General features: G+C 70.8%; 45 protein-coding genes and 2 pseudogenes (1 of these 47 running past the window's edge). 20 read left to right on the top strand and 27 right to left on the bottom strand.

The window, feature by feature from the left end:
* The 4 genes from AB0C82_RS15270 to AB0C82_RS15255 form a co-directional block, all read right to left on the bottom strand.
* A protein-coding gene (locus tag AB0C82_RS15270; protein WP_362841149.1) for an NAD+ synthase crosses the window boundary here: on the bottom strand, positions 1-384 show its 5' portion. 1371 nt of this gene lie to the left of the window's left edge; only the first 384 of its 1755 coding nucleotides appear in the window; it begins with the start codon at positions 382-384; the stop codon falls past the left edge of the window.
* A 371-nt stretch (positions 385-755) separates the two neighbouring features.
* A complete protein-coding gene (locus AB0C82_RS15265; RefSeq protein ID WP_362841147.1) occupies positions 756-1181 on the bottom strand; it encodes a CBS domain-containing protein in 426 nt (141 codons plus the stop codon).
* Between the two features lie 118 nt (positions 1182-1299).
* Positions 1300-2028, bottom strand: coding sequence for a DUF305 domain-containing protein (locus AB0C82_RS15260; RefSeq protein ID WP_362842044.1), 729 nt, complete (start codon positions 2026-2028; stop codon positions 1300-1302).
* Between the two features lie 104 nt (positions 2029-2132).
* A complete protein-coding gene (locus AB0C82_RS15255; RefSeq protein WP_362841144.1) occupies positions 2133-2813 on the bottom strand; it encodes a DUF3105 domain-containing protein in 681 nt (226 codons plus the stop codon).
* A gap of 242 nt (positions 2814-3055) precedes the next feature.
* Here AB0C82_RS15255 and glnA point away from each other — a divergent pair, with 242 nt between their 5' ends.
* On the top strand, positions 3056-4417 hold the full coding sequence (gene glnA / locus AB0C82_RS15250) for a type I glutamate--ammonia ligase (protein ID WP_362841142.1): 1362 nt from the start codon (positions 3056-3058) through the stop codon (positions 4415-4417).
* A gap of 7 nt (positions 4418-4424) precedes the next feature.
* Here the strand turns inward: glnA and AB0C82_RS15245 are convergent, their stop codons facing one another.
* The 4 genes from AB0C82_RS15245 to AB0C82_RS15230 form a co-directional block, all read right to left on the bottom strand.
* Complete coding sequence (locus tag AB0C82_RS15245) at positions 4425-5129, bottom strand: hypothetical protein (RefSeq protein ID WP_362841139.1); 705 nt, start codon at positions 5127-5129, stop codon at positions 4425-4427.
* The gene (locus AB0C82_RS15240; protein WP_362841136.1) at positions 5126-5452 is read right to left on the bottom strand and encodes a hypothetical protein; all 327 of its coding nucleotides are present in this window, start codon (positions 5450-5452) and stop codon (positions 5126-5128) included. Before AB0C82_RS15240 ends, AB0C82_RS15245 begins: the two co-directional genes overlap by 4 nt.
* Positions 5439-10697: a caspase family protein gene (locus tag AB0C82_RS15235; protein WP_362841133.1), complete on the bottom strand. Its 5259-nt coding sequence runs from the start codon at positions 10695-10697 to the stop codon at positions 5439-5441. Before AB0C82_RS15235 ends, AB0C82_RS15240 begins: the two co-directional genes overlap by 14 nt.
* 69 nt (positions 10698-10766) lie before the next feature.
* Complete coding sequence (locus tag AB0C82_RS15230; RefSeq protein ID WP_362841131.1) at positions 10767-11357, bottom strand: TetR family transcriptional regulator; 591 nt, start codon at positions 11355-11357, stop codon at positions 10767-10769.
* Positions 11358-11519: 162 nt separating this feature from the next.
* Here AB0C82_RS15230 and AB0C82_RS15225 point away from each other — a divergent pair, with 162 nt between their 5' ends.
* The 3 genes from AB0C82_RS15225 to AB0C82_RS15215 all read left to right on the top strand — a co-directional run bounded on the left by AB0C82_RS15225 (position 11520) and on the right by AB0C82_RS15215 (position 14305).
* On the top strand, positions 11520-13019 hold the full coding sequence (locus tag AB0C82_RS15225; RefSeq protein WP_362842042.1) for an MDR family MFS transporter: 1500 nt from the start codon (positions 11520-11522) through the stop codon (positions 13017-13019).
* A gap of 77 nt (positions 13020-13096) precedes the next feature.
* Positions 13097-13321 (top strand): hypothetical protein, encoded by a 225-nt coding sequence (locus tag AB0C82_RS15220; RefSeq protein ID WP_362841128.1) that lies wholly within the window; start codon positions 13097-13099, stop codon positions 13319-13321.
* A gap of 192 nt (positions 13322-13513) precedes the next feature.
* The gene (locus AB0C82_RS15215; protein ID WP_362841125.1) at positions 13514-14305 is read left to right on the top strand and encodes a putative protein N(5)-glutamine methyltransferase; all 792 of its coding nucleotides are present in this window, start codon (positions 13514-13516) and stop codon (positions 14303-14305) included.
* 163 nt (positions 14306-14468) lie between these two features.
* Here AB0C82_RS15215 and AB0C82_RS15210 read toward each other — a convergent pair.
* Positions 14469-15008, bottom strand: a pseudogene (locus tag AB0C82_RS15210) (pyridoxamine 5'-phosphate oxidase family protein).
* A 122-nt stretch (positions 15009-15130) separates the two neighbouring features.
* Here AB0C82_RS15210 and AB0C82_RS15205 point away from each other — a divergent pair.
* On the top strand, positions 15131-18124 hold the full coding sequence (locus AB0C82_RS15205) for a bifunctional [glutamine synthetase] adenylyltransferase/[glutamine synthetase]-adenylyl-L-tyrosine phosphorylase (RefSeq protein WP_362841122.1): 2994 nt from the start codon (positions 15131-15133) through the stop codon (positions 18122-18124).
* 114 nt (positions 18125-18238) lie between these two features.
* Here the strand turns inward: AB0C82_RS15205 and AB0C82_RS15200 are convergent, their stop codons facing one another.
* Together AB0C82_RS15200 and AB0C82_RS15195 are read right to left on the bottom strand one after the other, a co-directional pair.
* Complete coding sequence (locus AB0C82_RS15200) at positions 18239-19153, bottom strand: phosphatase PAP2 family protein (protein ID WP_362841120.1); 915 nt, start codon at positions 19151-19153, stop codon at positions 18239-18241.
* Between the two features lie 76 nt (positions 19154-19229).
* The gene (locus AB0C82_RS15195) at positions 19230-20273 is read right to left on the bottom strand and encodes a LacI family DNA-binding transcriptional regulator (protein WP_362841117.1); all 1044 of its coding nucleotides are present in this window, start codon (positions 20271-20273) and stop codon (positions 19230-19232) included.
* 393 nt (positions 20274-20666) lie between these two features.
* Here AB0C82_RS15195 and AB0C82_RS15190 point away from each other — a divergent pair, with 393 nt between their 5' ends.
* From AB0C82_RS15190 to AB0C82_RS15170, 5 genes are all read left to right on the top strand, one after another.
* Positions 20667-21938 carry an extracellular solute-binding protein gene (locus AB0C82_RS15190; protein ID WP_362841114.1) on the top strand — a complete coding sequence of 424 codons (1272 nt, stop codon included), beginning with the start codon at positions 20667-20669 and terminating at the stop codon, positions 21936-21938.
* A 21-nt stretch (positions 21939-21959) separates the two neighbouring features.
* A complete protein-coding gene (locus tag AB0C82_RS15185) occupies positions 21960-22976 on the top strand; it encodes a sugar ABC transporter permease (RefSeq protein WP_362841112.1) in 1017 nt (338 codons plus the stop codon).
* The gene (locus tag AB0C82_RS15180; protein WP_362841109.1) at positions 22973-23851 is read left to right on the top strand and encodes a carbohydrate ABC transporter permease; all 879 of its coding nucleotides are present in this window, start codon (positions 22973-22975) and stop codon (positions 23849-23851) included. Before AB0C82_RS15185 ends, AB0C82_RS15180 begins: the two co-directional genes overlap by 4 nt.
* 104 nt (positions 23852-23955) lie before the next feature.
* On the top strand, positions 23956-25632 hold the full coding sequence (locus tag AB0C82_RS15175; RefSeq protein ID WP_362841106.1) for an alpha-amylase family glycosyl hydrolase: 1677 nt from the start codon (positions 23956-23958) through the stop codon (positions 25630-25632).
* Complete coding sequence (locus AB0C82_RS15170) at positions 25617-26675, top strand: LacI family DNA-binding transcriptional regulator (protein ID WP_362841103.1); 1059 nt, start codon at positions 25617-25619, stop codon at positions 26673-26675. Before AB0C82_RS15175 ends, AB0C82_RS15170 begins: the two co-directional genes overlap by 16 nt.
* 85 nt (positions 26676-26760) lie before the next feature.
* On the opposite strand, the gene AB0C82_RS15165 is transcribed toward AB0C82_RS15170, so the two are convergent.
* Positions 26761-27108 (bottom strand): hypothetical protein, encoded by a 348-nt coding sequence (locus AB0C82_RS15165; protein ID WP_362841100.1) that lies wholly within the window; start codon positions 27106-27108, stop codon positions 26761-26763.
* Positions 27109-27135: 27 nt separating this feature from the next.
* Entirely contained in the window at positions 27136-27261 is a 126-nt protein-coding gene (locus AB0C82_RS15160; protein ID WP_362841098.1) for a hypothetical protein, read from the bottom strand.
* A gap of 465 nt (positions 27262-27726) precedes the next feature.
* On the opposite strand from AB0C82_RS15160, the gene AB0C82_RS15155 reads away from it, so the two are divergent.
* The 3 genes from AB0C82_RS15155 to AB0C82_RS15145 all read left to right on the top strand — a co-directional run bounded on the left by AB0C82_RS15155 (position 27727) and on the right by AB0C82_RS15145 (position 35380).
* Positions 27727-29460 carry a carbohydrate-binding module family 20 domain-containing protein gene (locus tag AB0C82_RS15155; protein ID WP_362841095.1) on the top strand — a complete coding sequence of 578 codons (1734 nt, stop codon included), beginning with the start codon at positions 27727-27729 and terminating at the stop codon, positions 29458-29460.
* Positions 29461-29633: 173 nt separating this feature from the next.
* On the top strand, positions 29634-34892 hold the full coding sequence (gene pulA, locus AB0C82_RS15150; protein WP_362842039.1) for a pullulanase-type alpha-1,6-glucosidase: 5259 nt from the start codon (positions 29634-29636) through the stop codon (positions 34890-34892).
* A 137-nt stretch (positions 34893-35029) separates the two neighbouring features.
* Positions 35030-35380, top strand: coding sequence for an isomerase (locus AB0C82_RS15145; protein ID WP_362841093.1), 351 nt, complete (start codon positions 35030-35032; stop codon positions 35378-35380).
* 30 nt (positions 35381-35410) lie between these two features.
* Here AB0C82_RS15145 and AB0C82_RS15140 read toward each other — a convergent pair whose 3' ends face one another.
* The 4 genes from AB0C82_RS15140 to AB0C82_RS15125 all read right to left on the bottom strand — a co-directional run bounded on the left by AB0C82_RS15140 (position 35411) and on the right by AB0C82_RS15125 (position 40207).
* Positions 35411-36133 (bottom strand): TetR/AcrR family transcriptional regulator, encoded by a 723-nt coding sequence (locus tag AB0C82_RS15140; protein ID WP_362841090.1) that lies wholly within the window; start codon positions 36131-36133, stop codon positions 35411-35413.
* Between the two features lie 36 nt (positions 36134-36169).
* The gene (locus AB0C82_RS15135) at positions 36170-37246 is read right to left on the bottom strand and encodes a PDR/VanB family oxidoreductase (RefSeq protein WP_362841087.1); all 1077 of its coding nucleotides are present in this window, start codon (positions 37244-37246) and stop codon (positions 36170-36172) included.
* Between the two features lie 3 nt (positions 37247-37249).
* On the bottom strand, positions 37250-38155 hold the full coding sequence (locus tag AB0C82_RS15130; RefSeq protein WP_362841084.1) for a metal-dependent hydrolase: 906 nt from the start codon (positions 38153-38155) through the stop codon (positions 37250-37252).
* A gap of 69 nt (positions 38156-38224) precedes the next feature.
* The gene (locus tag AB0C82_RS15125) at positions 38225-40207 is read right to left on the bottom strand and encodes a hypothetical protein (protein ID WP_362841081.1); all 1983 of its coding nucleotides are present in this window, start codon (positions 40205-40207) and stop codon (positions 38225-38227) included.
* Positions 40208-40381: 174 nt separating this feature from the next.
* Here AB0C82_RS15125 and AB0C82_RS15120 point away from each other — a divergent pair, with 174 nt between their 5' ends.
* Positions 40382-40861, top strand: a complete 480-nt coding sequence (locus AB0C82_RS15120) for a hypothetical protein (protein ID WP_362841078.1) — start codon at positions 40382-40384, stop codon at positions 40859-40861.
* Positions 40862-40896: 35 nt separating this feature from the next.
* Here the strand turns inward: AB0C82_RS15120 and AB0C82_RS15115 are convergent, their stop codons facing one another.
* Together AB0C82_RS15115 and AB0C82_RS15110 are read right to left on the bottom strand one after the other, a co-directional pair.
* Entirely contained in the window at positions 40897-42402 is a 1506-nt protein-coding gene (locus AB0C82_RS15115) for a DUF1996 domain-containing protein (protein WP_362841076.1), read from the bottom strand.
* Between the two features lie 121 nt (positions 42403-42523).
* Entirely contained in the window at positions 42524-43075 is a 552-nt protein-coding gene (locus tag AB0C82_RS15110; RefSeq protein ID WP_362842036.1) for a carboxymuconolactone decarboxylase family protein, read from the bottom strand.
* Positions 43076-43119: 44 nt separating this feature from the next.
* On the opposite strand from AB0C82_RS15110, the pseudogene AB0C82_RS15105 reads away from it, so the two are divergent.
* Positions 43120-43633: pseudogene (locus AB0C82_RS15105) on the top strand (MarR family transcriptional regulator).
* A 39-nt stretch (positions 43634-43672) separates the two neighbouring features.
* Here the strand turns inward: AB0C82_RS15105 and AB0C82_RS15100 are convergent.
* Together AB0C82_RS15100 and AB0C82_RS15095 are read right to left on the bottom strand one after the other, a co-directional pair.
* Positions 43673-44320 (bottom strand): response regulator transcription factor, encoded by a 648-nt coding sequence (locus AB0C82_RS15100; RefSeq protein ID WP_362841074.1) that lies wholly within the window; start codon positions 44318-44320, stop codon positions 43673-43675.
* Positions 44305-45573, bottom strand: a complete 1269-nt coding sequence (locus AB0C82_RS15095) for a sensor histidine kinase (protein ID WP_362841070.1) — start codon at positions 45571-45573, stop codon at positions 44305-44307. Before AB0C82_RS15095 ends, AB0C82_RS15100 begins: the two co-directional genes overlap by 16 nt.
* 253 nt (positions 45574-45826) lie before the next feature.
* Here AB0C82_RS15095 and AB0C82_RS15090 point away from each other — a divergent pair, with 253 nt between their 5' ends.
* On the top strand, positions 45827-47962 hold the full coding sequence (locus AB0C82_RS15090) for an MMPL family transporter (RefSeq protein WP_362841067.1): 2136 nt from the start codon (positions 45827-45829) through the stop codon (positions 47960-47962).
* A 74-nt stretch (positions 47963-48036) separates the two neighbouring features.
* On the opposite strand, the gene AB0C82_RS15085 is transcribed toward AB0C82_RS15090, so the two are convergent.
* Both AB0C82_RS15085 and glnII read right to left on the bottom strand, forming a co-directional pair.
* On the bottom strand, positions 48037-48606 hold the full coding sequence (locus AB0C82_RS15085; RefSeq protein WP_362841064.1) for a winged helix-turn-helix domain-containing protein: 570 nt from the start codon (positions 48604-48606) through the stop codon (positions 48037-48039).
* A gap of 357 nt (positions 48607-48963) precedes the next feature.
* A complete protein-coding gene (gene glnII / locus AB0C82_RS15080; protein WP_362841062.1) occupies positions 48964-49998 on the bottom strand; it encodes a glutamine synthetase in 1035 nt (344 codons plus the stop codon).
* Between the two features lie 907 nt (positions 49999-50905).
* Between glnII and AB0C82_RS15075 the strand changes: the two genes are divergently transcribed.
* A complete protein-coding gene (locus AB0C82_RS15075; protein ID WP_362841060.1) occupies positions 50906-51835 on the top strand; it encodes a Gfo/Idh/MocA family oxidoreductase in 930 nt (309 codons plus the stop codon).
* Between the two features lie 67 nt (positions 51836-51902).
* Here AB0C82_RS15075 and AB0C82_RS15070 read toward each other — a convergent pair whose 3' ends face one another.
* Together AB0C82_RS15070 and AB0C82_RS15065 are read right to left on the bottom strand one after the other, a co-directional pair.
* The gene (locus AB0C82_RS15070; protein ID WP_362841057.1) at positions 51903-52616 is read right to left on the bottom strand and encodes a hypothetical protein; all 714 of its coding nucleotides are present in this window, start codon (positions 52614-52616) and stop codon (positions 51903-51905) included.
* 143 nt (positions 52617-52759) lie between these two features.
* Positions 52760-54160, bottom strand: coding sequence for a PLP-dependent aminotransferase family protein (locus tag AB0C82_RS15065; RefSeq protein ID WP_362841055.1), 1401 nt, complete (start codon positions 54158-54160; stop codon positions 52760-52762).
* 47 nt (positions 54161-54207) lie between these two features.
* On the opposite strand from AB0C82_RS15065, the gene AB0C82_RS15060 reads away from it, so the two are divergent.
* On the top strand, positions 54208-54705 hold the full coding sequence (locus tag AB0C82_RS15060) for a carboxymuconolactone decarboxylase family protein (protein WP_362841052.1): 498 nt from the start codon (positions 54208-54210) through the stop codon (positions 54703-54705).
* Between the two features lie 43 nt (positions 54706-54748).
* On the opposite strand, the gene AB0C82_RS15055 is transcribed toward AB0C82_RS15060, so the two are convergent.
* Positions 54749-55108: an arsenate reductase family protein gene (locus AB0C82_RS15055; RefSeq protein WP_362841049.1), complete on the bottom strand. Its 360-nt coding sequence runs from the start codon at positions 55106-55108 to the stop codon at positions 54749-54751.
* 119 nt (positions 55109-55227) lie between these two features.
* On the opposite strand from AB0C82_RS15055, the gene AB0C82_RS15050 reads away from it, so the two are divergent.
* Positions 55228-55509, top strand: a complete 282-nt coding sequence (locus AB0C82_RS15050; RefSeq protein WP_362841046.1) for a hypothetical protein — start codon at positions 55228-55230, stop codon at positions 55507-55509.
* 134 nt (positions 55510-55643) lie between these two features.
* On the top strand, positions 55644-56132 hold the full coding sequence (locus tag AB0C82_RS15045; RefSeq protein ID WP_362841043.1) for an FxLYD domain-containing protein: 489 nt from the start codon (positions 55644-55646) through the stop codon (positions 56130-56132).
* 95 nt (positions 56133-56227) lie between these two features.
* Here the strand turns inward: AB0C82_RS15045 and AB0C82_RS15040 are convergent, their stop codons facing one another.
* Positions 56228-57187, bottom strand: coding sequence for an excalibur calcium-binding domain-containing protein (locus AB0C82_RS15040; protein ID WP_362841040.1), 960 nt, complete (start codon positions 57185-57187; stop codon positions 56228-56230).
* Between the last annotated feature and the right edge of the window lie 484 nt (positions 57188-57671).

Raw genomic sequence — 57671 nt, 5'->3', positions numbered from 1 at the left:
GTGGTGCTTGGCGAAGCTCAGCGCGACCCGCCCGCGGTGCAGCACCGCTGCGGCGTTCTGCGGGGCCCCGGCGGGCTGGCCGTACCTGGGCTGGGCCTTCGCGGAACGGTCCAGATAGCCGACGACGACCGGCAGTTCGCCGAAGCCCTCCGCCTGGAGGCGGGCGGCCAGCGCGTGCAGCGCGTCGCGGGACGCGTCGACGAAGGACGACCGCAGGGCCAGATCCTCGACGGGGTAGCCGGTCAACGCCATCTCGGGGAACGCCACAAGATGGGCGCCCTGCTCGGCGGCATGACGGGTCCAGTGGACGATCGACTCGGCGTTGCCGGCGAGATCGCCGACCGTCGAGTCAATCTGATTCAGTGCGAGGCGTAGTTGAGGCACGCCGCCCAGTCTAATCGTCTTTCTGACGCGATGTCCTGGAGGACCGTGTGAATTCAGGGGCCGGACCGCCGGGGCGACAGGTCAGCGCCGGTAGCCGATGACCGTCATCGTGCCCGCCTCCGCGTGGTGGACGCCGTGGAACGCCACGCCCGGGTGCGGACGGAGCCGGTACGTATCCGGGCGCGGTCCCGCAAACCGGCACGTGAGGGTTCGCGCCCTCCGCCGGGCATCAGCGCCCTCACCGGGGGATCAGCGCCCACCACCCGGGGGCACCCGCCCCTCCACCGGCCACACGAGCGGTGGCCCGGCACTCCTTCGTCGGATTCGTCGGATTCCTCGGAGTGTCGGGCCACGGCTGTCACCGAGGCGCCTCAGCTGCGCGAGTAGACCTTCTCCACCCAGCCCGCGATCTGCTCGTCGGAGAGGTGCTGCGCCAGATCGGCCTCGCTGATCATGCCGATCAGCTTCTTGTTCTCGACGACGGGGAGGCGGCGGATCCGGTGCTCCTGCATCTCGTGCAGCACCGCGTCGACATCGGCGCCCGCCTCGATCCAGCGCGGCGTGCCCTGGGCGAGCTCGCCCGCGGTCACCTTCGACGGGTCGCGGCCCATGGCCACACAGCCGACCACGATGTCGCGGTCGGTGAGGATGCCCACCATGCGGTCCTGCCCACCGTTGGCGGAGATGGGCAGGGCGCCCACGTTGTGGTCACGCATCATCTGTGCTGCGCGGTCGAGCGTTTCATGGGCCGGAATCCACTGGGCCCCGCTGTGCATGATGTCTTTGGCGGTCGTCATGAAGGGTTTCCTCCTGCGTGCCGGTCGGCACTGGCTACGGCCCCGAGCGCACCCATCGTCGTGGGGGCGCCCGGGGCACGCGACCGCTGCGACCCGTTCGGGTGGGCGGCGCCTCGCCTCAGGGGCGGGGCTTCGCTCCCCTGGCCGTCAGCATGTCGGCCATCAGGTTCATCTCGGACCGCTGGGCGTCGACCATGCCCTGGGCCAGCCGCTTCTCGACCTTCACGGTGCACAGCCCGACGCACCCGCGTGCCATGTCGACGCCGCCCTCGTGGTGGTCGGTCATCAGCTGGAGATACAGGATCTCCGCCCGCCTGCCGTCCGCCGCGCGGAGCCGGTCGAGCTCGGTCCTGGTGGCCATGCCGGGCATGAAGGCCCCGTCGTGCGCCGTGAACGCCTCGCCGCCGGTCCCCTCGGTGCCGTCCGTGACGTGCCCGCCATGCCCACCGTGACCGTCGTGATCGCCGGCCATCCAGCGCATCGGCGGCTGCCCGTCGGGGGCGGTCTTCGGCAGCTCCCACAGATCCAGCCAGCCGAGCATCATGCCCCGCTGGTTGGCCTGCGTGTTGGCGATGTCGTACGCGAGACGCCGTACGTCCTCGTCCCGCGTACGGTCACGCACGATGAAGGACATCTCCACGGCCTGCTGGTGGTGGACGGCCATATCGCGTGCGAAGCCCGCGTCGGCGGAGCGCGCCGAGGGGGCGGAGGCGACACCGTCGCCATGGTCTCCACCGTGGCCCGCGCCGCCCGTCCCGTCGCCCCGCGCGGAGGCGACCGTGGCCGCCCCCGCGAACAGCAGGGCGAGGGCCACGGCGGAACCCGCCACCCACCGTGTGCGCCGCAGGCGCCGCGCGCTCCCGTCCGCCGGTTCGGTCCCGGGCGCGGCGTCCGCCGGACCGGCGCCTTCTCCGGCTTCCGTCGGCTCCGGGCCGGTACCGGGCTCCCTCGTCACCCGGCGGCCCCGATTCCGCCGGTGCAGGGCGCACCGGGCTCGGGCGTCTGCGGGCCCTGGACGTACTTCGCGAAGAACTGGGCCACCCGCCGGTCGTCGGCGCCGTCCACCGTGACCTGCTTGCCCCAGGCGCTCAGCATGATCGCCCCGGTCTGGTCCTCGTACGGGCTCATCAGCGAGTACGGGGTGCTGTCGACGCGAGTGCTCAGCTTCCGCACGTCGGCGTCGGCGGCCTTGCTGCTGTAGGTCACCCAGACGGCACCGTGTTCGAGGGAGTGCACCGCGTTGACGTCGTTGACAGCCTTCTCGTATACGACGCCGTCGCAGTTCAGCCACGCCTGGTTGTGGTCACCGCCCACCGGCGGCCGCATCGCGTACTTCACGTCACCGGCGACGTGGTTGCGGGTGAGCTTCTTCGCATCCCAGGACTTCTCGCCCGTGACGGGCCCGGCGGCCGACGCCGACCCGTCCTCCGTCGGCTGCTTGCCGTCCTCGGTGACCGCGCCCGACGTCTGCTCCTTCGCCTCGGAACTGTCCAGCACGAGGTACGAGCCGAAGCCGACCAGACCGGCTACCACCAGGGTGCTCAGCGCTATCGCGACGACCCGGTTGCGACGGTCGCGTGTGCGGTCGGCGTCGCGCATCTGCTCTGGGCGGGTCCTGCGGTCGAAGCTCATGTCGGCCAGTCCTTCTGCGAAGGGGGAGAGGGGGTGAAACGGGTCATGAGACAGGCATACGGAGGGCAGTTGCGATGTCGCGGACCCCCTTGCACGTCTTGGCCGCCGATCGTAGTGGGTGGCCGAGTGCTCTCTCTCACACCGAGTGCGTAATCTGGGTGAAATCCCGGGTCGTGATACTGGAGCTCCTCCCCTACCCCGGGCGGTGGTGCACAGACCGTCTGAACTGCAAGGATGTGGCTATGGACAAGCAGCAGGAATTCGTCCTCAGGACACTCGAGGAGCGCGACATCCGCTTCGTACGGCTGTGGTTCACCGATGTCCTCGGGTTCCTCAAGTCCGTCGCCGTGGCCCCCGCGGAGCTGGAGCAGGCGTTCGACGAGGGCATCGGCTTCGACGGCTCGGCCATCGAGGGATTCGCCCGGGTGTACGAATCGGACATGATCGCCAAGCCCGACCCCGCCACGTTCCAGATCCTTCCCTGGCGTGCGGAGGCCCCCGGCACGGCCCGGATGTTCTGCGACATCCTCATGCCCGACGGCTCGCCGTCCTTCGCGGACCCGCGCTACGTGCTCAAGCGCATCCTCGCCAAGACCTCCGACCTGGGCTTCACCTTCTACACCCACCCGGAGATCGAGTTCTTCCTGCTGAAGAACAAGCCGCTGGACGGCACGAGGCCCACGCCCGCCGACAACTCCGGCTACTTCGACCACACCCCGCAGAACGTGGGCATGGACTTCCGCCGCCAGGCGATCACCATGCTCGAATCGATGGGCATCTCGGTCGAGTTCAGCCACCACGAGGGCGCCCCGGGCCAGCAGGAGATCGACCTGCGTTACGCGGACGCGCTCTCCACCGCCGACAACATCATGACCTTCCGCCTGGTCATGAAGCAGGTCGCGCTGGAGCAGGGCGTACAGGCCACCTTCATGCCCAAGCCGTTCTCGGACTACCCGGGCTCGGGTATGCACACCCACCTCTCCCTCTTCGAGGGCGACCGGAACGCGTTCTACGAGTCGGGCTCCGAGTACCAGCTCTCCAAGGTCGGCCGCTCCTTCATCGCCGGTCTGCTGAAGCACGCCGCCGAGATCTCCGCGGTCACCAACCAGTGGGTCAACTCCTACAAGCGCATCTGGGGCGGCTCCTCCCGCGCCGCGGGCGCTGGCGGCGAGGCCCCCTCGTACATCTGCTGGGGCCACAACAACCGCTCCGCCCTGATCCGCGTCCCCATGTACAAGCCCGGCAAGACCGGCTCGGCCCGCGTCGAGGTCCGCTCCATCGACTCCGGCGCCAACCCCTACCTGACGTACGCGGTGCTCCTCGCCGCGGGCCTCAAGGGCATCGAGGAGGGCTACGAACTCCCGGCGGGCGCCGACGACGACGTCTGGGCCCTGTCCGACGCCGAGCGCCGCGCGATGGGCATCGAGCCGCTCCCGCAGAACCTCGGCGAAGCGATCGCACTCATGGAGAAGAGCGAACTGGTCGCCGAGACCCTCGGCGAGCACGTCTTCGACTTCTTCCTCCGCAACAAGAAGCAGGAGTGGGAGGAGTACCGCAGCGAGGTCACGGCCTTCGAGCTGAAGAACCTCCTGCCGGTGCTGTAGGCGCAGGTCAGCAGGTGGGGGCCGGGGTCACTTCGGTGGCCTCGGGTCCCCAGGGCAGATGGCGCAGGACGCCGGGCTTCGCGGCCTTCTCCGCGCTCCCCGCCTTGTCGTCCTTCTTCTTGTCCTTGCTGCCCTTGGCTCCGGTGGCGGGGACCTCCCGGACCGTGACGCCCTTGGCGTCCACCGCGACGAGTTCCCCGCAGACCGGGCCTGCCTGGGTCCGTACGGTCACGAGCTGGGGGCCCGGCTTCTTCTCCTCGGGGGCGGGGGCCGTCCAGGTGAGAAGTACGGCGGCCGCCACCGCCAGGACGCCGATGGCGGTCGCCCAGCAGACGAAGCGGATGTGGCCCACGATCCGCTTGCGTTCCTCCGTCTCCCAGTCGAGCAGACTCAAGGCATCGGGGTACTTCAGATCGTCCCCCGGCTTCCCGTGCGCGGCGGACACCGCTGCGAACGCGGCGGCCAGCAGGCCCACGAGGGCGCAGGCCAGGAGGGCGGTCACCGCCACCCGGTAGCCCGTGGGGAGCTCTGTGACGTTGTCGCGGCCCTTGAGGATCAGGACGGCGGTCAGCAGGCCCGTGGCCAGGGTGAGGAAATTGCGCCACCCCTCGGCCTGCCGCCGCGCGATGTCCAGCTGCGCGTTCGCCATCTCGTCAAGCCGTTCGGCGGCACGGTCCAGCTGGTCCGTCGTGTACGGATCGGTCCCGCTCACGGGGTGCCCGCCGGCGGGCGCACCGCGGTCCAGGAGCGGCCGCAGCCGCCCTTCTCCTGGGTGTCGCCCGGATGCGGGTACGGGCACTGACACACCATGTACGTCTCCTCCGGGCCCATGCGGCCCACCTTGGCCGGGCCCCCGGGGCCCTTCGTGACGCCGACCTGGATGCGGACCGGCGGCTCGTAGCTGGTCTCGCCCCGGCACTCCGGGCACTCGCCGCGGACGGTCAGGCTCTCGCCGGTGAACTCCCAGGCGAAGCCGGTGACCTTGGTGGGGTGCTTGCGTCGCAGATAGCGCACTGTCGCGTCATGGTCCGGCATGGTCCGATGCTCCTGATCCGGTGGTGGGCGAGGGTTCCGGCGGCAGCCGGAGACCGAAGAGTTCCGCGTAGTCCTGGAGCCGCTGACGTACCTCCGCGGCCGTCAGCTCCGTTTCCTCCCGCGCCAGGACGAGATGGCTGTCGGACACGTCGCCGCACAGCGCGGGTTCGCGGCCGGTGAACCGGGTGGTGAGGATGATGACGTCGCGCCAGTCCGGTTTCCGGGTGGTCGAGGGCTCGGCGAACGGGATGTCCACGCCGATGCACCTGAAGCGCAGCAGCCGCCGGTACGCCGTGCGTACGTCGGTGTCGAGGCGGGCCGCCGTCATCACCAGCGAGAGCGGGCTCAGGATCCAGGAGTCGTGCAGCGCCTGGGGCGGCAGTGCTTCCCAGACCTCCTGCTCGGGTACGTCGTCCCCGTCGTCCGGGAGTGCCGCGTCCGCCGGGACGGGCAGCCCGGGTGCGCCGAGCGGCCTGTAGGCATGAAGGAGGGCGGCGGCCCGGTGGACGGGGATGCGGGACGCCTGGGCGAAGATGCGGAGGTCCGTGCCGGTGAGGCGTTCCTTCCACCGCACCTCGTGCGGCTGGATCAAGGCGTAGTAGACGGCCAGGTCGGGCCGGAGGCCGGTCGCCTCCTCCGGCACCCGTGCGACCTCCAGGCCGAACGGAGCTACGGCCATGCGTAGTTCGTCCGCGGTACGGCCGAGGGTGCGCGATGCCTGCGCCGCGAGTCCGATCAGATAGGGAAGTTCGACGCGGTCGGACCGGCGTTCCGGAGAGATGGGGAAAGCCTGAGTGACTCCGGCCCCCGTCAGGGTCCACCAGTCGGTCGACAGGTTTCGCGGGAATCCACCGAGCACGTCCGACGGACGCAGCCGCGCGGCCCTGAGCCCTGATTCCGTCAGCAGCCCATGGTCCGCGAACAGTTGGAGGGCTGACGGATCTCCCTCGGCCGGCTCCGTCCGCTTGGTCACCCTCGACTGTTCGGTGTCGGTGATCGCGGTGAGCACTTCCCATGCCGAGGCGCCGGCGCACTCGCGATGCGAAAGCGCACCGAACCACGTCGGCGCCACGACGGACGCCAGCTCTCCCGGTTCGGCGACCGGAAGTCCCAGTGCGGCGGCAACGGGGGAGAGCCGCCCGGCGACATGCCCCATCGTCTGCCCGTGCCTGGCGGAGATCCTGGCCAGGTGGAAGAGGGTGACGTCCTCCACGAGGACCGCACCGGTCGTCAGGCCGGTGCAGAGGTCCGCGAGGTTCCACTGCGCCGGGGGCGCGGCGTGCGAAGCGCCGGCGGGCCGGAAGCCGAGCGGGGCGAAGCGGTGGACCACCGACTCCACTTCCGTCGTGCTCATGGATGTCTGCCAGGCGCGCAGGACGATGTCCAGCGGCGTCACGAGGGAGGGGAACGGCCGGGCGGGGGGACCGGTTCCCCTGCCCATCTGTCTGCCGACCAGGGCCTGCAGCTCGGAGGCTTCCACAACGTGCTCCGCCAGATCTCCCGGATGGGCGCCGGGGCGGGGGATCCGAGGGTCGATCAGACTCAGCTCCTCCCACTGCCGCAGTAGTTCGCCCAGCGGCTGACGCCCCTCCAGGGACTGGTTGAGCACGAGGTCACGCAGTTGTTCAGTGGCGATCGGCTCGGAGGATCCTGCGTCCTGCCCGAACAGTCCATTGGTGAACAGACCGTAGAGGGAGGACAGTTCGAGGCTCGGCCCGACGTTGTCCAGATGGCGCAGATCAACTGCCTCCGGGACATGGACTCCGGTGACGGCGTAGCGACGCACGGCACGGACGAGACGGCGTAGCGAGATCCCGGTCGAGTGGGCGGCGAACAGCAGATCCTCCCAGCCGGGACCCACCCTGTTGAAGACGACGGCGTCCAGTGCGACGGGGGCGGGGTAGGAAGCCGGTCCGGCCGCCGCGTCAGGTGTCCCGTCCCTGTGGTCCTGCCCCGTCCGCCGAGCACGCCACGCGGTGAAGCTCTGGTGGAAGATGCCCGCGGGGGAGTCATCGGAATAGGGGGAGTGTGTCGCGGGCGAGCGCTGGTGCAGTTCGGAGTCGCTGGGCAAGCAGCCCATCGTGCGGAGAGGGATCTCCGGCGCGGCGGCGCCGGGGTCCAGCAGTTCGGTGTCCGTGATCACGACGGAGGCATCCTGCCTCAGCAGGTGGCCGACCAGCGCCAGGGCGAAACTCCGGTGCTCCGCGGTCATGGACCACAGCCACCGCATCGGTATCGGCCCCCATGGGCACGTGGTCAGGGTGGGCAGCGCCGCTTGGAGATCTGCGCGCACGGCCGCCTCGTCGTAGTGGAGCAGGCGGTTGCGGTCGACGCTCAGCCGAGGACGGTGCCGTCGTCGCAGATTGAGGACGTACCCGTACAGGCGCTGGTCCCGTGAGATCAGCAGGCCGTCGGAGAGCAGCATCCCCTGGCCCTGGACCCACCAGACGTCGTCGTGGGCAGGGATGGGCTGTCCGTCGTGCGCGACGTTCCCGTAGAGCTCCCCCGGCTGCCAGGTGACGGGCTCGCCGTCGTTCTCCTGAGCGGTGACCAGCAGCGGAGCGCACCAGAGCGCTTCCCGGAGAGCGTGGACGAGTGAGGAACGCTGTGCCTGCGACGGGCCGTCCCTGCTCTCGTCGTCCTCTTCGTCCTCGTCACGCACGTACAGCTTGACGATGGTCCCGCCGCCCTCCAGGTCGGCCGGTTTCTCCTCGATGTGCATCAGGCCGGACCCCGCCGTCACGACCGCGCGGTGGCACTTCCCGGAGTTCGCCCGCCCGTACAGGTCGACCGGACGGGTCGTCACCTCGATCTCGTCGGCCAGCATGAAGTAGCTGAACACTCCGATGCCGAAGCGGCTGTTGAGCTCCGGTTCGATGCCCTTGCGGCGCCAGCGGCGCATCTCCCGCACCCGCGTCTGGGACTGCTCGGCGCGCCGTCCCGCGCGGGCGAACAGGTCTCTGAGCTCCTCGCCGGTCATCCCGACGCCGTTGTCCCTGCACTCGATGTACTTGCGGTTCGCCTTGTCCGTGCCCTGGGTGAAGGTCACCTGGAAGTCGGTGAGGTCCTCCCGCAGGGACCGGCCCGGCGCGCCGTCCGTCTTCTCGTACGCCGCGTAGAGGCGTCTGGCGTGCCGGACCCGGCACGCGTCGAGCGCGTTCTGGTACAGCTCGCGGACCGCCAGCATCCGGTCGCCGTACAGCCGGGTGCCCATGATGAGGGGCTTGACCTCGTCCTCCGCCAGCTGGAAACGGGGCGGTGGCCGGTCGAAGGCCTTGGCTTCGGGATGCAGCCCGTCCGTCTTCACCATCTCGGGCATGCCGTACAGCAGGTCCCCGGTCCGCAGCTTTCCGCTGGTGCGGCGGTATTTGCGCCCGGCCTGGGCGACAACCGCGGCGAGCCGGTCGAGCGCGGTGAACACGGCTGCGTGCCGACTGTGGAAGCGCAGCACCCAACGGTCGGTCATCGCCTCGCTGTCAGCGGGCGCCGTCGCCGCGAAGGGATCGCCGGCCGCCGCTGCGGGAACGAATCCGTCGTTGCCGTGGACCTCGGTGACGATCTCCTCCGGGGTGACGCGGTTGAGGGTCGCCCCCAGATGATCGGTGATCACCCCGTCGAGCATCCGGGTGTCGATGGCGAGCAGCGAGCCCACGTGGAGCAGCGTCGCGAGCTCCTTCGGCCGCCACGTCCAGCGTTCCTCGCCGTACAGCTGCTCGGTGAGGCTGTCGTCCCACGGCTCGCCGCCCGGCGCCGCGTCGCCGGGGGCGGTGCTCATCTGGGAGACCACCTGCAGCAGGGCGTGGTCGAGCATCAGACGGTGGTGTTCCCTGAGCGTGCCGACGGCCTTCCCGGCCGCCTCGAAGAACAGCCGGATGGCCTCCCAGAGGCTGCTGAACTCGGCGGGGCCTTCGACCCACAGGAGATCCCAGTCGGCGAGGAAGCGGTGCCGCAGCCAGTGCTCCACCGCGATCGCGTCGCTCTCCTTCTCCCGCCGCAGCAGGGTCCGCCGGTGCGACTCGATCTGCCGGTAGGCGCGACGCACGTCCGCCATGTCCCGGTCGAGGTCAGCGCCGAAGCCCTCGCGCGGGGGTGAGGGCGGGGTGTCTTCGGCTCGGCACGCCCCGTCGGCGAGGTGGAGGGCGTACAGCCCGCAGGCGATCGCGGCCTCCCGCAGGAAGGGCGCCGCCAGGAGGGTCGTCGTCTCCAGCAGGCTGAGCCGGCCGTGCCCGGCGAGCAGGCGGTCGAGCTGCTTGACGACGCGCTGCGGGTACAGCTCGTCGTCCCACGGGTCCCGGGAGGACGAGCGGAGCCTGCGGATGGCGACGACCTTGTCGATCAGCGCGGCGAGCTGTTCCTTGACCTGCGCCTGCTGGACATGGCCGCCACTGGTGATCTGCCACAGCGCGGACCCGTCCACCGCCCTCGTCCAGGCGTCCGCGTACGGGGTGCCCTCGCAGATCTCCACCGTGCCGTGTTCGCTGCGACGGTGTTCGAGCCCGAGCCAGCGGTGGGTGACGGCCGGCGGTTCCTGGTACGTGTACGACTCGGCGATCACGTGGGCGCGGTCCGTGACGTGGCGGACGACCTGGTCGACCGTACGTGCGGAGGATTCGGGCCGGAGGGCTTCGGCGAGTGCCTGCGCCATGACGCTGCCGCGCTCCTCGTCGCCGAGTGCGTCGGCGTCCGGTTCGCAGGCGTTGACCAGGAGGACGTTCTCCCGGTGGCGGCCGACCTTCATCCCGGTGAAGCCGGTCGGGGCGCCGCTTCTGCTGCGGCAGGCGTCGAAGAAGAACAGCAGGGTGGCGTCGGAGGTGAGCGCGCGCAGCAGGTCGTCGGGTACGACGCCGATGAGGGTGTCGGGGTTGAGGAGCGGGGCGTCCGGGTCGGCGTAGTCGGGGGCGGCGTCGCTCGGCACCAGGTAGTCGGTCCCGTCGATCCGCACGCCGTGGCCGGAGAAGTAGACGACCCCGATGTCCTCGGAAGCGCAGGAGCTGAGGAACTGCCCGAGCCGGTCGGCGATGTTCGATTTGGTCGTGTCGTCCTCGGTGTCGAGCACGGTGACCATCTCATCCGCGTACCCGGAGCCGATCAGGGCGGTTCGAAGCCGTTCGGCGTCGCGCGGTGCGAAACCGAGCGGGACGAACTCGCCCTTCGTCTGTGCCGCGCGCTCCAGCCGGGGCTGCCCCGGCACCGCGATCAGCAGTGCCCGCCGTCGGCCCGTGCCCATGGTCCGGCTGATCCGCATTCCCCCAAGTCACCTTCCCCGCAAGAGAGTCAGGCGGAGATTATGTCAGGGGCGGGGTGCGCCGGCAGGTCAGTCGAAGCCCCGGGACATCTCGTCGAGGATCTCGTCGATCAGGGCGGCCGGGTCCCCGGTCTGGTCCTCCTCGATCCACATCCGCATCGCGATGCGGAGTGAGGAGAGGAACGCGGCGGCCATTACCTGGGGGCGTACCGCCCCGTTCGGCGGGCCGGCGCGCAGGGCGACGGCCTCGGCCAGGTCCCGTTCCATCGCCGCGTGGTTGGCTAGCTGCCGCGCGAGCAGGGAGGGGTGCCGCAGGGCGAGCCTGGTGCGTACGGCCCATTCGCGTTCCGGTGGCGCGACCCCCTTGGAGAACTGCTTCATCGCGGCCCGGAGCGCGGGCCAGGCGGGCTCGTCGGCGGGCCGTTCGCGTACGGCTCTGACCAGGGCGGCCATCTGCCGTTCCTCGCCGTACAGGAGGGCGTCCTCCTTGCCGTCGAAGTAGTTCGAGAACGTCCTGCGGGAGATGCCGGCGGCGTCCGCCACGGCTTCCACGGTCACGTGGTCGAAGCCGAGCTCGACCGTCAGGCGCAGCGTGGCCTCGTGCACAGCCTGGCGGGTGGCTTCCTTCTTGCGTTCCCGCAGTCCCACAGAGCTCTCCATGGGTTCCATTATCAACGTGCCAACACATGCCCGTCGGGCAATATTGCTCAGCGAGCAATATTGCCCAGTGTGCATGTATGGTGAATCCTTCTGCCCCTTGACCACACCTTCCGGAGGTTGCGCGTGAGCGCAGAAACGGCCGCGCCGCCCGACGTCGCGCCCATGGAGCACCGTGACGTCCTGCGGGCGCTGAGCGGCCTGCTCATCGTGCTGTTCGTGGCGATGACGAGCAGCACCGTGGTCTCCGTCGCCCTCCCGCAGATCATCGGCTCGCTGAACGGCACCCAGTCGCAGTACACCTGGGTCGTCACCGCGATGCTGCTGGCGTCGACCGCCTCCACCCCGGTCTGGGGCAGGCTCGCCGACCTGTTCAGCAAGAAGCTGCTGCTCCAGATAGCCATCGGCATCTTCGTCGTCTCGTCGGTCGCCTGCGGATTCGCCGGGTCCACCGAGCAGTTGATCGCCTTCCGTGCCCTTCAGGGCATCGGCATGGGAGCCCTCCAGGTGCTCGTGCAGGTCATCATCGCGGCGATGATCAGCCCCAAGGAGCGCGGCAGGTACAACGGTTACCTCGGCGGCGTCATGGCCGTCTCCACCGTCGGCGGACCGCTGCTCGGCGGCTTCATCACGGACACCTCATGGCTCGGCTGGCGGTGGTGCTTCTTCATCGCCGTCCCCTTCACGCTGCTCGCGTCCGTCATGCTCTCCCGCACGCTGCACCTCGCCGAAGTGCGCCGTGCGGACGTCAAGGTGGACTACCTCGGTGCCACCCTCATCGCGGCCGGCGTCAGCCTGCTCCTGCTCTGGGTCACCTTCGTCGGGGACGACTTCGACTGGATCTCCTGGCAGACGCTCGCCATGACCGGCGCCAGTGCCCTCGTCCTCGCGGCGGCCGTCGTCGTCGAGAACCGCGTCAAGGAACCCGTCGTCCCGCTCGACGTCGTACGCCGCCGGGACCCCGCCCTCGCCATCGTGGCGAGCCTCGCGGTCGGCATGGCGATGTTCGGCGGAGCCGTCTTCCTCGGCCAGTACTTCCAGATCGGCCGCGGTTACTCACCGACCGAGGCCGGTCTGCTGACCATCCCGCTGATGGCGGGCGTCCTGGTCTCCTCGACCGTGGCCGGGCGGCTGGTCTCCAGGACCGGCAAGGTCAAGCCGTACATCATCACCGGGGTCGTCGTCCTCACCCTGGGCTTCCTCGGCCTGTCGACGATCGACCACGAAACCCCCCTGGTCCTCGTGTCGTTCGGGATGGCCGCGGTCGGCGCGGGTGTCGGTATGTCGATGCAGAACCTCGTCCTCGTCCTCCAGAACACCGTCCCGCTCAGTGAACTCGGCGCGGCCAGCGGCGCGATCACCTTCTTCAGATCACTCGGTGGCACCATCGGCGTCTCGGTGCTCGGCGCGGTGCTGGCCCACCAGGTCGCCACGAAGATCGCGTCCGGGCTCACGGAGCTGGGCATCGACCCGGCCGCCTCGTCGTCCGGCGGATCGACCCTGAACGTGGCGGCCATGCCCCCGGAGATCCAGGAAGTCGTACGGGCCGCCTACGGGGACGCGACGGGCCACATCTTCCTGCTCTCGGCGGCCATCGCCGTGGTCGGCGTGGTCGCCTCGCTCTTCCTGACCCCGACGAAACTGCGGGACAGCGTGGATCTCTGACAGGCCGGGACCCCTGGTCCAGGCCTGGACGGGCCGGGAGGCGGCACGGACAATGGACCCCTTCGACGGGGGGAAACATGACCGAAGTGCTCGTACTCCTGGGCACGCTGCTCGCACTGACCATGCTCCTGGTCGTGAAGGTGAGTCTGCGCGCGCGGCGCCGCACACAGAACTTCGACGGCCAGGAGATCGAACGCCACCACAGCGCGGAGGCCCGGGAGATCCGGGCGGCCAACACATCGATAGCCGTCCACAACCGGTTCATCGACGGAGGCCGCGACCACCGACAGCCCCGGCGCTGATCCTTGCCCCAGGGCTGCCTTGTTCGTCAGGCCCCTGGGGTAAGGTGATCCCTCCCCGCACGGGGACGTAACTCAGGAGGTGAGACCCATTACCGCTGTATCAGGCTGGGTGCTCCCTTCCGACGATCGCGTGGTCGACCCGACATAGACGATCGCGGAGCGCCCATCGGCTTTCCCGAAAGGCTCCGCTTCATGTCGGTATCCGTGTCACCGCTCTCCCTCTCGTCGATCGTCACCACCCTCCGCGCCGCAGGGTGCGTCTTCGCGGAGGACGAGGCCGCGCTTCTCCTCTCCACCGCCGGCACCCCGGCTGCCCTGGCCGCCATGGTCGAGCGCCGCGTCGCCGGGCTGCCCCTCGAACACGTCCTCGGCTGGGCCGAGTTCTGCGGGCTGCGCGTCCATGTCGGCCCCGGTGTCTTCGTGCCCCGCCGCCGCACCGAGTTCCTCGTCCACCAGGCCGTCGCACTCACCCCCACCCCGTCCGTCGTCGTCGACCTCTGCTGCGGATCCGGAGCACTCGGAGCCGCCCTGACGGCGGTGCTCGACGGAGTCGAGCTGCACGCCACCGACGTCGAACCGGCGGCCGTTCGGTACGCCCGGCGCAATATCGGCGACCTGGGGCAGGTCTACGAGGGTGACCTCTTCGCCTCCCTGCCGGACTCCCTGCGCGGGCGCGTCGACGTCCTGCTGGCCAACGTCCCGTACGTACCGACCGACGATGTCGAGCTGCTGCCCCCGGAGGCGCGCATCCACGAACCGCGCGTGGCACTCGACGGCGGCGGCGACGGACTCGACGTCATGCGCCGGGTGGCCGCCGAGGCGCCGCGCTGGCTGGCGCCGGGGGGCAGCCTGCTCGTCGAGACGAGCGAGCGTCAGGCCGCGCTCGCGCGGGAGGCGGTCGGCAGCGGCGGGCTCATCCCGCGCGTGGTCACCTCCGAGGAGCTGTACTCCACCGTCGTCATCGGTACCAGGCCGACGGGCTGAGAGGTCCGTCGGCAGCCGTCAGCCGGCGGGCCAACGGGCCGGGGTATGCCGCTCCCCGCCCCGTCGGCCGGGGCACCCGCCCCGTGAAGCCGGGGCCCCGTTCCCCGCCCTGCCGGCTGATACGCCCCCACCCCGCCGGCTGATACGTCCCCACCCCGCCCCGTCAGCCGAAACGCCACCGGGTCTGGCCGAACGGGTCGCCCTTCGCGAAGCCGAAGGCCGTACGCGGGGCCACCGCGAAGACCAGGGCCGGGCCGCCCGCCTCGGTGGAGAACGCGCCGTCCCGGACGTCGAAGTGCCACTCGGCGCCCTACTTCGCCTCCCAGGCGGCGGCCAGCCGGGTCAGTTCCTCCTCGTCGGCCACCCGTTCCGCCCGGCCCTCCACCACCAGGTCGAGGCCCTCGCCCAGCGTGTTCGTCCCGGTGGTCAGGACGACCTCGGGGCTGCCGAGCAGATTGCGTGCCTTGCGTTCCTCCGGGCCCGTGCAGAAGTGCAGGGCCCCGGCCGACCAGACCCCGATCAGCGGGGTGACGTGGGGGCGGCCGTCCGGGCGGACGGTGGACAGCCAGTACAGCTCCGCCCTCGCGAGCAGGCCGACGGCCTCCTGCCAGGGGCGGGCCGTGGCGCCCTCGCTGCTGTAGCGGGCGTCCAGATCGGTGACCGGGTCGTGCCCGGCGCCGGTCCCTGAGATGGTCTCGGACATGGCGGACCTCCTGTTCGTCCTCGTGTCTCTGCAGTGCGGACTCCGTCGCCGCTCCGGATTCATCGGTCCCGGATAGGCTCGACGTGCGGGTCCATGAAGGTCGGCGGGCAGGAGAGCGCGGGATGACGACGGTGCCGGGGCGCAGAAGCAGTACGTTCTCCCGACTGCTGCGGCACGGTTTCACCGATCCGTCCGCCGCCGAACGGCTGCTGGAACTGCCCGCACTCTCCTCCGTACGGTCCGATCCCGTCCTGCTCGACGCGCTCGGCGCCACCGCCGACCCCGACCTGGCGCTGCGGAGCCTCGTCCGGCTGGTCGAGGCGGAGAACCCGGACGAGCGGCAGAGGCTGCTGGACACCCTGGTCACCGCGAAACCACTGCGGGACCGGCTCCTCGGCGTCCTCGGCGCGTCGGAGGCGCTGGGAGACCATCTGGCGCGGCATCCGCGCGACTGGCGGGCGCTCGTCACGTACGAGGCCACCGACCTGCACCCGGGGGTGGCCGAATTCGAGCGGGGGCTCGCCGACGCCGTCGACCCGGACTCCCTGCGCGTCTCCTACCGCCGCTGCCTGCTCGCCATAGCAGCCCGCGACGTCTGCGGCACCATCGATGTGGCCGAGACCGCCGCCGAACTGGCCGACCTGGCGACGGCCACCCTGCGGGCCGCGCTCGCCATCGCCCGCACGGCCACGCCGGGGGACGCGGCCCTCTGCCGGATCGCCGTCATCGCGATGGGCAAGTGCGGCGGTCACGAGCTGAACTACGTCTCCGACGTCGATGTGATCTTCGTGGGGGAGCCCACTGACGGGGTCGAGGAGAGCAAGGCGGTGCCCGCCGCGACCCGGCTGGCCGCCCACATGATGCGGATCTGCTCCGACACGACCGTCGAGGGCACCATCTGGCCGGTCGACGCCAACCTCCGCCCCGAGGGGCGCAACGGCCCCCTCGTGCGGACCCTCTCCTCCCACCTCGCGTACTACCAGCGCTGGGCCAAGACCTGGGAGTTCCAGGCCCTGCTGAAGGCCCGGCCGGTCGCCGGTGACCCCGAGCTGGGCGCCGAGTACGTCGAAGCGGTCTCGCCGCTGGTGTGGCAGGCCGCCGACCGCGAGAACTTCGTCGCCGACGTGCAGAAGATGCGCCGCCGTGTCGTCGACAACATTCCCGTGGACCGCGTCGACCGCGAGCTCAAGCTCGGGCCCGGCGGACTGAGGGACGTCGAGTTCGCCGTCCAGCTGCTCCAGCTCGTGCACGGCCGCAGCGACGCCAGTCTGCACAGCGGATCGACGCTGGAGGCGCTGCGGGCGCTCGCCGGAGGCGGTTACGTGGGGCGCGTCGACGCCGCCCAGTTCGACGAGGCGTACCGCTTCCTGCGCGCCATGGAGCACCGCATCCAGCTCTACCGGCTGCGCCGCACCCACCTCGTACCCGAGGACGAGGCGGACCTGCGCCGGCTCGGCCGGTCCCTCGGGATGCGCACGGACCCGGTCGCCGAGCTCAACAAGGCATGGAAGCGCCACGCGTCCGTCGTGCGTCGGCTGCACGAGAAGCTCTTCTACCGGCCGCTCCTGGACGCCGTCGCCCAGCTGGCCCCCGGTGAGTCGCGGCTCAGTGCGAAGGAGGCCGGAATCCGGCTGGAGGCCCTCGGTTACGCGGACCCGATCGCGGCCCTGCGGCATCTGGAGGCGCTGTCGTCCGGGGTGTCCCGCAAGGCCGCCATCCAGCGCACGCTGCTGCCGGTACTGCTCGGCTGGTTCGCGGACTCCGCCGACCCGGACGCCGGTCTGCTGGGTTTCCGCAAGGTCTCCGACGCCCTGGGCAAGACACCCTGGTACCTGCGGCTCCTGCGCGACGAAGGAGCCGCGGCGGAGAACCTCGCCCGTGTCCTGTCGGCCGGGCGCCTCGCCCCCGACCTGCTGCTGCGCGCCCCGGAGGCCGTCGCGATCCTCGGCGATCCCGGTGGGCTGAAGCCGCGCAACCGGGAGCACCTGGAGCAGGAGGTGCTGGCCGCGGTGGGGCGGGCCGACGGCGCCGAAGCCGCCGTCGGTGTGGTGCGTGGCGTGCGCCGCAGGGAGCTGTTCCGGACGACGGCCGCCGACATCATCCGCTCCTACGGTACGGAGGAGCGCCCCGCCGAACAGGATCTGGGCGCACTCGTCGACCGGGTCGGCTCCGCCGTCTCCGACCTGAACGCCGCCACCCTGTCGGGGGCCCTGCGGGCCGCCGTACGGGAGCGGTGGGGCGACACACTGCCGACCCGGTTCGCGGTGATCGGGATGGGCCGCTTCGGAGGGCACGAGCTGGGATACGGCTCCGACGCGGACGTGCTGTTCGTCCACGCACCGCGCGAGGGCGTGAGCGACCAGGAGGCGGCCCAGGCCGCCAACACGGTCGTGTCGGAGATGCGAAGGCTGCTCCAGCTGCCCACGGCCGACCCGCCGCTGCTGATCGACGCCGATCTGCGGCCCGAGGGGAAGAGCGGCCCCATGGTGCGGACGCTGAAGTCGTACGAGGCGTACTACCGGCGCTGGGCGCTGGTGTGGGAGAGCCAGGCGCTGCTGCGGGCCGAGCCGGTCGCGGGCGACGAGGAGCTGGGGCGCGGCTTCATCGATCTGATCGACCCGCTGCGGTACCCGATGGAGGGCCTGGGGGACGACGCCGTCCGCGAGATCCGCCGGCTCAAGGCCCGGATGGAGTCCGAGCGTATGCCGCGCGGCGCCGATCCGACGCTCCACGCGAAGCTGGGGCGCGGTGGGCTCAGTGACGTCGAATGGACCGTACAGCTCATGCAGATGCAGCACGGCTGGGTCGAGCCGGGGCTGCGGACCACGCGTACGCGGGAGGCCCTCGCCGCGGCGTGCGCGGCCGGGCTCATCCCGACCGAGGACGCGCAGACGCTGGACGAGGCGTGGGTGCTGGCGACGCGGGTGCGCAACGCGGTGATGCTGGTGCGGGGGCGGCCGGGGGACACGTTCCCCTCGAACCCGCGCGAAGTGACCGCCGTGGGGCGGTACCTGGGGTACGAACCGGGGCACGTCGGCGACATGCTGGACGACTACCGGCGGATCACCCGGCGGGCGCGGGCGGTGATGGAGGAGCGGTTCTACGGTGCGTCGTGAGGCGCAGGCCGTGCCGGGGGCTCCGCCCCCCGTGCCCCGCTTCCCGAACCCCTCTGGCAGCTTCTCGAACGCCGCTTCTCGAACGCCGGAGGGGCTGGGGTCCGCCCGGCCCCGTCAGGCGCGGGTCGAGCCCGTTCGTGCCGTCGCCGCCGCGCGGGACAGTGCGCCGAGCCGCCCACGGCCGGTGGGGACCAGCTTCGGAAGGCGGTGCGGCAGCGAGCCGTACCAGGCGAACGACACCGCGTAACCGAAGCTCAGGCAGGCGATGCCGCCCACCGCGTCCAGCCAGAAGTGGTTGGCCGTCGCCACGATCACGACAAGGGTGGCCGTCGGGTAGAGCAGCCCCAGGACGCGCGCCCAGGGCACCGAGGCCAGCGCGAAGATCGTCATACCGCACCACAGTGACCAGCCGATGTGCATCGACGGCATCGCGGCGTACTGGTTCGACATGTTCTTGAAGTTGCCCGAGGCCATCGAGCCCCAGGTCTGGTGCAGCAGCACCGTGTCGATGAAGTTCCCGCCGTTCATCAGACGGGGCGGAGCCAGCGGATACAGGTAGTAGCCGAGCAGGGCCACGCCCGTGGTCGCGAACAGGACCAGTCTGGTCGCGGTGTAGCGGCCCGGGTGCCGTCGGAACAGCCAGACGAGCACACCGATGGTGACGATGAAGTGCAGCGTCGCGTAGTAGTAGTTCATCGACACGATCAGCCATGTCACCGAGTTGACGCTGCGGTTGACCGTCTCCTCGAAGGCGACACCCATCGCCTTCTCCGCCGACCAGATCCAGTCGGCGTTGCGCAGGGCGGCGGCCCGCTGCTCGGGCACGGCGTTGCGCACCAGCGAGTACAGCCAGTAACTGACCGCGATCAGCAGGATCTCGAACCACAGTCGGGGCCTGCGGGGGGACCGCAGCGACCGGAATCTCGTCCACGCGCCGGCCCGTTTCGGCTCGGGGGCCGTCTCGTCGACGATGGGTGCCGCGGTGGCCGTCGTCCGGCCTTCCTGTGTCTTCACTAGCGATTCACCCATAGGCGCAGAGTCTGCCAGATACGTTCCACACTCCCCGATCATCCTCCGGTCGGGATCCGGTTGCACACTCTGCACCTTACGAGCGGGCGGAGGTGCCGGAGTCCGGCCCGGGGCCGGAGGCCGTCGAGCCGCGGACCACCAGCTCAGGCATGAACACGAACTCGCTGTGCGGGGCGGGTGTCCCGCCGATCTCCTCCAGGAGCGTGCGCACCGCGGCCTGGCCCATCGCCGTCACCGGCTGCCGGATCGTGGTGAGCGGCGGATCGGTGAACGCTATGAGCGGAGAGTCGTCGTAGCCCACGACGGACAGATCACGCGGCACCTCGAGCGACATCCTGCGGGCGGCGCGGATCGCACCGAGCGCCATCATGTCGCTCGCGCACACCACCGCGGTGCAGCCCCGCTCCATGAGCGCAGAGGCGGCCGCCTGGCCGCCCTCAAGTGTGTACAGGGAGTGCTGGATCAGTTCCTCCACCTCGTCCGCCGTGAGGCCGAGCTGCTCCTGCATCGTGGCGTGGAAGCCCTCGATCTTGCGGAGCACGGGGACGAACCGCTTGGGACCGACGGCGAGACCGATCCGCTGGTGCCCCAGCGAGACGAGGTGTGTCACCGCGAGCCGCATCGCCGCCCGGTCGTCGGGAGAGATGAACGGTGCCTGGACCTTGGGCGAGAAACCGTTGACGAGGACGAAGGGGACGCCCTGCGCGCGCAGCTGTTCGTAGCGCTGCATGTCGGCGGAGGTGTCCGCGTGGAGCCCCGAGACGAAGATGATGCCCGAGACGCCCCGGTCGACGAGCATCTCGGTGAGCTCGTCCTCGGTGGAGCCGCCGGGAGTCTGGGTCGCCAGCACCGGGGTGTATCCCTGGCGCGTCAGCGCCTGGCCGATGACCTGGGCCAGTGCCGGGAAGATCGGGTTCTCCAGCTCCGGCGTGATGAGACCGACCAGGCCCGCGCTGCGCCTGCGCAGGCGTACCGGGCGTTCGTAGCCCAGCACGTCGAGTGCTGCGAGGACGGATTCACGGGTGGCAGCGGCAACGCCGGGCTTGCCGTTCAGTACACGGCTGACCGTAGCTTCGCTGACCCCCGCCTGAGTTGCGATATCGGCAAGCCGTGCGGTCATGAAAGGGGACTGTACCGGGCCTGTGTCTGATTGCCCACCGTGTGCGGGAATCAGCCGTCCTGGCTGCTCGGGGCCCATGAAACCGAGGGAGTTCAGCCACGCCACGGCGCTCCGGCGGCACCTTCGCAGCAACATCTTGCAAGGTCTTGCGGACGCTGTTTGCTGCCTGCAGTCAGATGGTCGCACTACGGATATACCGTGTGTGGCCTGCGATGAGCAGGGGTACGACGCTGTCGTCAAGAGTCCCGACGGCAACCTTGAGGACACGCGGATGTAACGATCGCCGGAGCTTGCAGAAATCTTCCGCAAGGTCTTTCGGTCGTCTTTCATCCTTGTTACGTTCTCGACGACCCGGCGCCGCGACGGAGCGGTACGGCAGTTGAAGGAGTTCAGATGCGACGTGGCATAACGGCCACCGCCCTGGTTGCGGCCCTGGCGCTCGCGGCGACCGCCTGCGGCAGCGAGGACAAGTCCGAGGGCAGCAAGAGCTCGGGAGAGCTCTCCGGCACGGTGACCTGGTGGGACACCTCCACCGTCGGCAGCGAGGACAAGGTCTTCAAGAAGCTGGCCGAGGGCTTCGAGAAGAAGCACCCGAAGGTCGACGTCAAGTACGTCAACGTGCCTTTCGGTGAGGCGCAGAACAAGTTCAAGAACGCGGCGCAGGCCGGCGCCGGCGCCCCCGACGTCATCCGCTCCGAGGTCGCCTGGACCCCCGAGTTCGCGGACCTCGGCTACCTGGCCCCGCTCGACGGCACCACGGCGCTGAAGGACGAGGGCGACTTCCTCAAGCAGGCCGCCGCGTCCACCAAGTACAAGGACAAGACCTACGCGGTCCCGCAGGTCATCGACTCCATGGGCATCTTCTACAACAAGAAGATCTTCAAGGAGGCCGGCGTCGAGGTTCCGGCGTCGATCGCCGAGCTGAAGACCGTCTCGGAGAAGATCAAGGACAAGACCGGCAAGACCGGCCTCTACCTGCGCGGCGACGACGCGTACTGGTTCCTCTCCTTCCTGTACGGCGAGGGCGGCGACCTGGTCAACGCGGCCGACAAGTCCGTCACCGTCGACAAGCCCGAGGGCGTCAAGGCGTTCAAGGTCGTCAAGGACCTCGTGGACTCCGGTGCCGCGAAGACCGACGCCACCGACGGCTGGGAGAACATGCAGTCGTCGTTCAAGGACGGCAAGGTCGCCATGATGATCAACGGCCCGTGGGCCGTGGCCGACACGCTCGCCGGTAACGAGTTCAAGGACAAGGCGAACCTGGGCATCGCCCCGGTCCCGGCCGGCTCCGCCGGTCAGGGCGCCCCGCAGGGCGGCCACAACCTCGCCGTCTACGCGGGCTCCAAGAACCTCGACGCCTCCTACGCCTTCGTCGAGTACATGACGTCCGTGGAGACCCAGGCGCAGACCGCCGGCGAGCTGAACCTGCTGCCGACCCGCACCGCCGCGTACGCCAAGCAGGAGGCCGTGGACAGCGAGATCGTCGGCTTCTTCAAGCCGGTCGTCGAGACCGCCGTCGAGCGCCCCTGGATCCCGGAGACCGGCAGCCTCTTCGCGCCGCTCGTCACCGAGTACACCAAGGTCCTCACCGACCAGACCACGCCGGAGAAGGCCGCGTCGGCCACCGGTGACTCCTACCGCAAGCTCCTCAAGGGCTGGAAGTAACCCAGGAAGGCAGGCCGGCTGATGGCTGTCCACACCAGCCAGTCGGTGGCGAAGGCCGCGGGCGACGATGTCGCCCGCGGCCGGAGCCGCGGTACTGGTAACCCCCCGCCGCCGAGCAGGCTCCGGCGGGCTCTGTCGGTCCACTGGTACGCCTGGACGATGGTCGCCCCCGTCGTCCTCGTGATCGGCGTGATCATCGGCTATCCGCTGCTCCGCGGCATCTACCTGTCGCTGACGGACGCCAACGAGCGCAACGTCGCCCGGTCCATCGGCGTCAACGAGATGCCGGCCACCTACAAGTTCGTGGGTGTGGACAACTACGTCGACGCACTGACGGGTACCCAGTTCCTCGGCACGCTCGGCTGGACGCTGGTGTGGACGGTCTCCTGTGTGGCCATCACGTTCTGCCTCGGCATGGCCCTGGCCAACATGCTCAACCGCCGGTTCGCGGGGCGCTCCGCGTACCGGATGGCGCTCATCCTGCCCTGGGCGATCCCCGGCTTCGTCTCGGTCTTCGCCTGGCGCTTCCTCTACAACGAGGACCGCGGGCTGCTCAACAAGATCCTGACCGGCGCCGGCATCGACGGCGTGCCCTGGCTCAACGACCCCACCTGGGCCAAGTTCTCGGTCATCGCCGTGAACGTCTGGCTCGGTATCCCGTTCATGATGGTCGCCCTGCTCGGCGGTCTGCAGTCCATACCCGCGGAGCAGTACGAGGCAGCCGAGATGGACGGCGCCACAGCCTGGCAGCGCTTCCGCCACATCACGCTCCCCGGACTGCGCCCGGTGTCCACCACGGTGATCCTGCTCTCCACCATCTGGACCTTCAACATGTTCCCGGTCATCTTCCTGCTGACCCGGGGCGGACCTGGCGAAGCCACCCAGATCCTGGTCACCCAGGCGTACAAATTCTCCTTCGAGATCAGCCCGCGCGACTTCGCGCAGTCCTCCACCTGGGGTGTGCTGATCCTCGTACTCCTGATGCTCTTCGCCGTGGTCTACCGGCGAGTGCTCCGCACGCAGGGAGACAACTGGTGACCACCTACACGGAACCCTCCGGCCGGCACGCCGTCCGCAAGCCGCGGCAGCGCGGCGACCGTTCCCCCCTCGCCTCCGTGGGTCTGCACCTCACCCTGATCATCGCGTCCGTCATCGCGGTCTTCCCGGTGCTCTGGGTCCTGCTGACCTCGCTGAAGCCCGCCAAGTTCGCGACGACGACCGACTTCTTCCGGGAGACGACGCTCGTCAACTACACGAACCTGATCAAGGACACCGAGTTCCTGAGCTGGTTCGGCAACTCCGTGATCATCGCGGGGCTCTCCACCGTCATCGGTGTGTTCGTCTCCGCCACCACGGGCTACGCCGTCAGCCGCTTCCGCTTCCCCGGCAAGCGCGGGCTGATGTGGACGCTGCTGATCACCCAGATGTTCCCGGTCGCCGTCCTCATCGTGCCGATCTACAACATCATGTCGAGCATCGGGCTGCTCAACCAGCCCGCCGGTCTCGTGATCACCTACCTCACCATCTCGGTGCCGTTCTGCGCCTGGATGATGAAGGGCTTCTTCGACACCATCCCGCGGGAGATCGACGAGTCGGGGCAGGTCGACGGCCTCACCCCGTTCGGCACGTTCTGGCGGCTCATCCTGCCGCTCGCCAAGCCGGGCCTCGCCGTCACCGCGTTCTACTCCTTCATCACCGCCTGGGGCGAGGTGGCGTACGCCTCCGCGTTCATGGTCGGCGACGAGAACCTCACGCTCGCCGGCGGACTGCAGAAGTTCGTCAACCAGTACGGCGCCCAGTGGGGCCCGATGACCGCGGCGTCCGTACTGATCGCGATACCGGCGGCGCTCGTCTTCCTCTTCGCGCAGCGTCACCTGGTGACCGGCATGTCCGCCGGAGCCGTGAAGGGCTGACCACCCGCTCGCACGACCGCACGACCGATCGCACCAGTCACAGCGGCGCCGGGACCCCGACCCGGTCGCGGCGCCGCTCCCCACCCAGACACCCCAGGGACGACATGACCCAGCACCTCGCTGCCCCCTCCACCGGCACGTCCGACGGCGCCCAGGGCCACCGCACCGGCTGGTGGCAGGACGCGGTGATCTACCAGGTCTATCCACGGAGCTTCGCCGACGGCAACGGCGACGGCATGGGCGATCTCGCAGGCGTCACCGCCCGTCTCCCGTACCTCAAGAGCCTCGGCGTCGACGCGGTCTGGCTCAGCCCCTTCTACGCCTCGCCGCAGGCCGACGCCGGCTACGACGTCGCCGACTACCGGGCCATCGACCCGATGTTCGGCACGCTGCTGGACGCCGACGCCCTGATCCGCGAGGCCCACGGCCTCGATCTGCGCATCATCGTCGACCTGGTGCCCAACCACTCGTCCGACCAGCACGAGTGGTTCAAGCGCGCTCTCGCCGAAGGCCCCGGATCGGCCCTCCGCGACCGCTACCACTTCCGCGCCGGCAAGGGCAAGGACGGCGAACTCCCGCCCAACGACTGGGAGTCCATCTTCGGCGGTCCGGCCTGGACCCGGACCACCGACCCGGACGGCACGCCCGGTGACTGGTACCTCCACCTGTTCGCCCCGGAGCAGCCCGACTTCAACTGGGAGCACCCGGCCGTCGCCGACGAGTTCCGCTCGATCCTGCGCTTCTGGCTCGACATGGGTGTCGACGGCTTCCGCGTCGACGTCGCCCACGGCCTCGTCAAGGCCGAGGGCCTGCCCGACCTCGGCGCGCACGACCAGCTCAAGCTGCTCGGAAACGATGTCATGCCGTTCTTCGACCAGGACGGTGTGCACGAGATCTACCGCAGCTGGCGCGTCATCCTCGACGAGTACCCCGGTGAGCGGATCGCCGTCGCCGAGGCGTGGACGCCCACCGTCGAGCGCACCGCCAACTACGTGCGCAGCGACGAGATGCACCAGGCCTTCAACTTCCAGTACCTCGGCACCGCCTTCGATGCCGCCGAGCTGCGCAAGGTCATCGACACCTCGCTCGACGCCATGCGTCCGGTCGGCGCCCCCACCACCTGGGTGCTCTCCAACCACGACGTGACCCGGCACGCCACCCGCTTCGCCAACCCGCCCGGCCTCGGTACCCAGATCCGCACCCCGGGCGACCGCGAGATGGGTCTGCGCCGCGCCCGCGCCGCGACCCTGCTCATGCTGGCGCTGCCCGGCTCCGCCTACGTCTACCAGGGCGAGGAGCTCGGCCTGCCCGACGTCACCGACCTGCCCGACGAGGCCCGCCAGGACCCGTCGTTCTTCCGCGCCGAGGGCCAGGACGGCTTCCGCGACGGCTGCCGGGTGCCGATCCCGTGGACCCGCGACGGCAGCTCGTACGGCTTCGGCGACGGCGGCAGCTGGCTGCCGCAGCCCGCCGGCTGGGGCCGGCTCTCCGTCGAGGCGCAGACCGGCGTCGAGGGTTCCACGCTGGAGCTGTACCGCGCGGCGATCACCGCCCGCCGTGCCCACCCCGGGCTCGGCGCGGGAACCGGCGTGGAGTGGCTGGACGCCCCGGAAGGCGTTCTCGTCTTCGGCCGCCCCGGCTTCGTCTGCACGGTCAACACCACCGCCCGCCCGGTGCGGATGCCGGTACGCGGCAGCGTGCTGCTGTCCAGCGCGCCCGTGGCCGTGGACGGCGCCGAGTTCGAGCTGCCCGCCGAGACCACGGTGTGGTGGACGGTGTGACCGTCCCCGCCCCCCGGACCGGCGGCGCGCTGCGGCTCTCCGACATCGCCGGACAGGCGGCGGTCAGCGAGGCGACCGTCAGCCGGGTGCTCAACGGGAAGCCGGGCGTCGCGGACACCACGCGTCAGCGGGTGCTCGCGGCGCTCGACATCCTCGGCTACGAACGTCCTGTACGGCTGCGACGGCGCAGCGCCGGGCTGATCGGGCTGGTGACTCCTGAACTCACCAACCCGATCTTCCCGGCGTTCGCGCAGTCCGTCGAGCAGGTCCTGGCCGGGCACGGGTACACCCCGGTGCTCTGCACCCAGCTGCCCGGCGGCGCCACGGAGGACGAGCTCGTCGAGCAGCTCGTCGAACGCGGCGTCGGCGGCATCGTCTTCCTGTCCGGGCTGCACGCCGACCTGTCGGCGGACCCGGCCCGGTACGCCGCGCTGTCCGACCGCGGCGTGCCGTTCGTCCTGATCAACGGATACAACGAACGGATCAGCGCCCCGTTCGTCTCGCCCGACGACACGGCTGCCGTACGGATGGCCGTCGGGCACCTCGCCGAGCTCGGGCACCGGAAGGTCGGCCTGGCGATCGGACCGCAGCGCTACGTGCCCTCCCGGCGCAAGCGCGACGGCTTCGTCGAGGCGGCCGTCTCCGTGCTGGGCATGGACCGGAGCGAGGCCGAACTCATGGTGTGCTCGACGCTGTTCAGCGTCGAGGGCGGCCAGGTCGCGGCGGGCGCCCTGCTCGACCGGGGCTGTACCGGCATCGTCTGCGGCAGCGACCTGATGGCGCTGGGCGTGGTCCGGGCGGCCCGGGGGAGGGGACTTGACGTTCCGCGCGACGTCTCCGTCGTCGGCTTCGACGACTCGCAGCTGATCGCGTTCACCGACCCGCCGCTGACCACGGTGCGCCAGCCGGTGCAGGCGATGGCCGGCGCCGCTGTGGGGGCACTCCTGGAGGAGATCGCCGGAAGTCCCGTGCAGCGCACGGAGTACGTGTTCCAGCCGGAGCTCGTGGTGCGCGGGTCCACCGCGGCGGTGCGGGTCGCCTGAACGAGGGCAAGCGGGGCCGGGTCCGGAGGGGGGGACCCGGCCTTTCGCGTGCGCGGCTCCGCCGCGGACCGCCGTGGCCGGCTGCCTACGCGGCGGGGGCGGCCGACGCGCCGAGGGTCTCGGCGACGGCGCCGGGCAGCCAGTCGGTGACCCGGGAGATGGCGAAGCCCAGCCGTTTCGCACGGGTGTTGCTCATGGAGCAGTGGCGGTCGAAGGAGAACGGCGAAGCCGTCCCGCCCGCCGCGACGGTCCGGTGGACGGGCTCCCCGCCGGTCCGCGCGGCGACTGCCGCGGTCAGGTCACGCACGTCGAGCAGGCCGTCGGAGCAGGCGTTGACCGGACCCGTGAAGCCGGTTGCGGTGGTCGCCCAGAGCAGCAGGTCCGCCAGCTCCTCGTAGTGGATGAACACCGTCGGCAGCGGCTTCGCGTGCACAGCGATCTCTTCGCCCCGGTGGATGCGCTAGGTGTCCATGGCCACCGGCCAGTAGCGCGGGTCCACGTTCTCCTCCGGCACCGGGGTCCCCGCCGGCACGGCCGGCGGCACGGCGGTCGCCGGGTCGTAGACCTCGATCGTGGAGGTCATCACGTAGCGACGGATACGGCCGCCGACGCGGGCGGCGGTCGCGGCCCCCGGTGGTCGGGGCCGTACAGCACAGGAGAGGTCCGGAAGTCGGCCCGGGATGGGCCGGCGGGGAGTGGAGCGACTCCGGACCCCTCTGTGCCGTGACCGGCCCGGCCGGCCGGGCGCGTGGGGTCCCGGCGTACCGGAACCCCCGGCCGACCGGGCCGGAGTCGGGATGAATGTAACAGCCTCGCAATATCTTGCGTAAGAGCTTGCAGGAAGAAAACTCCAAGATTTCGCGGATGTGAGCAGGATGTAATCGAGCCATGTCCAGGGGGTTGACCCGGCCAGGTCAGGCTCGTAGCGTCTGCTCGCACGCAGGAGTTGCATTCTTGCTGCAAGAACCTTCATGAGCCTTGAGGGCACGGCGCGTTGCCATGTGAGGCTGCTCCGCCATCCCCGCATTTCCCCCACCGCAGGAGGAAAGTCATGGCACGCAGACCACTGTCTGCCACGCTCGCCCTGGTCACGGGTGCCGCCGTTCTCGTCATCCCCACCGGGCTCGGCGCCGCAGGTACTGCCCAGGCCGCGCCGCCCGGCGACAAGGACGTCACCGCCGTGATGTTCGAGTGGAAGTTCGCCTCCGTGGCCAAGGCGTGTACCGACAGCCTCGGCCCGGCCGGTTACGGCTTCGTCCAGGTGTCACCGCCCCAGGAACACATCCAGGGGAGCCAGTGGTGGACCTCCTACCAGCCGGTCAGCTACAAGATCGCCGGACGTCTCGGCGACCGCGCGGCGTTCTCCGCCATGGTCGCCACGTGCCACGGCGCGGGCGTCAAGGTCATCGCCGACTCGGTCATCAACCACATGGCGGCGGGCTCGGGCACCGGCACCGGCGGCAGCGCGTACGGCAAGTACGACTACCCCGGCGTCTACTCCGTCAGCGACATGAACGACTGCCAGTCGCAGATCACCAACTACGGGGACCGCGCCAACGTCCAGAACTGCGAACTGGTCGGCCTGGCCGACCTGGACACCGGTGAGGACTACGTACGTGGCCGGATAGCCACGTACCTCAACGACCTCCTCTCCCTCGGGGTCGACGGCTTCCGGATCGACGCGGCCAAGCACATGCCCGCCGCCGACCTGGCCAACATCAAGTCCCGGCTGAGCAACCCGGGTGTCTACTGGAAGCACGAGGCGATCCACGGTGCGGGCGAGGCCGTCTCGCCGTCGGAGTACCTCGGCAGCGGCGACGTCCAGGAGTTCCGCTACGGCCGCAGCCTCAAGCAGGTCTTCAACAACGAGAACCTCGCCGGCCTCAAGAACTTCGGCGAGGGCTGGGGCTTCATGGAGTCCGGCAAGTCGGCCGTCTTCGTGGACAACCACGACACCGAGCGCGGCGGTGACACGCTGAACTACAAGGACGGCTCGAAGTACACCCTGGCCAGTGTCTTCATGCTGGCCTACCCCTACGGCTCCCCGGACGTCCACTCCGGCTACGAGTTCAGCAGCCACGACGCCGGCCCGCCCAACGGCGGACAGGTGAACGCCTGTTACAGCGACGGCTGGAAGTGCCAGCACGCGTGGCGCGAGATCTCCTCCATGGTCGGCTTCCGCAACGCGGCACGCGGCCAGGGCGTCTCCAACTGGTGGGACAACGGCGGCGACCAGATCGCCTTCGGCCGGGGCACCAAGGCGTACGTCGCCCTCAACCACGAGGGCTCCGCGCTGACGCGTACGTTCCAGACCTCGCTGGCCGCCGGTGACTACTGCGACGTCCAGTCCGGCAAGGGCGTCACGGTGAACGGCTCCGGCCAGTTCACGGCCACGCTCGCCGCGGGCACGGCGGTCGCCCTGCACGTCAACGCCCGTACGTGCACCGGCGGTGGCGGCACCGACCCCGGCACCGACCCCGGTACCGGGACGTCCGGCGCCTCCTTCGGCGTCAACGCCACGACACAGCTCGGCCAGAACATCTACGTCACCGGCAACCAGTCAGCCCTCGGCAGCTGGAACCCGGCCAACGCGCTGAAGCTCGACCCGGCCACCTACCCCGTCTGGAAGCTCGACGTCAGCCTGCCCGCCGGGACGACGTTCGAGTACAAGTACGTCCGCAAGGACGCGAGCGGCAACGTGACCTGGGAGAGCGGCGCCAACCGCACGGCGACGGTACCCGCCACCGGCAAGGTCACGCTGACGAACGACGTCTGGCGCGCCTGAGCCGGACGCGAGCCGTTCCCGTCCGCGCACCCGACGTCCGGGTGCGCGGACGGGGCGGCTCCCCGGATGCCGCAGGTTTCACGACTCCCTACTCCCCGAACACCAAGGAGACCCTCCCCGTGTCCCGTACCACCCTCAGACGGGGAGCCGTCGCCGCCTTGTGCGTGGCGCTCATGCCCGTCGTGCCGGCGGCATCGGCGTCCGCAGCGGCGAAGCCCCCGGCCCCGCCGTCGGACGCGAAACTGGCCGCCGCACCGGCCCGGCACGATCTGACCCGCGAGCAGTTCTACTTCGTCCTGCCCGACCGGTTCGCCAACGGCGACACCTCCAACGACCGCGGCGGGCTCACCGGCTCGCGGCTGGAGACCGGGTACGACCCCAGCGACAAGGGCTTCTACCAGGGCGGCGACCTCAAGGGCCTCACGCGGAAGCTCGACTACATCAAGGGTCTCGGCACCACCGCCATCTGGCTCGCGCCGATCTTCAAGAACCGGCCCGTCCAGGGCACGGGCAAGGACGCGTCGGCCGGCTACCACGGCTACTGGATCACCGACTTCACCCAGGTGGACCCGCACTTCGGCACCAACGCCGACCTGTCGGCCTTGATCGACAAGGCCCACGGCAAGGGCATGAAGGTCTTCTTCGACGTCATCACCAACCACACCGCCGACACCGTCGACTACGCGGAGAAGGCGTACGGCTACAAGCCCAAGGGCGCCTTCCCCTACCTCGACGCGACAGGCCGCCCGTTCGACGACACCGCCGGCATGGCAGAGGTCGACGCGGACTCCTTCCCGTACACCCCGAAGAGCACCGGCACCAAGGTGCCCTCCTGGCTCAACGACCCCACCATGTACCACAACCGGGGTGACTCGACCTATGCCGGTGAGTCCACCGAGTACGGCGACTTCTCCGGGCTCGACGACCTGTGGACCGAGCGTCCCGAGGTCGTGTCGGGCATGGCGAAGATCTACCAGAAGTGGGTCCGGGACTTCGGGATAGACGGCTTCCGCATCGACACCGTCAAACACGTCGACCTGGACTTCTGGACCGAGTGGGCGACCGCCCTAGACGCGTACGCGGCCGAGCGCGGCCGGGACGACTTCTTCATGTTCGGCGAGGTCTACTCCGCGGACACGGCGATCACCTCGCCCTACGTCACCCGGGGACGGCTCGACTCCACGCTCGACTTCCCCTTCCAGGAAGCGGCACGCCAGTACGCCTCCCAGGGCGCCCCGGCCTCGAAGCTCGCCGCCGTCTACGGCGACGACTACCGCTACACCACGGACAAGGCCAACGCCTACGAGCAGGTCACGTTCCTCGGCAACCACGACATGGGCCGCATCGGCACCTTCCTCAAGCAGGACAACCCGGACGCGGACGACGCCGAACTGCTGAAGCGGGCACGTCTCGCCAACGAGCTGATGTTCCTCGGCCGCGGCAACCCGGTGATCTACTACGGCGACGAGCAGGGCTACACCGGCGCCGGCGGCGACAAGGACGCCCGCCAGACCCTCTTCGCCTCCAGGACCGCCGACTACCTCGACGACGACCAGCTCGGCACGGACCGTACGCACGCCTCCGACGCGTACGACACCCAGCACCCGGTCTACCGCTCCATCGCCGCACTGTCGAAGCTCACCAGGGAGCACCCGGCCCTGCGTGACGGCACCCAGACGGAGCGGTACGCCGAAGGGTCCGTCCACGCCTTCTCCCGTACGGACGCCAAGCGCCCCTACGAGTACGTCGTCGCCACCAACAACGCCGCCGAGGCGCGGACCGTCGAGCTGACCACCGAGTCGGCCGGCATGAACTTCCGTACGCTCTACGGGGGTTCCGGGTCCGTCCGCAGCACCGGCGACCGGAAGATCAGCGTCACCGTGCCGGCACTCGGCAGCATCGTGCTCAAGGCCGACCGGCCACTGGGCACCCCCGCCACCGCACCGGCCATCACCCTGAAGGCACCCGCCGCCGGGGCCACCGGTACCGTCGAGCTCACCGCGGACGTCGAGGGCGGACAGCTCGACCGCGTCGTCTTCGCCGCCCAGACCGGCAGCGGCAAGTGGCGCACACTCGGCTCCGCCGACCACGCCCCGTACAAGGTCACCCAGTACCTGGACCGCACCGTCGCGGCCGGAACCGCCCTGCGGTACAAGGCCGTGGTCGTCGACCGCACGGGGCGCACCGCCAGTGCGCTCGCCTCCACCACCGCGGGCCAGGCCCCGCCGGCCGAGAAGCCCGTCGCCGTGGAACGCGACTACGCCGTCGTCCACTACAAGCGCGCGGACGGCGACTACGACGGCTGGCAGCTGAAGTCCGGCGGGAAGACGGCCGACTTCGTCGGGCGGGACGCCTACGGGGCGTTCGCCTGGGTCGCGGTCGACGAGGGCGCCTCCTCCGTCCCGTACACCGTGGAGAAGTCCGGCACCGCCGACGGCCCGCAGCGCGCCGTCGACCTGGCCAGGACCGGTCAGGTCTGGATCGAGCAGGGCAAGGACGGTCAGGCGACCGAGGCGCCCGACGGCGCCAAGCCGCCGCAGGACACCACGAAGGCCGTCCTCAACTACCACCGTACCGACGGCGACTACGACGGCTGGGGGCTGCACACCTGGACCGGGGCGAAGAACCCCACCGACTGGGCCAAGCCCCTCCAGCCGGTCAGGAAGGACGCCTACGGCGTCACCTTCGAGGTCCCGCTCACCGAAGGCGCAACCTCGCTCAGCTACATCCTCCACAAGGGTGACGAGAAGGACCTCCCGAGCGACCAGTCCCTGGACCTCGCCTCGCACGGGCACGAGGTCTGGATGCTCGGCGGGAAGCCCGGATACCTCCTGCCGCAGGCAGGCGGAGCACCCGCCCCCGATCTCACCGAGGCCGCGGCCCAGTGGATCGACGGCGACACCGTCGTCTGGAAGGTGAAGTCCACCGACGCCACCAGCCAGCAGCTCGTGTACGCCGAGGACGGCGGGATCTCCGTCGTCGACGGCGCGCTCTCCGACGAGGGCCGGTGGCTCAGGCTCAACGCGACGACGCTCACCGACGCGCAGAAGGCGAAGTACCCGCACCTCAAGGACCACCCGGCGTTCACCGTCGACGTACGCGACCGGGACAGGGTCCGCGACTCCCTGCGGGGCCAGCTGATCGCCACCCAGCGCGCGGCCAACGGCGCCCTGCTCGCCGCCACCGGGGTGCAGACCGCCGGGGTGCTCGACGACCTGTACGGGGAGCGGGCGAGCGGCGCCGCCCTCGGCCCGGTCTTCCGCCACGGCCGCCCCACCCTGTCCGTCTGGGCGCCCACGGCCCGTACGGTCTCGCTCGAACTGGACGGCACGTCCGTCCCGATGCGGCGCGACGACCGCACCGGCGTCTGGTCCGTCACCGGAAAGAAGAGCTGGACCGGCAAGCCCTACCGGTACGTCGTGAAGGTCTGGGCGCCCACCGTCCAGAAGATCGTCACCAACAAGGTCACCGACCCGTACTCCACCGCGCTGACCGCGGACTCCGCGCGCAGCCTCGTCGTCGACCTGACCGATCCGGAGCTGGCCCCGCGCGGCTGGTCCGGACTGAGGAAGCCCGCCGCCACCCCGCTGCGCGACGCCCAGATCCAGGAGCTGCACATCCGCGACTTCTCGATCGCGGACGGCACGTCGAAGCACCCCGGTGAGTACCTGGCCTTCACCGACACCCGCTCGGACGGGATGAAGCACCTGGAGCGCCTCGCCGGTTCCGGCACCAGCTACGTCCACCTGCTGCCCGCGTTCGACATCGGCACCATCCCCGAGAAGAAGTCGGACCAGCAGCTGCCCGGCTGCGACCTGTCCGTCTACGCCCCCGACTCCCAGGAGCAGCAGGCCTGCGTGTCGAAGGCCGCCGCGAAGGACGCCTTCAACTGGGGCTACGACCCGCTGCACTACACGGTCCCCGAAGGCTCCTACGCCTCCGACCCGGACGGCACGAAGCGCACGGTCGAGTTCCGCCGGATGGTGCAGGGCCTCAACGGGGCCGGACTGCGCACCGTCATGGACGTCGTCTACAACCACACCGTCGCCTCCGGCCAGGACGACAAGTCGGTGCTCGACCGCATCGTGCCCGGCTACTACCAGCGGCTCCTGGAGGACGGCTCCGTCGCCACCTCCACCTGCTGCGCCAACACCGCGCCCGAGAACACCATGATGGGCAAGCTCGTCGTCGACTCGGTCGTCACCTGGGCCAAGGAGTACAAGGTCGACGGCTTCCGCTTCGACCTGATGGGACACCACCCGAAGGCCAACATCCTCGCGGTCCGCAAGGCCCTCGACGAGCTGACCCCCGCCAAGGACGGCGTCGACGGAAAGAACATCGTCCTGTACGGGGAGGGCTGGAACTTCGGTGAGATCGCCGACGACGCCCGCTTCGTCCAGGCCACCCAGAAGCACATGGCCGGCACCGGCGTCGCCACCTTCTCCGACCGGGCCCGCGACGCGGTGCGCGGCGGCGGCCCCTTCGACGAGGACCCCGGTGTCCAGGGCTTCGCGAGCGGTCTCTACACCGACCCGAACACCTCGAAGGCCAACGGCACCACGGCCGAGCAGAAGGCCCGGCTGCTGCACTACCAGGACCTGATCAAGGTCGGGCTGACCGGCAACCTCGCCGACTACACCTTCACCGATAGCAGCGGCCGTACGGTCAAGGGCTCAGCGGTCGACTACAACGGGGCGCCCGCCGGATACGCGGCGGCCCCGGGCGACGCGCTCGCCTACTCCGACGCCCACGACAACGAGACGCTGTACGACGCGCTCGCCTTCAAGCTCCCGGCGGGCACCCCGGCGGCCGACCGGGCACGGATGCAGGTCCTGGCCATGGCGGCGTCCACCCTCTCGCAGGGGCCCTCGCTCTCCCAGGCGGGCACCGACCTGCTGCGGTCCAAGTCGCTCGACCGCAACTCCTACGACAGCGGTGACTGGTTCAACGCGCTGCACTGGGACTGCCGCGACGGCAACGGGTTCGGCCGCGGCCTGCCGCCGGCCGCCGACAACACGAGCAAGTGGTCCTACGCCGAGCCGCTGCTGACCAACGCCACGCTCACCCCCGGGTGCCCGCAGATCGACGGCGCGTCCGCCGCGTACCGCGACCTGCTCACCATCCGGACCACCGAGAAGGAGTTCTCGCTTCCCACCACCGAGCAGGTCCAGTCGGCCCTGTCGTTCCCCCTCTCGGGGACCGACGAGACACCCGGCGTGATCACGATGCGCCTCGGCAAGCTGGTCGTCGTCATCAACGCCACCCCCGGCACCGAGAGTCAGCGCCTCGCGGACCGGGCGGGCACGGCGTACGCCCTGCACCCCGTCCAGGCGGCAGGCGCCGACGCCACCGTGAAGAAGTCCGCCTACGACAAGGAAACCGGCACCTTCACCGTCCCCGGACGCACGGTCGCCGTCTTCTCCCTGCGCTGACGCGCACGGCCCCACCCCGCCCGGCCGCCGTCCGGTCCCCTCGCAGGGGCCGGACGGCGGCCGGGCTTGTGCTGTCCCACGGATCACCGCCAGGCTTAGGAGCGACAACCGGCCGGACCCGTACACAGGAGCACTTGATGCCGCAGATCACCGTCGACTATTCCGCCGAGCTCGACGACGCCTTCGACCGCCGCGGCTTCGCCCTCGCCCTGCACCCGCTGGTCGCCGAGACCGTCACCACGCAGATCCCCAACTGCAAGACCCGGTTCCGCAGGGTGGAGGAGTCCTTCGTGGGGGAGGTGGCCGACGGCGACGCGATCGTGCACGTCTCGATCGGTCTGCTGGCCGGCCGCACCCCGGAGACCAAGGTGCGGCTGACCCAGTCCGTCCTCGACCTGCTGGCCGGGTACCTGAAGCCCGTCGAGGAGCTGGTGGTGCACGCCTCGGCCGAGACCCGTGAGCTCGACCCGTCCTACCGGAAGAGCTGAGTCCGCCAGGGAGCCCGGCCCGCAGCCGGGTCAGGGCCTGCGCTGCGGGGGCACGGCGGGTACGGACGGCGCCAGCGTCGACAGACGCGTCAGCAGATCGCCGAACGGACCGTCCGCCGGCTCCTGGGCGAGGACGCGCAGCACGATGCCCGCCATCTCCTGGTCGTAGGCGGCGCTCACCGCGGCCAGCGCGGCGAAGTCGTGCACGAGCTGCGTCTCCAGCTCGGACCGCGGGATGCGCCGTCCGTCGAGCCAGATCAGGGCCGTCGACTCGGCGAGCGAGACCCAGGAGCGAACGACCAGCTCCAGCCGGGCGGGCGGGTCCTGGACACCCAGATGGCTGATGATCTGCTCGTACGCCGCCTGGCGCACCCCGTCGATCATGGCGTTCGCCGTCGAGGAGCCGACCGAGGGACCGCCGCGCATCAGCGCGGAGAAGCCCGGGCCGTGCTCCTCGACGAAGTCGAAGAAGCGGCCCATCACGCGCAGCAGCCGGGCGCCCAGCGGCCCTTCGAGCGGCTCGACGAACCGTCCCGCCAGTTCGGTGGCGGCCCGTCCGAGCGCGGCCTCGTACAGGCTCTGCTTCCCCGGGAAGTAGTGGTAGACGAGCGGCCGGGAGATGCCCGCGGCGGCCGCGATCTCGTCGATCGACACGTCGTCGGGGGAGCGGTGGCTGAACAACTCCAGCGCGACGCCGATCAGCTGCTGCCTGCGTTCTTCGACGCCCATCCTGCGCCGCACCCCGGTCGTCATGCCGACAGCCTAGCCGGGGGCGCGTCGCCGGAGATGTCAGAGGTCCAGGACCAGCCGGTCACCGCGGCAGCGCGAGACGCACAGGAGCATCGAGTCCTCGCGCTCCGCGTCCGTCAACAGCTCGTCCCTGTGGTCGATCGCGCCTTCCAGGACGCGTTGTCGGCACGTGCCGCAGAATCCCTGCTCGCAGGAGTACGGGACGTACGGGAGCGCTTCGCGCACGGCCGCGAGAACCGACCGTCCCGCCTCGACCCTGACGGTGCTTCCCGAGCGGCGCAGTTCCACGTCGAACGACGTGGCGGCCGGGTCCGCGCCGGTGGCCGCGGTGAAGCGTTCGAGGTGGAGGGAGCAGCCATCGGGCAGTGCGGCGGCGACCGCGTCCATCAGGGGCCCGGGGCCGCAGACGTAGACCGCCGTGCCCGGCGCCGCCTGCGCCAGCGCGGCGGCCGCGTCCGGGCGCCCGGCCTCGTCCTCCGCAACCACGGTGACCCGCCCGCCGTCGGCTCCGAGCTTCTCGATCTCGTCGAGGAAGGGCAGGGAGGCGCGCGTACGGCCGCCGTACAGCAGCCGCCAGTCGGCGCCCGACGCGGCGACGGCCCGCAGCATCGGCAGGATCGGCGTGATGCCGATGCCACCCGCGACGAACACGTACGCGGGGGCCTCGACGAGCGGGAAGCGGTTGCGCGGCCCGCGCGCGCGTACCTCCGTGCCCTCGTGCAGGTGCGTGTGGACCTCGCGCGAGCCGCCACGGCCGTCCTCGACGAGGCGCGGCGCGACGGTGTACGCGTCACGGTCGGCCGGGTCTCCGCAGAGCGAGTACTGGCGCACCAGACCGGACGGCAGCACGAGGTCCAGATGCGCGCCGGGCTGCCAGGCCGGCAGGTCCTCGCCCGCCAGCCGGAGTCGTACGACCCCGTCGGCGACCGGTTCCCGCTCGGTGACCAGCAGCGGGCGGGTGGTGGTGGAACGCCGCTCCGAGTAGCCCGAGACCGGTACGTCCAGGGCGGGCATCGGCCACAGCGGTGACGTCTCGATGCGGCGGCGCAGCGCACGCCGGGCGAGCACGACGGCTCCGGCGACGAGAACGAGTGTGCGCGGACGGGGAAGGGCCATGGGTCAGTTCCTTCCCGGCATCCGGGCCTCGGCCGCCAGGGCCGCGGGCGAGTGGGCGAGGTAGTCGACGGCCTGGGCCGTACTGGCCTCCTGCGAAGGGTGGTAGGTACGGCTCAGATAGGTGGGGATGGAGCGCGCGATGGCGCCGGTGGTGGGCAGCGTGCCGTTCCTGCCGCTCGCCCGCAGTGCCCGGAAGGACGCCTTGCCGTCGAGCAGGGTCGGGTCGTTCTCCATGAGGAAGCGGGTGCCGCGCTGCCAGAGGAAGACGAGCGCGGTGAACGCCACCGCCCAGGTGCGCACCCGCCGCCGGTAGCCGCCGTCGACGTGCATGAACACGTCGAAGGCGACGGAGCGGTGTTCGACCTCCTCGGCGCCGTGCCAGCGCATCAGGTCCAGCATCGTCGGATCGGCGCCACGCCGGTCGAGCGCCTCGGCGTTGAGGATCCAGTCGCCGAGGAAGGCGGTGTAGTGCTCGATCGCCGCGATGGTCGCGACCCGCTCCATGAGCCACCACTTGCGGGCCCGGCCCGGCGGAAGCGTCCTGTCGCCGAGCAGCTTCTCGAAGAACCAGTCGATCTGTGCGGTGTACGGGGTCGGGTCGAGCCCGAGCTTCTTCATGTGCGGCAGTACGTCGTCGTGGGCCTGGGAGTGCACGGCCTCCTGGCCGATGAACCCGATGACGTCCTCGCGGAGTCGCTCGTCGTGGATGTACGGCAGGATCTGGCGGTAGACATGGATGAACCACCGTTCCCCGGCCGGGAGGAGCAGGTGGATCGTGTTGATGGTGTGCGTGCTGAAGGGCTCGCCCGGCACCCAGTGCAGAGGCGTCTTCTCCCAGTCGAAGGAGACCTTGCGGGCTTTGAGCGGGGTCCGCTCCGACGCGTCCGCCGCTGGCTGCCTGTTAGACATGCCGTCAATGTACTGACGAGTAAGCACGGGGAACAGGGGTGTGCGCCGTTTTCCTGATCGCGCGGAAGGTCAGCGCAGCGCGCCGACCTTCCGGCCGTCCGCCAGCAGCCCGTTGAGGTCGGCCCGGTCGCCCGCACGGGCGGGCACGGTCAGCAGCCGGCCCCGGGAGCTGCCCACCACGCCTCCGGAGGTGGACAGCGAGGTGAACTGACCCGAGCCCGCCGCGACCACGTACCACCGGCCGCCCGCGGACTTCCAGAGCACCCCGGCCAGCACCCGCGGATCGCGCGGCCCGCACGCCGGGGAGTCCTCGGCGCGCGCGACGACCGCCCCCGGAGCGGACGGCTCCGCAGGCGCCTGGAACTCCGCCAGCACCCTGCTGCCCGTACCCCGCCAGGTCTCCGCGCGGACGCAGAGCCAGCGCGCGGCCCCGTTGCCCTCGGGCAGCGGCTGGCGGGCGAACAGCCAGGAGTTCACCGACCGGACGCCGCCGGCCCGCACCGCGGGCAGCAGACACGCGGTGCGCGCCCAGCTCTCCCGCTCGGCGCGGCCCGACACGTCGTGCGGGGCGGCCGGGGCCCCGGACGTCAGCCTGACCGGGGTCAGCTCGCCGAGATCGGTCATCAGCCGGACGGCGTCCGCGTCCCGCACCTCCAGGGCCTCCCAGGAGTGGCAGCCCTCCGCGGTGTCCCCGAGCCCGGCCAGCGGGCCGGTCACCCCGTCCGCGTCACGCGGCAGGACGCGCGGCGCCTTCCGCGGCGCGAGCAGATCCCGTACGGCCACCTCCCGCACCCAGGGCGCCGTCAGATAGCGGACCCGGCCGTGCGCCCGCCCCACGACCAGGGCGTTCGAGCCCGCGGAGTCCGCGCCGTCGACCCGGGCGAAGTCCAGCACGGCGCCCCTGCCCCGGACCGGGTGGCGGGCCTCGGCGTACCGGACGACGCGCAGCCCGTCGTGGAACAGCACCACCGAAGCCTCGTCCACCACTCCCGCGTACAGCAGCTGAGGCGGTCCCATCGGCGGGCCCGTGGGTGTGCCCGGAGTGGCGGTCGACCGGTCGGCGCGGCCGGGCAGCGTCCACGCGGCGAGGGCCCGGCGCAGCAGTCCGGTGTCCCGGGCGCGGCTGCCGCGCGCCGGCCAGACCGTGAAGTCGTTACGGGAGGAGCGCTGCCAGGACGACGGCGCCACCCGGTGCAACGCTGCCGGTTCCAGAGCCCGCTGGGTCGCCGGATTACGGGCGTACATCGGCGTGGGCGTCCCGTCCGGGCCCCAGCCGCCCCCTGGCAGTGCCAGCAGCGTCCCGCACGCCACCAGCGCCGCGAACCCGGCCAGCGCGGCCCGCGCACGGCGGCGCCGCAGCAGCAGATCGGTGGGCCTGACCTGCAACGAACAGGGATCGAACTCCGGCGAGGCCAGCAGGGCGTGGGGCGCAGTCACCGCATCCGCCTGCGCCAGCGCCGCACCCGGGTCCGCCACCCCGGCGGCCGCGAGGACCCGGCACACCTCCGGGTCGGCGAGCCCTTCGAGCCCCCGCAGCACATGGGCGGCCCTGCACGGCGCCGGGACGTCCGACAGCGCCTGCTCCAGGGCGAGTTCGTCCGCGCCGCAGGAGCGCGGAAACAGCCTGAGCCCCCACACGTGCGGCAGACGAGGAGGCGCCAGCAGCACCCGCGCGGCGCGGTGGGGCGCCGCCATCCACCGCGAGCGGCCCCGCCCCCGCGACAGGCCGCCCGCCTCCAGCGCGGAACGCACCACCCGCAGCCGGAGATCGGCGTACCCGGGGTCCACCGTGCCCGCCGCCCCTTCCGTCCTGCGCGGCGAGGGCAGCCCGCCGACCGCATCCGCCGCACGCGGCAAGGGCAGGGACCGCTGCACGAGCCGGTGCGCGGCCAGTACCCGCCGACTGGGCCCGAGCGAGGACGGCAGCACCAGATAGGCGATCCGCGTCAGCCGGGTGTAGTGCTCGACCAGCACGGCATCCAGCTGCTCACGATCGACCGACCCGGCCGTGCGACGCTCGACGAAGGACGGCACTGCTCGACTCGGAGGCATGTTCAGCTGAACGAGCGAATGGTGCGATGGTCACTCCGGCGACGCGCCGGGCGGCGGGGTGCGCCGCCCGTGTTCATGTCGAGGAGTCCCGTGAGCCCGGTCCGGCCGTCGCCCGCCCGTGAGGAATCCACCGTTCAGCCGCGAAGGGAGGGGCCCACGGGGCACGATGGGCGGATGGTGACACAGCTGGAACGGCGCCGGGAAAAGGGACGTCGGGCTGCCGTCGTCGTGTGTGCGGGGCTCGTGCTGCTCGCCGGATGCGGCGGGGGAGCGGCGGACGGCGACGGTGAACGCGACGCGCCGCCCACCGCGACGGGCACGCTGGAGCAGCTGGCCGCCAAGGCGCGCTGCGAGCCCAACCTGCAGACCGACGCGCAAGAGATCCGGCAGGCCAACTGCCGTACCTCTGACGGGCGTTATGTACTGGCCACCTTCGCCACGGACCGCGGACAGCGGGAGTGGATCGACGAGGCCAACGACTACGGCGGCTCGTACCTCGTCGGCCGCAAGTGGGTCGCGGTGGGCGATCCGAAGGTGGTCGCGGCGCTGCGCGGCCGGCTCGGGGGGACGGTGGAGACCGCCTCGCCCCACCACTCGGGGAGTAGTGGCAGTGGGGGGAGCGAGGGAGGGCACTCCGGTCACCACGGGAGCTGACCGCGCAGGTCCTACGGGTGCCGCAGACTTCAAGGTCAGCGGCACCTACGGCCGTCGTTGATGCAGCTCACCATCCTGTTCATCGCTTTGCGCCCGAAGACGTTGATGAAGTCACCGTGATCCGTGACGGGTTTGTGCAGCTGCTCGGGAAAGGAGTCGACGGCGAAGCCGGGGCCCGGCGGCACGTCGTACACGATGCGCTGCACGAGCTGCGGAATGGCCCGGAACCCCTGCGGGCAGCTGCCGTCCTCCTGTGCGAAAGCCACATGGGTGCGGTGATTCGCACTGTCGGTGTTCTGACCGTCCCAGCAGCTCTGGAATGCGAACGAGCGCACCACCTGGCTGCCTTCCGGACAGATCGGATACTTGTCCTTCAGCTGACGGTCCTCGAATCCGGTGCAGCTCCAGGAGGCGTTGGCGTTCGCGTCACCATTGGTGAACGCCTTCGCGTCCCCGGTGATGATCCGCAGGAATCGCGGCATCGCCGTCACTTTCCCCCTGGGTGACCCGACGAAATTCAGCGTGACCTCGGAAGGGGTCTGGATCTCGCCGACGTTCTGGTCCTTGCCGCCGCCGTCGGCGGCCACGTCGTTCTCGTCCTGGCCGTTCTGGAGGCGCAGCACCGGCCAGTAGTACGTGGACCGGTCGCCCTGATTGCGGCAGGTCGTCGCACCCCTGGCCAGATCGTCGTCGCTCGCGAACGCGTCGTTCGCCTGGTTGCCCACGTAATCGTGCATGTGGTGGGCGCCGTTGCTCACTCCGGGCGCGACGATGACGTTGTCGGGGTTGAACTTCCCGTTCTCGTTGCGCCCGCAGTCGGTCGTGAAGGTGCCGCGTGAGGCACCCCGTCGCTGGCGGGGGCGCTCGACGTTGGGCTGGACCGACTGGATGTCGACGAAGTCGGCGGCCTCGGGGCCGTTGCCCTCCGCGGCGGGGTCGGGGTCCGGTGCCGGGTTCTCACCCTCACCGGGGTCCTGGCCCTCCTCCTCGCCTTGGCCGTCCCCACCTTCGCCTTCGTCCCCACCTTCGCCTTCGCCCGCACCTTCGCCTTCGCCGCCGGCTGCGGCGTCGTCCGCGCGCAGGCTGCACGAGGCCAGTCCGTCCAGCCCCTCCGGGCGGGCGGTGCCGGTGCGTTCGATGGCGATCCCGATGCGGTCGAGACTCGCCGTCCTCTTGTCCCTGAGCGGTCCGAGTACCGCGTTCTCCGCGAGATCGGGATCCTGGGCGATCTGCTCCTTCCGGTCGGCGAACTGCTGGTAGGCGTCGGTGATCTGCGTATCCATCGCCGCGAGTTCGCGGTCGACCTCCCCGCGTGCCTCTTCGGGCACCTCGCGAAGTTCGTTCGCCACGTCGGGGCAGTCGATGGTGGACATCTGAGGGCCCTCGACCGTCTGTTCCGGAGGCGAGCCGGACCACCCTTCTCCCGCGCTTGCGTAGACATTGACTGCGACCAGTCCACCTCCGCCCAGGATGAGTGCGGCCGAGGCGGCGATCGCCCGATTGGCCAAAGAGCTGCGTTTCTTGCGCGATGTGCGTCCCATGGAACTCCTCTGCTTCGAGGGAGAAGCGTCACGTCCCATACGGGCCGGGTGCGCACCCTGTTCAGACGGCTCCGGAATTCATGGGAATCTCCATCCGCAAAACGAACGGAATGCTCAACACTCAGGCGAAGGCGGCCAATTGGTCGTCGACGGGCGCCCCTGTCAGCCGGTTCGCGAGCGTGGACATCGTGTATGCGCCGATGCCGAGAACCACCTCCAGCGCGTTCTGCGGGGTGTAGCCGTGCGCCTGGAAACTCCGCAGACGCGCGTCGCCGACGGCTCCCGACGTGGCGAGCACGTCGAGCGTGAACTGCCGTACCGCCTCAAGTCGTTCGTCCGGGAGCGGGGGTGCGCCGTCGTCGCGCAGGGCGGTGATCAACTCGTCGTCCGCACCGAGCGCGGTGAGCTTCGCCGTGTGCATCGCCACGCAGACGTGGCATTCGTTGCGGGTGGCGATCGTCATGATCACCACCTCGCGGGAGAGCGGATCCAGCGTGGTCGACTCGAAGACCGCGCTCATCCTCAGGAAGCCGTCCAGCAGCTGCGGTGAGGTGGCGAGCCGGGCGACGGCGGAGGGCAGGTAGCCGGTCCTCCGCGCCACGGACTCCATGGTTCGGCGGGCGGCGGCGGGTGCGGTTTCGAGGGTGTGTTCGGGGAACGCGGACGAGGTGATGGCTGCCATGGGTACCTCTCGGCTCTCACGGTAAACTCGACAACATGATTGACGAAAAGGTAAACCAGGTTGTCGAGTTGCGCAATGGCTGAGCGGGACGAGGGGTCGGGATTCGAGCTGCCGCTGCTGCTGTTCGCGGGTTTCCGGTCGATCATCGACGACCTGCACCGCGAGCTGGCCGCGCACGGCCACCCGGACGTGCGGCCCGCCTACGGGTTCGCCCTCCAGGCGGTCGGGCGGGAAGGCGCGAGCGCCAGCGAGGTCGGGCGGCGGCTCGGGGTGTCCAAGCAGGCCGCCGGCAAGACCGTCGAGAAGCTGGAGGTCCTCGGGTACGTGGAGCGCGTCGACGACCCGGCGGACGGCCGCCGCAAGCTCGTCCGGCTCACCCCGCGCGGGACGGACGTGCTGGTCAGGTCCGCCCGGGGGTTCGACCGCATCCGCGCCGAGTGGGTCGCGGTCCTCGGCGCCGGACGGGTGGCCGAGATGGAGGCCGGTCTGCGCGCGATGGCGCCCGCGAACGCGTTCCGTCTCGACGCGGCGGGGTGGTTCACGGGCTGAGCGGGCGGGGGGCCGGACGGGCCCCACCCCGCCCCGGGGTCAGCCCCGGTCCAGGTACGCCAGCACCGCCAGCACCCGGCGATTGTCGTCGTCCGACTGGGGCAGGCCGAGCTTCCCGAAGATGTTCGACGTGTGCTTGGCCACCGCCCGCTCCGTGATGACCATCTGCGAGGCGATCGCCACGTTCGAACGGCCCTGGGCCATCAGCTCGATGACCTCCCGCTCGCGCGGCGTGAGGCCCTCCACCGGCTCGTCCCGCGCGCGCCGTGACAGCAGCTGCGAGATCACCTGCGGATCCATGGCCGTGCCGCCCGCGGCGACCCGGCGCACCGAGTCGATGAACTGGTCCGCGTCGAAGACCCGGTCCTTCAGCAGGTAGCCGATGCCGCCGTTGCCGTCCGCCAGCAGCTCGCGTGCGTACAACTGCTCCACGTGCTGCGAGAGCACGAGGACCGGCAGCCCGGGCCGCTCACGCCGGGCCGCGAGAGCGCACTGCAGGCCCTCGTCCGTGTGCGACGGCGGAAGCCGGACGTCGACGACGGCGACGTCCGGACGCAACTCGGCCAGTGCCCTTGTCAGTTCGGGCCCGGTCTCCACGGCCGCCGCGACCTCGAAGTCGTACGCCTCCAACATGCGCACCAGACCGTCGCGCAGCAGGAAGAGATCTTCGGCTAGGACAACTCGCAAGGAATCTCCATGGTCACCATGGTGGGACCGCCCGCGGGACTGCTGACGGCCAGTACGCCGTCGAATGTACCGAGCCGGCGTTCGATCCCGCTCAGTCCCGAGCCGGAACCGATGACGGCTCCACCCCTGCCGTTGTCCGTGACGGAGATGCGCAGCATCCCCTCCGCGTGGTGCACGTCCACCCAGAGCCGGTCTGCCCCCGCGTGCTTCACCGCGTTCGTCAGCGCCTCGCTCACCGCGAAGTACGCCGCCGACTCCACCGGCGCCTCGGTGCGCCCTGCCAGCTCCACGGCGACCTCGGAGCGGACGGGCAGGCGCAGAGCCAGGGCCTTCACCGCGTCGCCGAGCCCCCGCTCCGCGAGGACCGGCGGATGGATGCCGCGTACGAGATCCCGCAGTTCCGCGAGGGCCTCGGCGGAGGACTCACGGGCCATGGCCAGCATCTTCTTCGCCTGGGCGGGGTCCTTCTCGACGAGGGCCTCGATGGTGCCGAGATTCATGCCCATGGCCACCAGCCGGGCCTGCGCGCCGTCATGAAGATCCCGCTCGATGCGCCGCAGTTCGGCCGCGGCCGTGTCGACGGCCTCGTGCCGGGTCTCCGTGAGCCGGTGGACACGCAGCGCCAGCTCCTGTTCCTGCGTGGGGGCGAGGAACACCCGTGCGAGCAGGAAGTGCGCGCGCAGCAGCGGCTGGGCGGCCCTCGTGCCCAGCCCGAGGAGCACGACGCCGAGTGCGGCGGCGGCCAGTCCCGTGAGCTGACTGGAGACCGGTACGAACGCGTACCAGTACGTGCTGTCCTCGAACACCCGCCACAGGCCCGCCGCCAGGACGAAGCCCTCCACCGGGTAGACCATCAGCCCGAACGCGAGGAGGGACACCACACAGCCTGCCGTCATGTCGGCCAGCAGCCACTGCAGGTCCCGCCAGGTCGCCGGGTCCTTGAGTATCAGCAGTGTGCGCTCCACCTGCCCCGTGAATCCGCTGCGCAGGTCCGGCGGGAAGGGGCGGTACGGGACGGGGATCCGGACGCCCGCCCAGGTGGCCGCGTACAGCCGGCGCTGACCGGCGTGCTTGCGCACCACTTCCAGGACGAACGGCGTGGTGACGAGCCCGATCCCCAGCACGACGAACGTGACGGAGAGCACCGCCAGGACGAACAGCGTCACCGACCCCGCGAGACTCAGGACCGACAGGACGAGGCCCCGCCCCGCGGCCACCGCCGCGCCCCGTATCCGACGCCGTTCCGCGGCCATGTCCACAGGTTCTCTCCCCTCGCCGGGTCCCGAGCGGGGCCCCGGTCCAGGGACAGTCTCACCCGGGCGGGCTCCGGCCGTAAGCCGTCCCGTCACCGGGCCGGGGGTGTACCCAGCACCACCGTCCGGCGTCGCCCTGCGGCTCCACGAACGGGGGCGCCGGCGGCTGGGGCGCCGGACCGCCCGTTCCTAGATTCAGGAGCGTCCTGTTCGTGTTCGACGTGCAACGTCTACTTCTGGGGGCGGAAACCGCATGAGGCGCAACCTCGCGGCAAGCATCGGTGTGTGGAGCGCACACCACCGTAAGACGGCCGTACTCGGCTGGCTGCTCTTCGTCCTGCTCGCCACGGGCCTCGGCGGGGCGTCCGGCATGGTCGAGATGACCGAGGCGGAGAACGGCGCGGGTGACTCGGCGAAGGCCGAGCAGATCCTGGCCGACGCGGGCCTCGGCCACCCCGCCGGTGAGCTGGTCATGGTGTCCGGCAAGGAGGCGGGGGAGTGGAAGCGGGCGGCGGAGGAGCTGTCGGCGGCGGTCGGGAGGACCGGCGAGGTGCGGAACCTCGCCGCTCCCGTCCCCTCCGAGGACGGCAAGGACGCACTGATCACCTTCGAGATGAAGGGTGAGGCGGCGACCGCGGCGGACAGGGTGCAGCCCGTGCTGGACGCGGTCTCCGGCGTCCGGGAGGCCCGGACGGACGTCGAGATCCACCAGTTCGGCGAGGCGAGCGCCGGGAAGTGGCTCGGTGACCTGCTCGCCGAGGACTTCCGGAAGGCCGAGTTCACCGCCGTGCCGCTGGCCCTGGGCATCCTGCTGGTCGCGTTCGGCGCCGTCGTGGCCGCGCTGCTGCCCGTCGGACTCGCCCTGACCGCGTGCATGGCCGCGTTCGGCCTGCTCTCTCTGGCGAGCCACCAGCTGCACCTGTTCCAGACGACGTACTCCGTGATGTTCCTGATGGGGTTCGCCGTCGGCGTCGACTACTGCCTGTTCTACCTGCGGCGCGAGCGCGACGAGCGGGCCGCGGGCCGCGACGCCGGGACCGCGCTGCGTATCGCCGCGGCCACCAGCGGCCGGGCCGTCCTCATCTCCGGTGTCACGGTGATGGTCGCGATGGCCGGCATGTTCCTCTCCGGACTGATGCTGTTCAAGGGCTTCGCCCTCGCCACGATCCTGGTCGTCCTCGTCGCGATGCTGGGTTCCGTGACCGTGCTCCCCGCCCTGCTGGCCTGGCTGGGCGACCGGATCGACGCCGGGCGCGTACCGCTCCTGAACCGGCGCGGCGCGAAGCGGGCGCGGACCGGTGGCGGGATCGCGGGCACGGTCCTGGGGCCGGTGCTCGCACGTCCGGGACTCTTCGCCGTCGCCTCGACCCTCGTCCTGCTCGCCCTGGCGGCGCCGGCTCTCGGCATGAGGACCGAACAGCTCGGCATGGAGAAGCAGTTCGGCTCGGACTCGGAACTCGCGGTCGCGTACGCCCACATCTCCGAGAGCTTCCCCGGCGGCCCCGACCCCGCCGTGATCGTGGTCAGGGCGGACGACATCACCGCCCCGGGCGTCCGCGAGGCGCTCGCCACCTTCGACGGGGTAACCGTCCACCGGGCGCAGAACGTCGCGGAGATCGAGGTACCGCTCCCCGGCGGCGAGGCCGACCTCGCCGCCCTGCGGGACCACCGGGTGCCGGAGGCCTTCGACGGGACGGGCGCCGAGGCCTACGTGACCGGTGAGACCGCGGGGTCGGTGGACTTCACCGACCAGCTGAAGCGCGGCATCGTCCCGGTCTTCGTCTTCATCACGGTGGTGACGTTCCTGCTGATGCTGTTCTGCTTCCGCTCGTACGTCATCGCGGTGACCTCCATCCTGCTCAACCTCCTCTCCGTCGCCGCCACGTACGGAGTGATGACCGCCGTGTTCCAGCACGGCTGGGGCGCGGAGCTCATCGGGTCCGAAGGAGTCGGCGCGATCGAGTCCTGGATGCCGCTGTTCGTCCTCGTGGTGCTGTTCGGGCTGTCCATGGACTACCACGTGTTCGTCGTGTCCAGGATCCGCGAGGCCCGCGACAGCGGCCTGGACACCCGGGCCGCGATCGACCTGGGCATCCGGCGCACGGCCGGAGCGGTGACCGGCGCCGCGGCGATCATGGTGGCCGTCTTCGCGGTCTTCGGGACGCTGTCCATGCAGGACATGCAGCAGATGGGCGTCGGCCTCGCCGTCGCGGTGCTCCTGGACGCCACGGTCGTACGGATGGTCCTGCTGCCCTCGGTCATGGCGCTGCTGGGCGAGCGGAACTGGCGCGTCCCGCGCGGCCTTTCCCGGCTGCCGGTCCTGGAGCACGGTGAGCCGGCGGCCGGCCCGGAGCCGGCGGCGGCCACCGCGGCGGCCCCACGCGGCTGACCGCACGACAAGGCCCCCGGCACCGGTGCGAACCGGATCCGGGGGCCGCACGCGCCCACTGCCCGAAGAGGCTGTCAGGGGGCGTACTTGTAGCCCACGCGCCGGATCGTCTGGATCATGCCGCGGCGCTCCGCGCCCAACTTGCGCCGCAGCCGGGCGACATGGACGTCCACGGTGCGCCCGTCACCCACGTGTCCGTATCCCCAGACCGTCGTCACCAGCTGATCGCGGGTGTGCACCCGGTGGGGATGCGCCACCAGATGGGCGAGGAGCTCGAACTCCAGATAGGTCAGATCCAGCGGTACGCCGTCCACGGCCGCGGTGCGCCGGGTGGAGTCGATGCGGACGGGCCCGCCGTCCGGCTCCTCCGCGACCGGCTGCTGATCGGCCGGTACGAGGACCAGGTAGCCGATCATCGGGGGCTGCCCCGGCAGCGTGGGCAGGGTGTGCTGCGGAGCGGGCAGCCAGGTGGCTCCGGGCGGCAGCAGACCGGCCACCTCGGAGAACTGGACGACCTCGTCGGGGTCGACGGAACGCAGCCGGTGACGCGGGGAGAAGGGGCGGACGGTGGAGGTGGCCGCAGCGGGCACCGCTGATGCCGCGGTGGCGGCGGAAGCGGCGGAGAAGGTACGAGTGTTCGCCATGAGGGTCAGCTCTTTCGCGCGAGGAGTCGTCGAGGAAGGACGTACGTCGTGCGCGCGGGCCGAAGACCGGGGTGAGCGGCTTTAGAGGGCCTGCGCGTTCCACGCGCGGCAACACACCCGGTCGAAGTCATGATGCTGACGAGAGGGCCAGAACGGCTCGAGGTCGCTGCGACCCGACGAGATGTGCTGGAAGCTGGCCATGTACCCATTGAAGCAGACATCGCGTCAGCGCATCAGGGTCCTCTCACCCGTCGATACGGTCCGTCTCCGGCCGGAGGCCCACGGCGCTCCCACCGACGACGCGGGGGCGCCCACCGGAATCCGGTGGGCGCCCCCGCGTACGGACGTGGAGCGGGATCAGGCCTGGTCGGCCTTCTCCAGCGCGGCACAGCACGTGTCGACGATCAGCCGCGTGACGACGTACGGGTCGACGTTGGCGTTGGGGCGACGGTCCTCGATGTAGCCCTTCTGGTCCTGCTCGACCTGCCACGGGATGCGCACCGAGGCGCCGCGGTTGGAGACGCCGTAGCTGTACTCGTTCCACGGGGCGGTCTCGTGCAGACCCGTCAGACGGTCGTCGATGCCCGCGCCGTAGTTCTTGACGTGGTCCATCGGCTTCGAGCCCTCGCCCAGCGACTCGCACGCGGTGATGATCGCGTCGTAGCCCTCGCGCATCGAGCGGGTGGAGAAGTTGGTGTGCGCACCGGCGCCGTTCCAGTCACCCTTGACCGGCTTCGGGTCCAGGGTCGCGGAGACGTTGAAGTCCTCGGCGGTGCGGTACAGCAGCCAGCGGGCGATCCACAGCTGGTCGGAGACCTCCAGCGGGGCCAGCGGGCCCACCTGGAACTCCCACTGGCCGGGCATGACCTCGGCGTTGATGCCGGAGATGCCGAGACCGGCGGTCAGGCAGTTCTCGAGGTGCTTCTCGACGATGTCACGGCCGAAGATCTCGTCGGCGCCGACGCCGCAGTAGTAGCCGCCCTGCGCGGCCGGGAAGCCGGCCTCGGGGAAGCCGAGCGGGCGGTGCCCGTCGAAGAAGGTGTACTCCTGCTCGATGCCGAAGATGGGCTCCTGGCCCGCGAACTGCTCGGCGACCGGACGCAGCGAGGCACGGGTGTTGGACTCGTGCGGCGTCATGTCGATGTTGAAGACCTCGCACAGGACGAGGACGTCGTCACCGCCGCGGATCGGGTCCGGACACGTGAAGACCGGCTTCAGGACCCGGTCGGAGGCGTGGCCCTCGGCCTGGTTGGTGCTCGAACCGTCGAATCCCCAGATGGGCAGGTCCGCGACGTCCGCCGAGGGCGACCCGGCCATGATCTTCGTCTTGGAACGAAGCTTGGCGGTCGGCTCGGTGCCGTCGATCCAGATGTACTCAGCCTTGAACGTCACGGAAGCCATCCTTCGAGGGGTGCTGCGGTCTCTGCTGCGCAGCTTCGCAAGACGCGATTTCCCGGCCGTTGCCCGAATGTGAACCCCGTGTTACCTAGGTTTCCTCCGTATACCCGGGGCGTGGTGCGGGCGCACGGCCCGGTCACGCACAGGCTGTGCGCAGGGACGCGAACCAGGCTTCGTGGATCCGGCGCACCAACTCCTCCCGGCTCGTGCCGGGTGGAGCGGCAGCCCGGGGGACGACCGGTCCGCGGCGGACGGTCCGTTCGGCCGATGCACGCGTCCGACCTGGGCCTTCGACAGCCGTCACGTCTTCAGTCGGCGGCCCGCCCGTGGTGGCCGGTGACGGTCTCACCCATGCGCCGGCCCTCCTGGTCGCTCAGGAAGGGCGTCAGGAACCGCCCCAGGGTGAAGTCGCCCATCCGGTACACCCGGTCGGACGTGTACGAGGCGTCCAGCAGCTCACGCGCGGCAATGTGTCGTGCGCCTCACTCCTCTCCCCGGCCGCCCACGAACCGCGCCACCGCCGGTCCGGACAGCTGTCCCCCCCCGTACGGCCACCCGCGAAGTGCGCCGGTTCCGCCGGAACCGGCAGGTCCTCGGCTTCCCGGATCCCGCCGTGTGCACGCTCGGCGTCACCCGCCGCACATCGAGACCGCCGGCGTCGTATACGGGGTTCGCACGGACCACGCCGTGTCCGAGCGGGGAACGGGCGCGCGATCAGCGAAATCACCGCTTGAGATGCATGTCTGGGAAGTCGCGGCCGAGGTCCCGCGGCCGGCCCGTGCGACGAGACCGCCACCGACGGTCCCCCGCCACTCCGTTCGCGGGCCGGTCGTGCCCCGCCACCCCGTTCGCGGGCCGGGTGGCCCGCGCCGCCCTGTCCGGGGCGGGCACACTGACTCCCATGACCACACCCACTGCACCGAACACGCCGCTGCGGATCGGCCTGCTCGGAACGGGCCCCTGGGCCCGCAACACCCAGGCCCCCGCCCTCGCCGCCCACCCCGGCGTCCAGCTGAGCGGTGTCTGGGGCCGTCGGCCCGAGGCGGCGGCAGCGCTGGCCGCCGACCACGGAGCCAAGGCGTACACCGGCGAGACGGGCATCGACGAGCTCTTCGCGGCGAGTGACGCGGTGGCCTTCGCGCTGCCGCCGGACATCCAGGCCCCGCTGGCGGCCCGCGCCGCGGCCGCGGGCTGCCACCTGCTGATGGACAAGCCGGTGGCGACCACCGTGGCGGGCGCACGGGCGGTCGCCGAGGCGGCCGAGCTGGCCGGGGTCGCCTCCGTGGTCTTCTGCACCCTCCGCTTCGCCGCCGGGACGGCCGACTGGATCGCCGAACAGGCCGCGCTCGACGGCTGGTTCACCGCCCGCGCGCAGTGGCTCAGCGCGCTGTACGCACCGGGCGCGAACAACGAGTACGCCGCTTCGCCCTGGCGTGCGGAGAAGGGCGGGCTGTGGGACGTCGGCCCGCACGTGCTCTCGGTCCTGATCCCGGTGCTGGGCGAGGTGACGGAGGTGACCGCGGCCCGCGGACCCGTCGGCACCACCCATCTGGTGCTCCGCCACACCTCGGGCGCTTCGAGCACGGTGACGCTCGGGCTCGGTGCGCCCCTGGGCGCGGTGGGCATGGAGCTCGAGCTCAGGGGTGAGCGGGGAGTGGTCGCGCTGCCCCGGTGGGACGATGCGGTGGGCTCGTTCCGGGCGGCCGTGGACGCGCTGATCGACTCCGTACGTACGGGAGTGGCGCACCCCTGCGACGTGCGGTTCGGTCTCCGGCTCACGGAACTGCTCGCGCGGGCCGAGGCCGGCCTGGGGCCGGTGCCCGCGCCATGAGGTGCACCGTCACCGCCCGGCCGGCCATCGGCGCGCCCGCCGGGCGGTGACGTCCAGCCCGTTCCGGTCAGCCCACGCGCTCGATGCGCGCGTTCCGGATCAGGAACTTGCCCGGCTCGCGCACCTGCTCGAACGCCGCGTTGTTCAGCAGGGCGCAGCTGCCGGAGACCGATGCGACCTTCACGGTCGTGGACTTGTCGTTGTCGAGATTGGTCACCCTGAGTTCCGTACCGACGGGGAACTCGCCGCTGGAAGCGGCCGGCGCGCCGCCCTCGCCGGAGAGTGTCACGGTGGACCCGGCGCAGACGACCTCACCTGCGCCCGCCCCCGCCCCGGTGTCCGCGCCCGCGTCCGCGCCCTCACCTTCGTCGGCGCCCTGACCACCTGCGCCCGAGGCGTCCGTCCCGTCCTCCCCGGCGGCCGGGACATCGGCCGGTGGCGCGGCAGCGTCCGGGCCGGCCTCATCGGCCGTCCCGCCCTCCCCGCCCGCGCAGCCGGATGCTGCCTGCTGGAGACGGATCTGGTCCAGGACGGCTTCCCGGTTGGCTATCCGCGCCGCCGACTGGGCGTCCGGTGCCGCCCGTTGCCCGGCGATGAACTGCTCGTTGTTGCTCAGCGCGGTGGCCAGCCCGGTACAGACGACGGACGAGCTGTCCGCCGAAGCCGACTGCGATGCCTGACTTGTCCCGGCCAGCACGGCTGCCGTCGCGCCGGCGAGCGCGACGGCCCCGGCCGAGAGGGCGAGCTTCTTCTTGCGGCTGAGGGTCTTCCTGCGTGACACGTGGGGCTCCTGTCCCCGGCCGAACGCGGGATGCGCTCCGGCCGGACGCGGTGCTGTGTGCTCCTACGTACGGGTAACAGCGCCCTTCGTTTCAGCGGCCCCGCCCATGACTTGCGCACCGCGGGAGTCCGTCCGGGCCCGGTTCACTCCGGCGGCAGCGCCCGGCACAGGGCGTCCAGGGCGGCCGGATAGGCGTGCTCGGCCGGCGTCGAGTACCCCACGACCAGCCCGTCGGGACCCGGTCCGGCGGCCGGGTGCAGGTAGCCGGAGAGGCCCTCGACCGCCAGACCCTGCCAGGCCGCCGCCCGCACCACGGAGTGCTCCGTCCCCGGCGGCAGTTCCAGGACCGCGTGCAGACCCGCCGCGATCCCGGAGACCCGGACGGACGGCGCCCGTTCGGCCAGGGCGGCCACCAGCTGGTCACGGCGGCGCCGGTGGCGCTGCCGCATACGGCGTACCTGACGGTCGTACGACCCCGACTCCACGAAGTCCGCGAGCGTCAGCTGGTCCGTGGCACTCGACCACTGCTCGCGCTCGCCCTTGGCCGACACGACGTCCTCCACCAGCCGTTCCGGCAGCACCAGCCAGCCGATCCGCAGCGCGGGGGAGAGGCTCTTGCTCACGGAACCCAGCAGCACCACATGCTCCGGATCGAGGCCCTGGACCGCGCCGACGGGCTGCCGGTCGTAGCGGAACTCGCCGTCGTAGTCGTCCTCCACCACCACGCCGCCGCTCGTCCGCGCCCAGTCGACCACGGCCGCGCGCCGCTCCGGATGCAACGGGCCGCCGGTCGGGAACTGGTGCGCGGCGGTGAGCAGGACCGCGCGGTCCGTGCCCCTCAACCCATCGACCCGCGCACCGTGTTCGTCCACGGGGAGCGGCCGGGTGCCGACGCCCCGGCCGCTCAGCAGCTCGCGGTGGAAGGGGAGCCCGTACGCCTCCACCGCCCACGGCCCGCCGAGGACGTCCGCCAGCAGGCGCAGCCCGTGTGCGGCGCCCGAGCAGAGCACCAGGCGCTCCGGGGCCGTCCGGACTCCGCGCACCCGGGCCAGATAGCCGGCCAGTGCCCGCCGCAGCTCCGGCCGCCCACGCGGGTCGCCCGGCCCGAAGGCGTCGTGCGGCGCCTCGGTGAGCGCCCGCCGGGCCGAGGCCAGCCACGCGGTCCGGGGAAACACCGAGGGGTCCGGCTTTCCCTGGACCAGGTCGTGGACCGGGCGGGCGCTCCGGGGCGGGGTCCGCTGCCGGTGTACGGGGGTGACGGGGGCCGCCCGCTCGGCGACCCGGGTGCCCGAGCCCTGGCGTGCGGTCAGCCAGCCCTCGGCGACGAGCTCCGCGTAGGCGTCGGCGACCGTGTTGCGGGCCAGCCCCAGATCGACGGCGAGCGAGCGGTACGGCGGGAGCCGGGTACCCGGCGCGAGCCGCCCGCTCCGCACGGCCTCGCGCAGCGCCCGCATGAGCACGGCCCGCCGGTTGCCCGTTCCCGACAGGGCGAGCGGCAGATCGCTGCCCAGGACCTCAGCCGAATTGACCCATGAATCAATCATCGAAATGCACCCCGTAGCCGGTCGCCGGTTCTCGTAGATTCGTACCCATGACGACGACAGAGATCAAGACCGACGCCCCGTCCGCCCCGACCGGCACCACCGTCCGGCTCAACTTCGCGAAGGCCGCCCCGAAGGCGTTCCGCGCCGTGATCGGCCTGGACGCGGCGGCACGGGAGGGGCTCGACCCCACGCTGGTCGAGCTGGTGCAGATCCGTTCCTCGCACCTCAACCACTGCGCGTACTGCCTCCACATGCACACCACGGACGCACGGAAGGCGGGCGAGAGCGAGGAGCGGCTGCACATGGTCGCCGTGTGGCAGGAGGCGACGCACTTCTTCACGGAGAGGGAGCAGGCGGCGCTCGCCCTCACCGACGCGGTCACCCGGGTCGCGGACGGCGGGATCTCCGACGAGGTGTACGGGCGGGCCGCCGCGCACTTCGACGAGTCGGAGCTGGCCCGGCTGCTCGCTCTGATCTTCACCATCAACACCTGGAACCGGATCGCCCTGGCCACGGGCAAGCGCGCCGGCACCGACGAACGCTGACCCGGCCCGGGGGTGCCCGGGCCCCCTCACTCCGGCCGGCGTCTCACCGCCCCAGAGCGTCCCGTACGGCCTCGTCCGTACGCCCCACGACGGCCGTCCCGTCGTCCGCGGTGATGATCGGCCGCTGGATCAGCTTCGGGTGCGCGGCGAGCGCCTCGATCCACCGCTCCCGTGAACCGGCCTCCTTCGGCCACTCCTTGAGCCCGAGCTCCGCGGCGGCCGCCTCCTGGGTCCGTGTGATGTCCCAGGGTTCGAGCCCGAGCCGTTCCAGGACGGCCCGGATCTCGTCGGGCGACGGCACGTCCTCCAGGTAACGGCGGACGGTGTATTCGGCACCTTCGTCGTCCAGCAGGTCCACTGCGCTGCGGCACTTGGAACAGGCCGGATTGATCCAGATCTCCATGGGGCCCAGGTTACGCGAGGGAGTCGCGAAAGCCCTTCTGGCCAGGGGCGATTGTCAGTGGGGGGCAGTAAAATAAAGGGAGTTCGTGAGGGTTCCACCACCGTGCCAGGAGGTTGCCGATGGCCGTTGCCGCAGTCACGACCAAGCCGCTCCATCACCAGCTCACCAAGCCGCTGAAGAGGAAGCGACTCCCCGCGGGCCGGCCCCGCGAGTGGTACGTCTCCCACAACCGCCGCCTGAAGGCCATGCGTCTGGCGATCGCCCTGCTCGACACGGGCGTCTACCAGCCGTCGAGCGCCACCAACGCCCGTATACGCACCATGGCCGAGCGCCTGGGCACCCACCCGCCGTCCGACACCACCTGCCGCATGGTCCGCACCCTGATCCGCTACGGCCGCTGACCACCGCACCCCGCACCTGACCTGTGCCCCCGGGAGACCGGGGGCACAGCCGTGCCCCCACTCGGCCTACACACCATGCGCACCCGTCGCCCTCCGCCTTGACTGAGAACATCGCGAGTTGCTGGGAGGCGCAGATGACAGGACGCGGCGTACGAGGGGCACGGGCCCTGCTGCTGGCGCTGGTAGTGGCGGCAACGGCCGCCGGCTGCTCGGACGAGGACGGCGGCGGCGCGTCGGACGCGGCCTCCAAGGCGGCCTCCGCCGCCTCGTCACTGGCGTCGAAGGGCTCGGACGTGGTCGCCTCGGCCACCGCCGCCGCCCAGGAGAAACTGGCCGGGTTCAAGGACGGCGTGGACGCCAAGGGCGACGTCGAGCTCGGCGAGGTGAGCAAGGACGCCGACGGCCGCTCCACGGTGGCGTTCACCGTGACCAACGGCTCCGGCTCCGCCCAGTCCTACGTGGTCCAGATCAACTTCCGCGACAAGGACGACAAACTGGTCGACACGGTGGTCGTCTCGGTCGACGGCGTACAGCCCGGCCAGAAGAAGGACGCCACCGCCCGAAGCAACCGCACACTCGACGGAGAAGTGACCGCCCAGGTCGGCACGGCCCTGCGACACTGACGCCCGCCCGCCGCCGCGCCGACGACGTCACGCTTCACCTACGACTGGCCGACTCGGCTGGAGGGCGTGAACGATCCGTTGGGCATCGCCCTTTCCTACTCGCAGGCCACGCCGTCGCCATCGCGGTCGAGGTGGCTGCCGAAGCCTGGATCGCCTTGGCGGATGGGGGCAGCGCCGGCAGCGCGGACCGCCGTGCAGTTCTTGTAGTAGGTGCTGCCGCCCCCGCCTGACCCACTGGTCGAAGAGGAGCCGCCGGAGCTGGAGGAGTCGTCGTCCTCGGGTTCGGGCACATCGGGTGCCTCGGGGGCCGGGTGCAGTTCGGTGTGCGGGGATTTGGGGCACGCGGTGCTGGGTGACGTGAGCATGAGGCGCGCGGTCTCGACCTCCGGAGACTGGATCTCCTCAGCTGCCTCAGGCTCTTGGAAACAGACCTTCCAGTCATCCACGGCACCGGGCAATGTGACGTCCGTGTAGGCGCTGGCCGGTTCGATCTCCTTGAAGCCGATCGGCTTCAGCGTCTCGGACGCCTTCTCGAAAGTCATTCCGGTGACGCCGGGCATCTTCGGCCACGGAATCTTCTCGCCGTCCTTCGCCGGACAGGGAACCTCGTTGCGGACCACACCGAAGTCAAGGGTGGGCTTCTTGCCCGCCTGACGGTCGACCGACGTCTGGAAGCACACCTTCCAGTTGTCGTCGTCCCACTGGCCCGCATTGTCATCCGAGGCGTCGTGCGAGGTGGCGTTGTATCCGGCGGTGCCGGCTGCGGCCTTGGCTTCCTTGAGGTTCTTTCCCACGAGATTGGGCGGTTCGCTCGGCGCCGGGCGCGCGGAGGGAGTGACCGTCGCAGCGGCCTTCGGCTTGGCGTCGTCCTTTGGATCCTTCGGTGGGTCGCCGAGGAACGGGGCCAGGAACCATAGTCCGGCGAGCACAGTGGCAACGATCTTCTTCGCCTTGCTCCAGTGGCTGAGCCACGCGAGGGCAATACCGCCGGGCGGGAAGAGGACCAAGGCCGTGATGACGAACGCCGGGTGCTGCCACCACCGCCGGGTCGGCACGGGCGGCGGGGGCGTGTACGGCTGGTGACCGTACGGCCCGGACCACTGCGGTTGGCTGTAGCCGGGCGGCGGTGGTTGCGTCATCGGGTCTCTCCATGGAACAGGGAAGTGAGCGGCGCTCAAACTACACAGCTTGAACACATTTCGTTCACTCAATGCGTGGATTGAGACATGGCTACCCGACATGGGGGCACTGCCCACTGAGTGCGCGCTCGTAGGCCCGGTGCCGTCCTCCGTCAGGTGCCCGCCTCCAGGCCAAGGATCAGCACGCTCTCCGACGAACGTGGACCAACGGCCAAAGCGTGAATGCACTGATTGGAATGCCATGCCGGCGACTCCATGACCGGGCGCTCACATCGCCTGGCGATGCGACAAGCCGGCGAGGGCCGCCACCCCAATTGGGGTGGCGGCCCCCACCCCCGCGTGGGGCAAGGAAAGAGGGAGGAAGAACAAGGACACCACCACCCCCGGGAGTGAGTGGTAG

Source organism: Streptomyces sp. NPDC048560 (assembly GCF_040650955.1).
GTDB lineage: Bacteria > Actinomycetota > Actinomycetes > Streptomycetales > Streptomycetaceae > Streptomyces.
Note: the sequence above shows the minus strand (reverse complement) of the source record. Positions and strands in the feature narration are given on the sequence as shown.

Coding starts and splice junctions, on each gene's coding strand:
- AB0C82_RS15145 (WP_362841093.1), top strand. CDS start 35,030: ATGCCGCAGATCACCGTCGACTATTCCGCCGAGCTCGACGACGCCTTC.
- AB0C82_RS15225 (WP_362842042.1), top strand. CDS start 11,520: ATGGAGCACCGTGACGTCCTGCGGGCGCTGAGCGGCCTGCTCATCGTG.
- AB0C82_RS15190 (WP_362841114.1), top strand. CDS start 20,667: ATGCGACGTGGCATAACGGCCACCGCCCTGGTTGCGGCCCTGGCGCTC.
- AB0C82_RS15090 (WP_362841067.1), top strand. CDS start 45,827: ATGAGGCGCAACCTCGCGGCAAGCATCGGTGTGTGGAGCGCACACCAC.
- AB0C82_RS15055 (WP_362841049.1), bottom strand. CDS start 55,108: ATGGAGATCTGGATCAATCCGGCCTGTTCCAAGTGCCGCAGCGCAGTG.
- AB0C82_RS15255 (WP_362841144.1), bottom strand. CDS start 2,813: ATGAGCTTCGACCGCAGGACCCGCCCAGAGCAGATGCGCGACGCCGAC.
- glnA (WP_362841142.1), top strand. CDS start 3,056: ATGGACAAGCAGCAGGAATTCGTCCTCAGGACACTCGAGGAGCGCGAC.
- AB0C82_RS15095 (WP_362841070.1), bottom strand. CDS start 45,573: ATGGCCGCGGAACGGCGTCGGATACGGGGCGCGGCGGTGGCCGCGGGG.
- AB0C82_RS15185 (WP_362841112.1), top strand. CDS start 21,960: ATGGCTGTCCACACCAGCCAGTCGGTGGCGAAGGCCGCGGGCGACGAT.
- AB0C82_RS15050 (WP_362841046.1), top strand. CDS start 55,228: ATGGCCGTTGCCGCAGTCACGACCAAGCCGCTCCATCACCAGCTCACC.
- AB0C82_RS15265 (WP_362841147.1), bottom strand. CDS start 1,181: ATGACGACCGCCAAAGACATCATGCACAGCGGGGCCCAGTGGATTCCG.
- AB0C82_RS15220 (WP_362841128.1), top strand. CDS start 13,097: ATGACCGAAGTGCTCGTACTCCTGGGCACGCTGCTCGCACTGACCATG.
- AB0C82_RS15205 (WP_362841122.1), top strand. CDS start 15,131: ATGACGACGGTGCCGGGGCGCAGAAGCAGTACGTTCTCCCGACTGCTG.
- AB0C82_RS15195 (WP_362841117.1), bottom strand. CDS start 20,273: ATGACCGCACGGCTTGCCGATATCGCAACTCAGGCGGGGGTCAGCGAA.
- AB0C82_RS15075 (WP_362841060.1), top strand. CDS start 50,906: ATGACCACACCCACTGCACCGAACACGCCGCTGCGGATCGGCCTGCTC.
- AB0C82_RS15060 (WP_362841052.1), top strand. CDS start 54,208: ATGACGACGACAGAGATCAAGACCGACGCCCCGTCCGCCCCGACCGGC.
- AB0C82_RS15045 (WP_362841043.1), top strand. CDS start 55,644: ATGACAGGACGCGGCGTACGAGGGGCACGGGCCCTGCTGCTGGCGCTG.
- AB0C82_RS15215 (WP_362841125.1), top strand. CDS start 13,514: ATGTCGGTATCCGTGTCACCGCTCTCCCTCTCGTCGATCGTCACCACC.
- AB0C82_RS15140 (WP_362841090.1), bottom strand. CDS start 36,133: ATGACGACCGGGGTGCGGCGCAGGATGGGCGTCGAAGAACGCAGGCAG.
- AB0C82_RS15235 (WP_362841133.1), bottom strand. CDS start 10,697: ATGCGGATCAGCCGGACCATGGGCACGGGCCGACGGCGGGCACTGCTG.
- AB0C82_RS15135 (WP_362841087.1), bottom strand. CDS start 37,246: ATGGCCCTTCCCCGTCCGCGCACACTCGTTCTCGTCGCCGGAGCCGTC.
- AB0C82_RS15200 (WP_362841120.1), bottom strand. CDS start 19,153: ATGGGTGAATCGCTAGTGAAGACACAGGAAGGCCGGACGACGGCCACC.
- AB0C82_RS15130 (WP_362841084.1), bottom strand. CDS start 38,155: ATGTCTAACAGGCAGCCAGCGGCGGACGCGTCGGAGCGGACCCCGCTC.
- AB0C82_RS15155 (WP_362841095.1), top strand. CDS start 27,727: ATGGCACGCAGACCACTGTCTGCCACGCTCGCCCTGGTCACGGGTGCC.
- AB0C82_RS15120 (WP_362841078.1), top strand. CDS start 40,382: ATGGTGACACAGCTGGAACGGCGCCGGGAAAAGGGACGTCGGGCTGCC.
- AB0C82_RS15065 (WP_362841055.1), bottom strand. CDS start 54,160: ATGATTGATTCATGGGTCAATTCGGCTGAGGTCCTGGGCAGCGATCTG.
- AB0C82_RS15085 (WP_362841064.1), bottom strand. CDS start 48,606: ATGGCGAACACTCGTACCTTCTCCGCCGCTTCCGCCGCCACCGCGGCA.
- AB0C82_RS15175 (WP_362841106.1), top strand. CDS start 23,956: ATGACCCAGCACCTCGCTGCCCCCTCCACCGGCACGTCCGACGGCGCC.
- AB0C82_RS15240 (WP_362841136.1), bottom strand. CDS start 5,452: ATGCCGGACCATGACGCGACAGTGCGCTATCTGCGACGCAAGCACCCC.
- AB0C82_RS15115 (WP_362841076.1), bottom strand. CDS start 42,402: ATGGGACGCACATCGCGCAAGAAACGCAGCTCTTTGGCCAATCGGGCG.
- pulA (WP_362842039.1), top strand. CDS start 29,634: ATGCCCGTCGTGCCGGCGGCATCGGCGTCCGCAGCGGCGAAGCCCCCG.
- AB0C82_RS15230 (WP_362841131.1), bottom strand. CDS start 11,357: ATGGAGAGCTCTGTGGGACTGCGGGAACGCAAGAAGGAAGCCACCCGC.
- AB0C82_RS15125 (WP_362841081.1), bottom strand. CDS start 40,207: ATGCCTCCGAGTCGAGCAGTGCCGTCCTTCGTCGAGCGTCGCACGGCC.